The organism is Rhizobium nepotum 39/7 (genome assembly GCF_000949865.1).
Taxonomy (GTDB): Bacteria; Pseudomonadota; Alphaproteobacteria; order Rhizobiales; family Rhizobiaceae; genus Agrobacterium; species Agrobacterium nepotum.
Map to the genome: position 1 here is coordinate 1 of NZ_JWJH01000025.1, position 42064 is coordinate 42064.

At 59.1% G+C, this 42064-nt stretch carries 43 protein-coding genes and 1 tRNA gene; 24 read left to right on the forward strand and 20 right to left on the reverse strand.

Annotated features, from left to right (window positions below):
- The 3 genes from RS75_RS26995 to RS75_RS21520 form a co-directional block, all read right to left on the reverse strand.
- Positions 1-1000 (reverse strand): hypothetical protein (locus RS75_RS26995; protein WP_045024307.1); only part of this gene is annotated, 1000 nt, incomplete at its 3' end.
- A 169-nt stretch (positions 1001-1169) separates the two neighbouring features.
- Complete coding sequence (locus RS75_RS21515; protein ID WP_234704307.1) at positions 1170-3020, reverse strand: site-specific integrase; 1851 nt, start codon at positions 3018-3020, stop codon at positions 1170-1172.
- Between the two features lie 101 nt (positions 3021-3121).
- Positions 3122-3198 (reverse strand) — tRNA-Arg (locus tag RS75_RS21520).
- A gap of 521 nt (positions 3199-3719) precedes the next feature.
- Between RS75_RS21520 and RS75_RS21525 the strand changes: the two genes are divergently transcribed.
- Entirely contained in the window at positions 3720-4226 is a 507-nt protein-coding gene (locus RS75_RS21525; protein ID WP_045024311.1) for a MarR family winged helix-turn-helix transcriptional regulator, read from the forward strand.
- Positions 4227-4413: 187 nt separating this feature from the next.
- On the forward strand, positions 4414-4707 hold the full coding sequence (locus RS75_RS21530; protein WP_045024312.1) for a hypothetical protein: 294 nt from the start codon (positions 4414-4416) through the stop codon (positions 4705-4707).
- A gap of 36 nt (positions 4708-4743) precedes the next feature.
- Here the strand turns inward: RS75_RS21530 and RS75_RS21535 are convergent, their stop codons facing one another.
- Both RS75_RS21535 and RS75_RS21540 read right to left on the reverse strand, forming a co-directional pair.
- Complete coding sequence (locus RS75_RS21535; RefSeq protein WP_045024313.1) at positions 4744-5220, reverse strand: hypothetical protein; 477 nt, start codon at positions 5218-5220, stop codon at positions 4744-4746.
- Between the two features lie 72 nt (positions 5221-5292).
- Entirely contained in the window at positions 5293-6297 is a 1005-nt protein-coding gene (locus RS75_RS21540) for a LysR family transcriptional regulator (RefSeq protein WP_045024375.1), read from the reverse strand.
- Positions 6298-6552: 255 nt separating this feature from the next.
- Between RS75_RS21540 and chvE the strand changes: the two genes are divergently transcribed.
- The 4 genes from chvE to araD1 all read left to right on the forward strand — a co-directional run bounded on the left by chvE (position 6553) and on the right by araD1 (position 11552).
- Positions 6553-7617 carry a sugar ABC transporter substrate-binding protein ChvE gene (chvE, locus tag RS75_RS21545; protein WP_045024314.1) on the forward strand — a complete coding sequence of 355 codons (1065 nt, stop codon included), beginning with the start codon at positions 6553-6555 and terminating at the stop codon, positions 7615-7617.
- Positions 7618-7708: 91 nt separating this feature from the next.
- The gene (gene gguA / locus RS75_RS21550; RefSeq protein WP_045024315.1) at positions 7709-9247 is read left to right on the forward strand and encodes a sugar ABC transporter ATP-binding protein GguA; all 1539 of its coding nucleotides are present in this window, start codon (positions 7709-7711) and stop codon (positions 9245-9247) included.
- Positions 9244-10440, forward strand: coding sequence for a sugar ABC transporter permease GguB (gene gguB / locus RS75_RS21555; RefSeq protein ID WP_045024317.1), 1197 nt, complete (start codon positions 9244-9246; stop codon positions 10438-10440). Before gguA ends, gguB begins: the two co-directional genes overlap by 4 nt.
- Positions 10441-10556: 116 nt before the next feature.
- Positions 10557-11552, forward strand: a complete 996-nt coding sequence (gene araD1 / locus RS75_RS21560) for a 2-keto-3-deoxy-L-arabinonate dehydratase AraD1 (RefSeq protein ID WP_045024319.1) — start codon at positions 10557-10559, stop codon at positions 11550-11552.
- A 197-nt stretch (positions 11553-11749) separates the two neighbouring features.
- Here the strand turns inward: araD1 and RS75_RS21565 are convergent, their stop codons facing one another.
- The 8 genes from RS75_RS21565 to RS75_RS26470 all read right to left on the reverse strand — a co-directional run bounded on the left by RS75_RS21565 (position 11750) and on the right by RS75_RS26470 (position 17693).
- Entirely contained in the window at positions 11750-12403 is a 654-nt protein-coding gene (locus tag RS75_RS21565; protein ID WP_045024321.1) for a histidine phosphatase family protein, read from the reverse strand.
- A 23-nt stretch (positions 12404-12426) separates the two neighbouring features.
- Complete coding sequence (locus tag RS75_RS21570) at positions 12427-12837, reverse strand: VOC family protein (protein WP_045024323.1); 411 nt, start codon at positions 12835-12837, stop codon at positions 12427-12429.
- 48 nt (positions 12838-12885) lie between these two features.
- Entirely contained in the window at positions 12886-13350 is a 465-nt protein-coding gene (locus RS75_RS21575; protein WP_045024325.1) for a GNAT family N-acetyltransferase, read from the reverse strand.
- Positions 13351-13471: 121 nt separating this feature from the next.
- Positions 13472-14068 carry a class I SAM-dependent methyltransferase gene (locus tag RS75_RS21580; RefSeq protein WP_045024328.1) on the reverse strand — a complete coding sequence of 199 codons (597 nt, stop codon included), beginning with the start codon at positions 14066-14068 and terminating at the stop codon, positions 13472-13474.
- A 4-nt stretch (positions 14069-14072) separates the two neighbouring features.
- Entirely contained in the window at positions 14073-14894 is an 822-nt protein-coding gene (locus RS75_RS21585; protein ID WP_045024330.1) for a transglutaminase family protein, read from the reverse strand.
- 21 nt (positions 14895-14915) lie between these two features.
- Complete coding sequence (locus RS75_RS21590) at positions 14916-15857, reverse strand: alpha-E domain-containing protein (protein WP_045024332.1); 942 nt, start codon at positions 15855-15857, stop codon at positions 14916-14918.
- Positions 15858-15860: 3 nt separating this feature from the next.
- Positions 15861-17270 carry a circularly permuted type 2 ATP-grasp protein gene (locus RS75_RS21595; protein ID WP_045024335.1) on the reverse strand — a complete coding sequence of 470 codons (1410 nt, stop codon included), beginning with the start codon at positions 17268-17270 and terminating at the stop codon, positions 15861-15863.
- Between the two features lie 81 nt (positions 17271-17351).
- The gene (locus RS75_RS26470; protein WP_152643174.1) at positions 17352-17693 is read right to left on the reverse strand and encodes a hypothetical protein; all 342 of its coding nucleotides are present in this window, start codon (positions 17691-17693) and stop codon (positions 17352-17354) included.
- Positions 17694-17752: 59 nt separating this feature from the next.
- Here RS75_RS26470 and RS75_RS21600 point away from each other — a divergent pair, with 59 nt between their 5' ends.
- The 4 genes from RS75_RS21600 (at position 17753) to RS75_RS21615 (ending at position 21053) form a co-directional block, all read left to right on the forward strand.
- A complete protein-coding gene (locus RS75_RS21600) occupies positions 17753-18649 on the forward strand; it encodes a DMT family transporter (protein ID WP_045024337.1) in 897 nt (298 codons plus the stop codon).
- Positions 18650-18727: 78 nt separating this feature from the next.
- Entirely contained in the window at positions 18728-19345 is a 618-nt protein-coding gene (locus tag RS75_RS21605) for a L,D-transpeptidase (RefSeq protein ID WP_045024340.1), read from the forward strand.
- 240 nt (positions 19346-19585) lie between these two features.
- Positions 19586-19975: a DoxX family protein gene (locus RS75_RS21610; protein ID WP_045024342.1), complete on the forward strand. Its 390-nt coding sequence runs from the start codon at positions 19586-19588 to the stop codon at positions 19973-19975.
- A gap of 169 nt (positions 19976-20144) precedes the next feature.
- Positions 20145-21053 carry a DMT family transporter gene (locus tag RS75_RS21615; RefSeq protein WP_045024343.1) on the forward strand — a complete coding sequence of 303 codons (909 nt, stop codon included), beginning with the start codon at positions 20145-20147 and terminating at the stop codon, positions 21051-21053.
- A gap of 109 nt (positions 21054-21162) precedes the next feature.
- Here the strand turns inward: RS75_RS21615 and RS75_RS21620 are convergent, their stop codons facing one another.
- Positions 21163-22635: a DEAD/DEAH box helicase gene (locus tag RS75_RS21620; RefSeq protein ID WP_045024345.1), complete on the reverse strand. Its 1473-nt coding sequence runs from the start codon at positions 22633-22635 to the stop codon at positions 21163-21165.
- 461 nt (positions 22636-23096) lie between these two features.
- On the opposite strand from RS75_RS21620, the gene RS75_RS21625 reads away from it, so the two are divergent.
- On the forward strand, positions 23097-26783 hold the full coding sequence (locus RS75_RS21625; protein WP_045024347.1) for a PAS domain-containing hybrid sensor histidine kinase/response regulator: 3687 nt from the start codon (positions 23097-23099) through the stop codon (positions 26781-26783).
- Between the two features lie 41 nt (positions 26784-26824).
- On the opposite strand, the gene mnmD is transcribed toward RS75_RS21625, so the two are convergent.
- Positions 26825-27568, reverse strand: coding sequence for a tRNA (5-methylaminomethyl-2-thiouridine)(34)-methyltransferase MnmD (mnmD, locus tag RS75_RS21630; RefSeq protein WP_045024349.1), 744 nt, complete (start codon positions 27566-27568; stop codon positions 26825-26827).
- Between mnmD and RS75_RS21635 the strand changes: the two genes are divergently transcribed.
- The 11 genes from RS75_RS21635 to RS75_RS21685 all read left to right on the forward strand — a co-directional run bounded on the left by RS75_RS21635 (position 27567) and on the right by RS75_RS21685 (position 34177).
- Positions 27567-28793 carry an NAD(P)/FAD-dependent oxidoreductase gene (locus tag RS75_RS21635; protein WP_152643175.1) on the forward strand — a complete coding sequence of 409 codons (1227 nt, stop codon included), beginning with the start codon at positions 27567-27569 and terminating at the stop codon, positions 28791-28793. The genes mnmD and RS75_RS21635 overlap by 2 nt on opposite strands.
- A 91-nt stretch (positions 28794-28884) precedes the next feature.
- Positions 28885-29592 (forward strand): DUF1045 domain-containing protein, encoded by a 708-nt coding sequence (locus RS75_RS21640; RefSeq protein WP_045024351.1) that lies wholly within the window; start codon positions 28885-28887, stop codon positions 29590-29592.
- A gap of 211 nt (positions 29593-29803) precedes the next feature.
- Positions 29804-30727, forward strand: a complete 924-nt coding sequence (puuE, locus tag RS75_RS21645) for an allantoinase PuuE (RefSeq protein WP_045024352.1) — start codon at positions 29804-29806, stop codon at positions 30725-30727.
- On the forward strand, positions 30727-31224 hold the full coding sequence (gene uraD, locus RS75_RS21650) for a 2-oxo-4-hydroxy-4-carboxy-5-ureidoimidazoline decarboxylase (RefSeq protein ID WP_045024354.1): 498 nt from the start codon (positions 30727-30729) through the stop codon (positions 31222-31224). The genes puuE and uraD overlap by 1 nt, the downstream gene beginning before the upstream one ends.
- A 53-nt stretch (positions 31225-31277) precedes the next feature.
- Positions 31278-31568, forward strand: coding sequence for a nucleotidyltransferase family protein (locus RS75_RS21655; protein ID WP_045024356.1), 291 nt, complete (start codon positions 31278-31280; stop codon positions 31566-31568).
- A 32-nt stretch (positions 31569-31600) separates the two neighbouring features.
- Positions 31601-31927 carry a HepT-like ribonuclease domain-containing protein gene (locus RS75_RS21660; RefSeq protein WP_234704308.1) on the forward strand — a complete coding sequence of 109 codons (327 nt, stop codon included), beginning with the start codon at positions 31601-31603 and terminating at the stop codon, positions 31925-31927.
- Between the two features lie 3 nt (positions 31928-31930).
- Positions 31931-32431, forward strand: coding sequence for an ureidoglycolate lyase (locus RS75_RS21665; protein WP_045024359.1), 501 nt, complete (start codon positions 31931-31933; stop codon positions 32429-32431).
- On the forward strand, positions 32428-32784 hold the full coding sequence (gene uraH, locus RS75_RS21670; RefSeq protein WP_045024362.1) for a hydroxyisourate hydrolase: 357 nt from the start codon (positions 32428-32430) through the stop codon (positions 32782-32784). Before RS75_RS21665 ends, uraH begins: the two co-directional genes overlap by 4 nt.
- Positions 32785-32788: 4 nt before the next feature.
- On the forward strand, positions 32789-33538 hold the full coding sequence (locus RS75_RS21675) for a metallophosphoesterase family protein (protein WP_045024364.1): 750 nt from the start codon (positions 32789-32791) through the stop codon (positions 33536-33538).
- A gap of 51 nt (positions 33539-33589) precedes the next feature.
- Positions 33590-33841 (forward strand): type II toxin-antitoxin system Phd/YefM family antitoxin, encoded by a 252-nt coding sequence (locus tag RS75_RS21680; protein WP_045024366.1) that lies wholly within the window; start codon positions 33590-33592, stop codon positions 33839-33841.
- Positions 33842-33892: 51 nt separating this feature from the next.
- The gene (locus RS75_RS21685) at positions 33893-34177 is read left to right on the forward strand and encodes a Txe/YoeB family addiction module toxin (RefSeq protein WP_324607189.1); all 285 of its coding nucleotides are present in this window, start codon (positions 33893-33895) and stop codon (positions 34175-34177) included.
- Between the two features lie 3 nt (positions 34178-34180).
- Here RS75_RS21685 and RS75_RS21690 read toward each other — a convergent pair whose 3' ends face one another.
- Positions 34181-35455 carry a serine hydrolase gene (locus tag RS75_RS21690; RefSeq protein ID WP_045024367.1) on the reverse strand — a complete coding sequence of 425 codons (1275 nt, stop codon included), beginning with the start codon at positions 35453-35455 and terminating at the stop codon, positions 34181-34183.
- Between the two features lie 190 nt (positions 35456-35645).
- On the opposite strand from RS75_RS21690, the gene RS75_RS21695 reads away from it, so the two are divergent.
- A complete protein-coding gene (locus RS75_RS21695; protein WP_045024368.1) occupies positions 35646-36230 on the forward strand; it encodes a TetR/AcrR family transcriptional regulator in 585 nt (194 codons plus the stop codon).
- A complete protein-coding gene (locus RS75_RS21700) occupies positions 36227-36571 on the forward strand; it encodes a DMT family transporter (RefSeq protein ID WP_045024369.1) in 345 nt (114 codons plus the stop codon). The genes RS75_RS21695 and RS75_RS21700 overlap by 4 nt, the downstream gene beginning before the upstream one ends.
- 232 nt (positions 36572-36803) lie before the next feature.
- Here the strand turns inward: RS75_RS21700 and RS75_RS21705 are convergent, their stop codons facing one another.
- From RS75_RS21705 to puuD, 4 genes are all read right to left on the reverse strand, one after another.
- On the reverse strand, positions 36804-37937 hold the full coding sequence (locus RS75_RS21705; RefSeq protein WP_045024370.1) for an alpha-hydroxy acid oxidase: 1134 nt from the start codon (positions 37935-37937) through the stop codon (positions 36804-36806).
- A 77-nt stretch (positions 37938-38014) separates the two neighbouring features.
- Positions 38015-38767, reverse strand: a complete 753-nt coding sequence (locus tag RS75_RS21710) for a sulfite exporter TauE/SafE family protein (protein ID WP_045024371.1) — start codon at positions 38765-38767, stop codon at positions 38015-38017.
- 276 nt (positions 38768-39043) lie between these two features.
- A complete protein-coding gene (gene guaD / locus RS75_RS21715) occupies positions 39044-40354 on the reverse strand; it encodes a guanine deaminase (protein WP_045024372.1) in 1311 nt (436 codons plus the stop codon).
- On the reverse strand, positions 40351-41613 hold the full coding sequence (gene puuD, locus RS75_RS21720; RefSeq protein ID WP_045024373.1) for a urate hydroxylase PuuD: 1263 nt from the start codon (positions 41611-41613) through the stop codon (positions 40351-40353). The genes guaD and puuD overlap by 4 nt, the downstream gene beginning before the upstream one ends.
- Between the last annotated feature and the right edge of the window lie 451 nt (positions 41614-42064).

A 42064-nucleotide genomic window follows, 5' to 3' on the forward strand; every position in this document is an offset into this window, starting at 1 on the left:
AGTAAAAGGGGTGAATGTTCAGTGCTGATTGACAGCGGAACGCCTCCCACTCCCTAACAGCCTTCTCCGGGGCAATCCAAGCCCGCGCAGGAATATCTCTGTGTTCGACATGCATCTTGACTACAGGACCCTGCGGCCCATTGAATTGAACAATGAACCACACGTAGCGGTCAGCATCTGCCCCCAGCGCCCACCCGAAATGAGTTGGAACGGGCTCAGAAAGGTCTCCGGCAGCTCTCAGTAATTTCCGTGCGTCTTCTGCAAGAAGCAGTGTTTCGTTGCACTGTTCGAGCATCTCGGTGAAACGCGGTGGGTGGCTTGGCCGATCCGCACCAAGCTCCCGTATAGTCCGATCCCTATCTAGGAAAGCAATAAAGTCCTCCTGTAGCCGCTTCGCTCGGAGTTGGGTCAATGTGAGTGGTGGGGGAGGTGGCTTTGGGTCATTTGAGGAAATCCAAATCTCCTGCCCCAGCTTGGGCTGCACGAGTGGGTCTCCGTCAGCTGCCCGCCTCGCCTTCCACTCTCGGAGAACCCGTATATGTGACATCACAGCGCGGCTGAGCTCGCCTCTGTATGGCACCAAGCACTCCTGCCCATCGATATCTTTTCCGAGTTTCCGTTGCAGCGCGTCCCGGAAGAAAGCCGTGAGCATAACCCCACGTTTGTTAGAGATGGTCTCCACCACCAGCCGTATCCAGTCATCTTGCTGTAGCGGTAGGCCAGCCTCAAGGACTGCCACGCGCCTACGGGCTATGAGGGTACTGGCCTCACATGTTTCGGCAATGAGCTGCCTGAGGCCAGCGCTGGCGTGTATCTTGGGGTACTTTCGATTTGCGAAGTTGCCGATTGCGCCGGGCGGTGGCTCATCCTCATGCGCTGCCCATCGCCGCTGCTGTATGGCTTCCAGCTCATCAAGCTGCTGCCTTGCGGCGGCAAGCCCGGTGGGATGTTGATGGTGATAATGACGTGTGGTCTCAATCGCCAGAATTCGCACCCTCATTACCGGGGCATCCAGCTGGCGCAGTGGTAGTTCGAATCGTACACAAGGCAATTGCTCAGCGCGTTCTCAAGTGCCCGCTGCCAGTTGGCCTCATGCTGCTCCCAGAGGATAATGCCCAAGATGAGTAGGGGACCGAACAACCAATTCATAAAGAAGCCACGCGGCTGCATCACGCTTTCCTCCGCTTGTGCTGGCTTACCGGCGACCATGCGGGAAGAGTTGTAATCACAGACGGTGCCACGATCTGGGCGACGGCTTCACCAAGGCTGGGAAGTCCAAAGCCATCACCATACTCACGCCCAACGCCCCCACCACCTACGTGGCCGGTAAGGGCGTCATTGATCTCTTCGCTTAGGCGGACATTGCGCCCTAGGCGCTTAAAAGTATGTCGGAAGGAATGGAACACTTTACTAGGCTCAGGGATTCCTACGATCTCCCGCAGGTATCGGTTGAACCATTTAGACCAAGCGGTGGACCTGTATTTGGGATCTGCGGAGGAGAGCTCCGGCCACAGGCTGCTAGTGCCTTTAGCCCCGGCCTTAAGCAGGCCCTCACGATACCGCAGCAAGCCAAGCCGAATGAGCTCGCCATGTAGGGGAACCTGACGGCGGGAGCTAACGGTCTTCACCGAGCGGTCCCCATCAGTGTCAATGTCAATTATCCATATGCCCGTTTCCGGGTCTTGCCTGATGTCCGCCAAGCGCAACTGCGCAATTTCGTTGAGGCGGGCTCCAGTGAGCAGGGACACCAATGGCATCCAATAGGCCGCTTCTCCTCGGCCACCAATCGGCCTGGACCCCGATGCATAAATCGGAGACGTGAAGATGGCCTTGAGGTCTGCCTCAGAGAAGGGCTTACGGCGGTTCGGATCGTTCCGCTTGTCAACGGTGATGGAGAGCTTGGAGAAGGGGTTGGTGAAACCCTTGATGCGGTCCATGTAGCCGTCCCGCTCCGCAGTGCTCACCAGCGCTACGAGAAGATTGAGGTACTTGTTGACCGTGGCAGCGTGGAGGGGCTCGCTGTCTTTGCCTGCCGTTGACTCGATAAGGTGGCGGAAAGACATCTTCCTCTGTGATCCCTTGAGGCGGGTCGGCAGTGCGGCCAAGGCATTGCGGAAATCGCGGGCTTTCTCCTTGGTGATGTCCGCAAGGTGCAAATCTCCATGCCATTCCGTGAAGTAGCGGGCCACACGCTCAGCTTCTCGCACGGTACTATGGGAGGGCTTCTTCCCACCACGGGCCGGGCTTCCTGCTTTCCATTGCGCCAGCGCTTCGGAAAGCTTCGGGCCTTTCTCGGCAGGCTCGGCCTCCTTAGGTGTCGGCACAACGAGACCCTCTTGCCGCTGCTTTGTCGCTTGATAGCCGCCCACGTAACCCCGGAGAATCGCGAGGCCTGCCTCTTGGTAGAAGTCAGAGGAGGGGTCTATCGGCAAGCGGTTGGCTGTGAGGTAGGCATGGAGCTCAGTCTGGACGATGGATATATCATACCTCGCCAAGGCTCCTTGGTAGTCGGCCAGCCACATGTCTATCTCCTCGCCGTGTACAAAGAGGTGGCTGCTTTCCATCCCCATACCGGTGAAGCGGATGCGCTCTAGGTCAGGCCATTGCTGCCGTTCTTCCGGTTTCTGGAGATGCCTGCGCAAATCGCCCTGTCTGCGTGTCTCCTCGTCGCCCGCCAATATCTTGCGAAAGGCCCATGCCTCTATGGTAGAAACTTCTGGCAGCGGTTGAGGGGAGAGCTTTGCGGCGGGTCCTTGAGCAATGAGCAGGGCGGCTTTCTCAAAAAGGTCCGCTGCCTTGAGCGCTTCCGCAAGGTCTCTGCGTTTCGCGGCTTTAGGGTCATTGGTGCCGAGAGACACGGTAAGCTCACGCTTGAAGCGCCCTGTATCGGGATTGACCAACTCGGGGACATATTGCTTGGCGTGCTCGGGTGCTGGCTTCCCGGCCAGTTCCTTTGGGAGCCGCTTTCGAAATTCATATATGCCGGAGCTTCGTCGCTGCATGTACGTGATTCCTGCCATCAAGTGTGCAACCCCTGTGAGATAGCGTTGTGTACCAGACGGCTATCCCTAAGGTCCTGAAACCCTAGATGTTTTGGCGTTTCAATGCACTAGGAAATTGATGGCGCACCCGACAGGATTCGAACCTGTGACCTTTGGAATCGGAATCCAACACTCTATCCAGCTGAGCTACGGGTGCAGCGGTCACGCTTGAAACGCGTGCAGCGGTTGGTTCATACCCCAGCTTTCTTTCCGCATCAATGTCTAAAAATCAAAGATTTGCGAAAGGTTGCCTGTTTTCCGGCTGCGGGGAGGGCGTGGCTTGTTGTGGGGTGGCTGCGGCTGTGTTTGCGGTGAAACGGGGCGGGGCGTCGTTTGACGTAGTGTGTTTTTTATCGAAAAGGAAGTTCCCTTATAAGTAGTATGTTATCTCCGGATCCGGCAGCTGTTTCGTCTCTGTTGAAGGCATGGGGCCGGATTGCCGCGATGCCTTTCAAACAAGGCACGGGAGACGGTTTCGGACCCTGAAAATCGATGGGTAAATAATCATACTTTTATTGCTCGCTGGATGATGATCGGGAAGCTGAGGTTTGTTCTCCGGGGTTAACTGTCAAATTATTATACAATATTAGTATCATCTACATTTATTTGGGATACAGTTTCGCAATGTTGTCGGTTATGATTCCGGCAGGGTAGAGAACGAATCAGGCGGGGGATCGGATGGCTTTGCAATTGGCACATAGCAGCGGGCCGCGGGTGGAAAAAGCTGAAAGCGGCGGCGCGCAGGCGGGGCACTCCGCAACGGTCGATTATGGATTGTTGACGACGGCGATCGGCTATCATTTGCGACACTCGCAACTTGCCGTGGCAAACGGGTTTTCCGATGTGCTGGCGGAGATGGGATTGCGGCCGGCCGATTTTTCCGTTCTCGTCATCGTCGGTGGCAATCCGGGTCTCAAACAGAGCGATGTCGCCGAAGCGCTTGGCATCCAGCGCGCCAATTTCGTCGCGATCGTCGACAACATGGAAGAGAAGGGGCTGCTTGCCCGCCGCAGGTCGGAAGAAGACAGGCGCGTTCATTTCCTCGACATGACGGATGAGGGCGGCAGCCTTCTCGACCGCCTTTCCGATGCATGGCGCGACCGTGAGGAAAAGCTGATCGACAGGATCGGCGGCAAAAAAGCCCGCGACCAGCTGCTGGCCCTGCTCGGTCGCCTGCGGGACTGAAACATCCCTCCAGCCGGTGCGGCGATCTTTCCGCCTTACCCTTTCAAGGTGGCCCGGCTGGCGCTGGGTCGATTTGCGTTGCAATTTGCCTGTGAAACGGCCAAGAGGCTTAAGCGTATCTGTGCCTCCTGGCGCGCGCGATGCCGCAACAGTGACATGTTCTGGAAAGGCCCGAAACGGGAACGCCATGATGATCATCGATTCGAGCCATCCGCTTTATCGCCGTTTATGGGTCAGATTACTTATCGTCGGCTTTTGCGCCGCGTGGTCCGTCATCGAGTTCGTCAATCGCGAAGCCTTCTGGGGAACGGTTGTCGGCGGCGTGGCGGTTTATGCGGCCTATGAGCTGTTGGTGAAGTTCAAACCTGCCAGCGGCGAGAATGCTGCGGGCAAGGAAGCCGAAGGCAAGGATGAGTCAGGCGAGAACGATTCAGGCCAGCCAGGCGAAAGCGCGCCCGCTGATAAAAACGACGCCGGCTGAGGCGCGTTTTCCGAACGTAAAACGGCTACATACCTTTTACTGGAAATGCTTCCGGGTTCGAAGCATCCGGATCGCCTGGTCGATCAGGAGATTTGCCGCCGTCATACGCAGCGTCGCATTGTGCCGGAATTCCGGTCTCACCCCGTCGGGATGATTGAGCCTTGCGAAGGTGCGGCGTTTTTCCGCAAGCGTTGCGGCTGTGTCTGTCTCATGGATTGCCAGTTCCACTGAAACATCCGCGAGCGAGGTCTTTTCGAGGTGGGCCGGCATAGGTTCCGGTTCGGCTTCCGGCTGGGGCTCGGGAAGTGGAGCGGGGTCCGGTAAAAAGGCGAGATAGGCGTCGAGACCGCCATTTCCCGGTTGCGGTGCATCAAAATGCGTATCGACGACGAAGCCCGAGCTGAAACCGGCGATGCGGTGACCGGTGGGCGGTGGCGGTTCCGCATTCTCTTCTTCTTTTTCCTGTCTCAGTCTTTCGACGACCGACTGGAAGACGGATTGTCCGAAAAGCATGCGACTGTTCCCTGGCGGCCTCAATAGATCCGGCCTTTATATATAATGAAGGTGGCGTCTGGCTTGCCGTTCTCAAAGGCCCGTCAGCTTGCGGCTTTCATCCAGAACCAGATCATAGAGCAGGCGGGCGCTGGGCGGCAAAACGCGGCCTTTGGTGGTGATGATGCTGTAGGGTTTGACGACAAGCTCGAAATCCGTCGGCAGAATGCGTGTGCGGCCGATATCGGCCCGCTGGCCGGCCACGAACTCGGCCATGTCCTGCGCTATCGGGGCGATCGCGTCGGTGTTGCAGATCAGGGCGAGCGTCAGCACCACGGATGGCGTGTTGATAACGTTGCGCGGCATGGCGACGCCATGGGTGAGGAACACGTCCTCCGTCGTTCTTCTCAAGAGCGCGCCGGGCGGCTGGAAAACCCAGTCGTAACCGGAAAGCTCCTTCAGGCTCACGGGGCCGCTGCCCAGCAGGGGGTGGCCTTCGCGCACCACCAGGCAGGCGCGCTCTATGCCGATTTCATGGATGGAGAACAGGCCGGGGTCGAAATCATCCGGGATGCGGCCGATGATGAAATCGTGACGCGCGGCCAGCAATTCCCGGGCCAGCACGTTGCTGCTTTCCACCTGCACGTTGATCTCGATGCCGGGATAGGTGTCCATCGCCCGTCTTATGGCGGGAACCACGAGGCTGATGGCCGGGGCTGTGACCGCGCCGATATAGACCGATCCGCCGCTGCCGGATTTCATCTGGTTGAGTTCGCGGCTCGCCTCGCGCAGTTCCAGCAATATGGTGCGGGCCCGCCGCGCCAGCGCCTCGCCGAACTTGGTCAGCACTACGCCGCGCGAGGCCCTTTGACAGAGCGGGCTTTTGACGATCGCTTCCATTTCCGAGAGCATGCGCGAGGCAGCGGGCTGCGTCATGTTCATGGCGGCGGCGGCCGCGCTGACCTGCCCGTGCTCCTCGATCATGACCAGCATGCGCAGGTGGCTCATCTTCAAGCCGGCGCGCAGCAAAGGGTTGTCCTCGAAGACGAAGAGTGCATCTGCTGTTTGCGTCTGCTCATACACCTTCTGGTTGCTCATGCCCTGCTTCATACCCCTCAATGGTTATTGTATCGATTTAATATATCATAATTGATATATGGAAACTGATTTATTCTATTTGACAGTTATATGGATTCAGAACAATTTGCGGAATGCCGGGGAGGAGCGGCATCCGTTCTATTTCGCAGTTGCGAGATCGGGGCGGGCGCGCTGCAGCTTCTTCCTCTGATGGCATGAATTTTATGGTGCGTCGCAACATGCAGGCACCAAAGAAGGGTTCAAGGGAGAGAGTTAATGAAGTCCATTATTTCGCTGATGGCGGCTTGTGCCATCGGTGCTGCTTCCTTCGCAGCGCCGGCTTTCGCACAGGACAAGGGTTCTGTTGGTATCGCCATGCCGACCAAGTCTTCCGCGCGCTGGATCGATGACGGCAACAACATCGTCAAGCAGCTGCAGGAAGCCGGTTACACGACCGATCTGCAATATGCCGACGACGATATTCCTAACCAGCTTTCCCAGATCGAAAACATGGTCACCAAGGGCGTTAAAGTCCTCGTGATCGCATCGATCGACGGCACGACACTGTCGGACGTTCTGAAGCAGGCTGGCCAGCAGGGCATCAAGGTCATCGCTTATGACCGCCTTATCCGCAACAGCGGCGACGTCAGCTACTACGCAACCTTCGACAACTTCCAGGTCGGCGTTCAGCAGGCGACTTCTATCACCGACAAACTTGGCCTGAAGGACGGCAAGGGTCCGTTCAACATCGAGCTGTTCGGCGGTTCTCCTGACGATAACAACGCCTTCTTCTTCTATGACGGCGCAATGTCGGTTCTCCAGCCTTACATCGACAGCGGCAAGCTGGTCGTAAAGTCCGGCCAGACCGGCATGGACAAGGTCGGTACGCTGCGTTGGGATCCGGCAACGGCCCAGGCTCGTATGGACAACCTGCTGTCGGCTTATTACACCGACGCCAAGGTTGACGCTGTTCTGTCGCCTTACGACGGTCTTTCCATCGGCATCATCTCCTCGCTGAAGGGCGTTGGTTATGGTTCGAAGGATCAGCCGCTGCCGATCGTTTCCGGTCAGGACGCTGAAGTTCCGTCGGTCAAGTCGATCATTGCCGGCGAACAGTATTCGACCATCTTCAAGGACACTCGCGAACTCGCGAAGGTTACTGTCGGCATGGTCAACGCCGTGCTGCAGGGCAAGGAGCCTGAAGTGAACGACACCAAGACCTATGAAAATGGCGTCAAGGTTGTTCCTTCCTTCCTGCTGAAGCCGGTTGCCGTGACCAAGGACAACTACAAGCAGGTTCTCGTTGATGGCGGTTATTACACCGCTGACCAGCTGAAATAAGCTTGAAAACACATGCGGGGATGACTTGGCGTCATCCCCGTTTTTCCATAAAAATAAAAACGCCTGAATTAATCGGGCGCTGGATTGCGATATGGCCAATACCATTCTCGAAATGCGGAACATCACCAAGACGTTTCCGGGCGTGAAAGCGCTTGAGAACGTCAACCTTAAGGTAAAGGAAGGTGAGATCCACGCACTCGTCGGCGAGAACGGCGCTGGAAAGTCGACCTTGATGAAGGTCCTTTCCGGTGTTTACCCCGCCGGCACCTATGAGGGCGAAATCCATTATGAAGGCGCCGTGCGGAATTTTCGCGCCATCAATGACAGCGAAGACATTGGTATCATCATCATTCACCAGGAGCTTGCGCTTGTGCCGCTCCTGTCGATTGCGGAAAATATTTTCCTTGGCAACGAGGTCGCTTCGAACGGTGTCATCAGCTGGCAGCAGACCTTCAACCGTACCCGCGAACTTCTAAAGAAGGTGGGTCTGAAGGAATCGCCGGAGACGCTGATCACCGATATCGGCGTCGGCAAGCAACAGCTGGTCGAAATCGCCAAGGCGCTATCGAAAAGTGTGAAGCTCCTCATCCTCGACGAGCCGACCGCCTCGCTCAACGAGAGCGATTCCGAGGCGCTGCTCAACCTGTTGATCGAGTTCCGCAAGCAGGGCATGACGTCGATCATCATCACCCACAAGCTGAACGAAGTGCGCAAGGTGGCCGACCAGATCACCGTGCTGCGCGATGGCATGACGGTGAAGACGCTCGACTGTCATCAGGAAGAAATCAGCGAGGACGTCATCATCCGCAACATGGTGGGACGCGATCTGGAAGATCGTTATCCGCCGCGCGACGTGCCGATCGGCGAGACCATTCTCGAAGTGAAGAACTGGAACGCCTATCACCAGCAGCACCGCGACCGTAAGGTACTGCACGACATCAACGTGACCGTCCGCAAGGGCGAGGTCGTCGGCATCGCCGGGTTGATGGGGGCAGGGCGCACGGAATTCGCCATGAGCGTTTTCGGCAAGTCCTACGGCCACAAGATCACCGGCGAGGTCCTGCTGAACGGCAAGGTCGTGGATGTCGGCACCGTGCGCAAGGCGATCGACGCCGGTCTCGCCTATGTGACCGAAGACCGCAAACATCTCGGTCTCGTGCTCAACGACAACATCCTGCACAACACTACGCTTGCCAATCTGGCCGGTGTGTCGAAAGCCAGCGTCATCGACGACATCAAGGAAATGAAAGTGGCGAGCGACTTCCGCTCCCGCCTTCGCATCCGCTCTTCGGGCATCTTTCAGGAAACGGTCAATCTTTCGGGCGGCAACCAGCAGAAGGTTGTGCTGTCCAAGTGGCTGTTCTCCAACCCTGATGTGCTGATCCTCGACGAGCCGACACGCGGCATCGACGTCGGCGCGAAATACGAAATCTACACCATCATCAACCAGCTCGCTGCCGACGGCAAAGGCGTTCTGATGATCTCATCGGAAATGCCCGAACTGCTCGGCAATTGCGACCGCATCTACGTCATGAACGAAGGCCGCATCGTCGCTGAATTGCCGAAGGGAGAGGCGAGCCAGGAAAGCATCATGCGCGCTATCATGCGCTCAGGGGAGAAGAACTCATGAGTTCGGCAAACACCACCAACGAAGAAAGCAACGTCATCTCGGTCGGGTCGTATATTCGCTCCAATATCCGCGAATACGGCATGCTGATCGCGCTCGTCGCTATCATGGTTTTCTTCCAGTTCTACACCGGCGGCATCCTGTTCCGCCCTGTGAACCTGACCAACCTCATCCTGCAGAACTCGTTCATCGTCATCATGGCGCTTGGCATGCTGCTTGTCATCGTGGCCGGGCATATCGACCTTTCGGTCGGTTCCATCGTTGCCTTCGTCGGCGCGATCGCGGCCATATTGACCGTGCAATGGGGCCTGAACCCGTTTCTCGCGGCGCTGATTTGTCTTGTCATCGGCGGCATCATCGGTGCTGCCCAGGGTTACTGGATCGCCTATCACCGCATTCCGTCGTTCATCGTGACGCTGGCGGGCATGCTGGTGTTCCGCGGCCTAACGCTCTTTGTGCTCGGCGGCAAGAACATCGGTCCGTTCCCGACCGATTTCCAGGTCATCAGCACCGGTTTCGTGCCTGATATCGGCGGCATCGAAGGCCTGAACACCACGTCGATGATCCTGACGACGCTGATCCCGATCGCGCTGTTCTATCTCGCATGGCGTCGCCGTGTCGTGAATGTGAAGCACGGCATCGATGTCGAGCCCTTCGGTTTCTTCATCGGCCAGAACCTTCTGATCTCGGCTGCCATCGTGTTCCTCGGCTACCAGCTGTCTACCTATCGCGGCCTGCCGAACGTTCTGATCGTGATGCTGGTTCTCATTGCGCTTTACAGCTTCGTGACGCGCCGCACGACGATCGGCCGCCGCGTTTACGCCATGGGCGGCAACGAAAAGGCGACCAAGCTTTCCGGTATCAACACGGAACGCCTGAGCTTCCTCACCTTCGTCAACATGGGCGTGCTGGCCGGTCTTGCCGGCATGATCATCGCGACCCGCCTCAACTCGGCGACGCCGAAGGCTGGCGTGGGCTTTGAGCTGGACGTGATCGCGGCCTGCTTCATCGGCGGTGCTTCGGCTTCCGGCGGCGTTGGCAAGATCACCGGTGCTGTTATCGGCGCCTTCATCATGGGCGTCATGAACAACGGCATGTCGATCGTCGGCCTCGGCATCGATTTCCAGCAGATGGTCAAGGGCCTCGTGCTGCTCGCCGCCGTGTTCTTCGACGTTTACAACAAGAACAAGGGTTGATCGCCCAACCCATATAGCAAGTCAAAAAAGTGGCCGGTTTCCGGCCACTTTCATAAGGTGCAGGCGCGATGCGCCGAAGAGAGATAAGGCGCGCTGCGCCGGAGGAAGGAAATCCCGTGCTAATTTCACAGATCAAGGACACAAGCGGTAAGATCGTTGTGGCCGTTCGCGAAGAAGGCGGCCAAGCGCACGCCGTCAACAATGCAGCCTCCGTTTATGCGCTCGCCATGGAAGCCGCCAATGGCGGCAAGAGCCTTGCCGATGTCGTGTCCGCCCATGGTCTGGGCGATGCCGTCGATCTTGAAAAGGCCTATGCCGAAGGTCGTTTCCTGCCGCCGATCACCCATCCCGATCCGGCGCATCTGCATCTGACCGGTACGGGCCTGACCCATCTCGGTTCCGCTGCGACCCGCGACAGCATGCACAAGAAGACCACGGAAGCCGCCGAGGAGAGCCTGACGGATTCCATGAAGATGTTCCGCATGGGTCTGGAAAACGGCAAGCCGAAGGCCGGCGAAAAGGGCGTTCAGCCCGAGTGGTTCTACAAGGGCAACGGCCATGTGGCGGCGGCACCCGGTGCGGCTCTCACCTCTCCGTCCTTCGCGCTTGATGGCGGCGAAGAGCCGGAAATGGCTGGCATCTACGTGATCTCCGACAAGGGCGAACCCGTGCGCATCGGCTTTGCCGTATCGAACGAGTTTTCCGATCACGTCACCGAGCGGATCAACTATCTTTATCTGGCCCATTCCAAGCTGCGCCCGGCAAGCTTCGGCCCGGAAATCCGCGTCGGCGTTGCACCGTCGGATATTCGCGGCACATCGCGCATCCGCCGCGGCGACAAGGTGATTTTCGAAAAGCCGTTCGTTTCGGGTGAGGACAACATGTCCCACACCTTCGCGAACCTCGAATATCACCACTTCAAATACGGCCTGTTCCGCGCCCCGGGCGACGTGCATGTGCACATGTTCGGCACCGCGACGCTGTCCTTTGCCGAGGGTATCAAGCCGGAAGCGGGCGACGTGTTCGAGATCGAGGCTGCCGGTTTCGGCCTGCCGCTGAAGAACGTACTTGCCGTGGAAGCGGAAGAAGAGATCGCCGTTCGCCAGATTTGATCTGGCGGGGCTGCACGTTAAACGGTTGAGGGTGGGGCCGCTCAGCGTCCCCCCTCTCGACGTCATCCTCGGGCTTGTCCCGAGGATCTGCAACCGATTGATTTTACGCGACGTGGATAGATCCTCGGGACAAGCCCGAGGATGACGCTAGATGAGAGCTCTTTCATCCCATTATCCCGTTGTGCATCGGGCAACTTTCAAGCGCTTGCCTCACTTGATCCTTCATAGCTCGCCTTCAGGTGGGAAACATCCGCCAAAGCAATAACGGAGCGACTCTGCCAGTAATCATCTTGTCTTAGGTGCGTGATGCTGCCGGAACGCGCGGGAAAGCTGACATAGCCGACGCTATCGATCGGCATTTTTATCCAAGCCGCGATGACGAAGGTAAGAGCGAAGCCATGGGTGACGATGATCTGGGTGGGGCAAGGACGCGATATAATCGCGTCCACAGAGCAATATACCCTTTCGGCCACCTCACGTCTCGTTTCGCCATCAGCAATTCCACCGCGATGATCCATCCGATCGTGATGGGGGGCGGGTATCTGACGGGCATCGAGCCATTCCTGCGGCATACCACCTGCCGAACCGTAGCTGATTTCCCGCAGGCCATTTATGGTTTCAAAAGGGCGTTTGAGGTGTTCAGCAATGATTGCCGCAGTCTGGGAGGCCCGGAGAAGATCGGAACTGAAGATTTCGACCGAGGCGTTGCCGATCAAGGCCGCCAGTTTACCGGCTGTCGCCTCCGCATCGGCTCTTCCCCTGGGTGTCAGTTCGGTATCATACCAGCCACCGACCTTGTTCTCGACATGATGGACGGACTGAGTGTGCGTGACGACAAAAATGTTCTTCATAGCACTTTTCCGGGTATTTGGGCTTACTCGAACCCCCACAGCCTGCCTTCGCCCACCTCCACAGAATTGCCGGCCGGATCGCGGACATAGACGGAATAGCTGTCATTCGGCCAACGGTGATAGTGTTCGATGGCAATACCGAGTTCCTCGAAGCGGGCTTTCCAGCCATCCACTTCCGATTTATTCTCCGCGTAAAAACAGAAATGGCCCTCGCCGACCGTGCCATGACGCGGGATCGGATTGTTGGCATCGGGCGTGCGGGATTGCTTCGGATCGAAGACCAGCAGCATTTGCCGGCCGCATTTGAAGAACACGAACTGACCGGGCAGCTTGCGCACCGCCTCCAGCCCGAAGACATCACGGTAAAATGCCTCGGCGGCGTCGAGATCGTCCACGTAGATCGCGGTTTCCATAATGGCGGCTGGGGGTCGCATGGTTTCCTCCGGTGGTTCTTGCACTGTCCGGGACGAGGACGGACGGCTTTAAGTTTTCGTGCTGTAGGTCAGCACGGTCAGATCGTGTTTGCCGACGCCACGCTCCAGAACGGTCCAGCCGCAGTTCGTATAATAGGTTTCGAGATCGCGTCGGCAGCACAGGTAACTCGTCTCGTGACCGAGTTCGGCGGCCCGTCGCGTTGCTGCCTGCATCAGCGCCCGGGCGACACCTGAGCGGCGGCTGTTTTCCTCCACCCAGAGGGCTGCGACCCAAGGCAGATATTGCGGCCGCTCCTCCAGATCGCAATGAATGAGGAAGGCGGAGCCGACATAACCGTTGTCATCATGGGCGACGAAGCCGGTTGGCAGGGCATGGGGGTTGGTCATATGCTTCAGATGTTCCGCCACGTCGTTTATCTGGAGGCCGCTATCCTGCCACCATGCGGTCCAGACCCGTTCCGCAATGGCGGGGCCGTGGGACTGGCAGTCCCGATAGTCGGAAATCCTGTACAAAAACCGTCTCCTCGCGGACTTCCTTACCCGCAGGCTGAAGCCGGACCATGCCGTTAAAATCGATGATGCGATTTAAACGGTGGGAGAGCGCTTTCGCAACCCACAAGTTCTTGAAAACGGATCAGGATTTCGTTGCCGTCACATGCAGCCAATCGGTCGGCATCTTGTCGTAACCGCTGCCCTGCCGGGCCTCGATCTCCATGCCTGCCCAGTCGAACTGCCCGTACAAATCCTCAAGCCAGACCTTCGAAGGATAGTTGTAATAGCGGCCGAAGGTGTCGCGGCCTTCCGCTTCTCCGGCCTTGAAGCTGGCATAAAAAACGCCGCCCTGTTTCAGCGCCGTGTGGATGCGGCCGATGATGCCGGGCAGGGAGGGGCGCGGCACATGCAGCAGGCAGGCATTGGCCCAGACACCGTCGTAAGCCTCCACGTCGCAGATATCCTCGAACAGCAATGTCGCGACGGGAATGCCAAGCCGCAGTTCCGCCGCCTTGGCGATTTCGGGTGTGCCGTCCGTGGGGTGGACATTGAAACCTGCGGCGAGCATGAATTCGCTATCCTGTCCGCCGCCGCATCCGAGTTCAAGGACGGTTGCGCCATTGGCCAGGCGTGCCAGGAATTTTTCCAGATGGGGCCGGTCCGGCGCCTGTCCCCTCGACGTATAGGTTCTGGCGTTATCCGTATAAAAACCGATTGTTTCGTCGTCCTTGGCGGTCATTGTCTCAGCTCTGCGACTGGCTCTGGCTTTGCGATTGCTGCACGGTCACCGAAACGTTCAGGGTTTCGCCGGCCGGGCCGATCCGCATGCCAGAGATGGGCGCGCAATCGCGGTAGCAGAGGCCAAGGGCGATGCGCACATAACGGTCGTCCGGGCAGATGTTGTTGGCGGCGTCGAAGCCGACCCAGCCCAGCCCCTGCAGATGCACTTCGGCCCAGGCATGGGTGGCCGTCTGTTCCGCCACGTCTTCCATCATCAGATAACCGGAAACATAACGGGCGGGCAGGCCCATCAGCCGGGCAGCGGAAATGAGGATATGGGCGTGGTCCTGACAGACGCCCTTGCCGGCTTCCAGCGCCAGTTCGGCCGTGGTTTCGGTGTCGGTCGAACCCGGCACATATTCCACCTTGCTGTTGATCTTCTCCATGAGGTCGTGCAGGCGCTCAAGCTCGCTGTCACCGGTGCTGGCCTTCGCCAGTTCGCGCACGAGCTTTCCCGGCTTGGTGAGCGGGGTTTCGCGCAGGAAAAGCCACAGCGGCGCACTGCCGGTGTGGGGGCCGACCATACCGGCCTTGTCTTCGGTGATGACGAGGCCGCTTGCCACGACCTTGACCTTGCGTTGCGGACCTTCCGTCTCCACCAGTGCAACCCGGTTGCCGAAATGGTCGTCATAGGTCACTTCGACGGTGGCGCCGTCGACCGATACATCCCAGTCTTCCACCGTCTGGCACGGGCCGGTCTGTGGCGTCAGGCGCAGCCGCTGCAATGCATAGGGCATCGGCTCGTCATAGACATATTCCGTCGTATGGGTGATTTTCAGACGCATAAGCTGTCCCCGTCCACGCGCTTACAGATAAAAGCGGTAGCCTTCCATGATTTCCTGCCCCAGCTGCCCGTTCCGGTTGACGAATCTCTCCAGAAACTCATGCAGACCTTCATCCATGACGCGGTCGATCGTCGTCTTGCGCAGACTGTCGCGGATGCTCTGCGCCGTCTCGTGCGCCTTGTGCTTTTCGCCGTAATCCTCGGCTATGTAATTGAGATTGCTGGTAATCTTTTCGTAACAATAGGCGAGCGAGCGCGGCATGCGGCCGTTGAGAATGAGAAAGTCGGCAATATTGGCCGGCTTGTATTCCGCATCATAGACCCAGCCATAGGAACGGTGCGCCGAGACCGAGCGCAGGATGGACTCCCATTGCGCATTGTCGAGCGAAGATCCCACATGCGCGACGGCGGGCAGCAGCACGTAATATTTCACATCCAGAATGCGGGCGGTGTTGTCGGCGCGCTCTATGAAGGTGCCGATGCGGGAAAAATTATAGAGATCGTTGCGCAGCATCGAACCGTGAAAAGCGCCGCGCACCAGACCGGCGCGATGTTTGATGCCATCGATGGTCTGCGGCATGTCCGCCGCCTTTACCCTGCGGTCGAGGCTGTTCTTAAGCTCGATCCAGAATTCGTTAGTGGCTTCCCATGTCTCGCGCGTCAGCGCCGTGCGCACCATGCGGGCATTGTTGCGGCCCGCCTCGATGCAGGAGAGGACGCTGGAAGGGTTCGCCTTGTCCCGCAGAAGATAATCGATCGCATCCGCCGTCGTCACCTTCTCGTGCGTTTCGAGAAAGGCTTCATGCACGCCGGCGCTTTGCAACACGCCGTCCCAGTCCTCATCGCCGCTGCCGCTGCGCGTCAGTGAAACGCGCAGGCCCGCATCGATCAGCCGGGCGATGTTTTCAGCGCGCTCGATATACCGGAACATCCAGTAGAGCCCGTTTGCCGTTCTGCCCAGCATGGCTTAGTCCTCCAGTACCCAGGTATCCTTGGTGCCGCCGCCCTGGCTGGAATTGACCACGAGCGAGCCCTGCTTGAGGGCAACACGGGTCAGTCCGCCGGGAATGATCTTCACCTTGTCCGAAACCAGCACGTAAGGACGCAGATCGACATGGCGCGGCGCGATGCCGTTTTTCACCATGATCGGCACGGTGGAAAGCGACAGCGTCGGCTGCGCGATGTAATTGGAGGGGCGGGCTTTCAGCTTTTCTGCAAACAGCGCCCGTTCCCGTTTCGTCGCGGTGGGGCCGACCAGCATGCCGTAACCGCCCGAGCCGTGGACTTCCTTGACGACCAGTTCCGCAAGGTTGTCGAGAACGTATTTCAGGCTGTCCGGCTCCGAACAGCGCCATGTCGGCACGTTTTCCAGCAGCGGCTTGCGGCCGGTATAGAACTCGACGATCTCAGGCATGTAGGAATAGATCGCCTTGTCATCGGAAATGCCGGTGCCGGGGGCATTGGCGATGGTGATGTTGCCGGCGCGGTAGACATCCATGATGCCAGGTACGCCAAGCGCCGAATCCGGCCGGAAGGTGAGCGGATCGAGGAATTCGTCGTCAACGCGGCGATACAGCACGTCGATCGCCTCATAACCGCGGGTGGTGCGCATCTTGACCTTGCCGTCCATGACGCGCAGGTCGGATCCTTCCACCAGCTCCACGCCCATCATGTCGGCGAGGAAGGAATGCTCGTAATAGGCGGAGTTATAGATGCCGGGGGTCAGCACCGCGACACGCGGTTTGCCGCTGCAGCCGGGAGGGGCAAGCGAGGCGAGCGACTGGCGCAGCAGATAGGGATAGTCCTCCACCCGTCGCACCTTGTTTTCATGGAAGAGTTCCGGGAACATCTGCATCATCGTTTCACGGTTTTCCAGCATGTAGCTGACACCGGACGGTGTGCGGGCATTGTCTTCCAGAACATAGAACTGGTCTTCGCCGGTGCGGACGATATCCGTGCCGACAATGTGGGTGTAAACGCCGCCGGGCGGGGTGAAGCCGATCATTTCCGGCAGGAACGCGACGTTTTTCTCGATGATCTCGCGCGGAATGCGTCCAGCGCGGATGATTTCCTGCTTGTGATAGATGTCGTCGAGGAAAGCGTTGAGAGCGAGAACGCGCTGTTCGATACCCTGGGCCAGTTTGCGCCACTCGCGCCCGGAGATGATGCGCGGAATGATATCGAAGGGGATCAGTTTTTCCGAACTGTCGGCATGGCCATAGACTGCGAAAGTAATGCCGGTTTTTCGAAAGATGTTTTCCGCGTCTTTTGATTTCTGGATCAGGTGCGCCCTGTCCTGCCGGCTGTACCACTCGTTATAGTTTTCATATGGGTTTCGCGGCGCGTTGTCCGCATTTATCATTTCGTCAAATGCCAACTTCGATGTCCCCTTTTTTGCCATATGAATACAACGACAAATGCAATGCAAGAACTATGCGGACGCCACCGCGAAGATTTTTCACCGCCCTAGAGTTTTAAAAAAGAAGCGTTTTTTCGGTTTCAGCCTATAAATGCGGCATCGGCAAATTGGTTGCTCGGCGAGGTGGCGCGTAATGGGATGGCAGCGCTGTGTGCACGGTGGGCGAATGCATAAAATTTGTTCATCCGCTTTTTGTTGATTGGTTGCGGGATACACATCAGAAAATCTGAAAGATGTGATCACGAAAACGCCTTTGACCTTTTGCGCGGATGGAGATACCGCCTTGCCCAAACGGCAGCGTTTCACCGCTGGGTGCCCGCCAACACCCGCCCGGTTGTTTCCCGGTTTGCGTCCAGCCGTAGAAATATCAATTCGCCGCATGCCTCATGTCCCGGACCGCGTCCGGTTGCAGGGCGCCATGCGGCACAGGGGATGTTCCGATGTCGCTCGACCGTCTGGCTCCGGCCATCTTCGTCTTTCTCTGGTCGACCGGCTGGGTCACCGCTAAATATGCCGTCCATTACACCGGGCCGCTGACCTTCCTCTGTCTGCGTTACGTATTGGCGGGCGCATTATTGTGGGCGATCTGCCGGTTCTCCTCCATTCAGTGGCCGGAGAGGCGCGCCGACGTCTTCCGGGCGATCCTGTCCGGCGTATTCCTGCACGGTCTTTATCTCGGCATGATCTGGTGGGCGATAGGGCAGGGCGTGCCGGCGGCGATCGGCGGCATCATCGCCGGTTTGCAGCCGCTGATGACGGCGGTGGCCGCCCGCTACGTGATCGGTGAAAAGATCTCGCCCTTGCAGCGCGCCGGCCTGCTCATCGGTTTTGTGGGCATCGCCATCGCCGTGCTGCCGAAGGTCATGGCCACTGGCGCGCTCGGCCTCTCCGTGCCGCTTTATGCCGTGGCGGTGAATGTGCTGGGCATGACATCAGTTACTTACGGCACCCTCTACCAGAAGAAATACGTCCACGGCGGAAACATCATGGCGGTCGCCACGCTGCAATATGTCGGCGCTTTCATCGTCACCGTTCCGTTTGCGCTTTTGCTGGAGGACGGCCATGTGGACTGGAGCCTCGGGCTTGCCGCCACGCTCGCCTGGTCGGTGGGTGCGATCTCCATCGGCGCCGTGGCATTGCTGCTCTACCTGATCCGGCGCGGGCAGGTATCGCGCGCCGCCTCGCTGATCTATCTCGTGCCGCCGCTTGCCGCCGTGGAAGCCGCCCTGCTTTTCGGGGAAACGCTGACGCCCGCCATGATTGCCGGTACGGTTCTGGCGGTGACGGGGGTTTATCTGGCCAATCGCAAGCCCGCCGTATCGGTTGCGACGGGTTAATTACCACAACCTCATATTAGAGATTTGTTAACCATAAAATTATACCTCTCGTTAATCTAGAGATTTGGCGGGGGTTACATGTCTATTTCACGTCGTGGTGTTCTGTTCGGATTGCCGCTGCTGCTGGCCGGCTGCGCGAGTTCCGGCATCGGACAGCAAAGGCTCAATTACGCGGCGAAGCCGGAGGAGAAATTCCCGCTTCCCGCCATGCATCTCGACAAGGTCAAGCCTGAGCTGCGCCGACAGGAAGTCGCCTACGACACTGCGCATCCGGCTGGAACGGTGGTTGTGGATACGCCGGCCCGGCGTCTTTATTACGTTCTGGGTGACGGGCGGGCGATGCGTTACGGCGTCGGTGTCGGCCGTCAGGGGCTTGCCCTCAAGGGCGACGCCTATATTGGCCGCAAGTCGGAATGGCCTTCCTGGACGCCGACCGCCAACATGATGCGCCGCGATCCGCGCAATCTGAAATTCGCCGGCGGCATGCCGGGCGGTCCGAACAATCCGCTCGGTGCGCGTGCGCTCTACCTCTATCGCGGCGGCAACGACACCATGTTCCGCCTGCATGGCACCAACCAGCCGCAATCCATCGGCCACGCGATGTCGAGCGGCTGCATCCGCATGCTCAACCACGACATCATCGATCTTTATAGCCGCATACCGGTCGGTTCAAAGGTGGTTGTGTTGCAGGCGTGACGTGAAGGCGGTTTTTTCCGTCTTTACCACACAAAAAATGCCTGTACCCTTGAGTTGATTTTTTCGGCGAATGGTCAGTTTTATGCTGTAAAATCAACCATGTGTAGAATGCCTCCCTTTTTGTATTTAAGGGAGTTCTGCAATATCGGAAACGTGATTTCCGGTGTTCGAGACGTGTATCCATAAAGGACGAAATGCACTGTATCGAGCGCGGCACCACTTCAACGGGGACACATCAACATGGCAACTTTCAACAATCTTTCTCGCTACCAGCCTTATGCTCTTGCAGCATTGCGCATCATCGCGGCGCTGCTTTTCATCGAACATGGAACGCAGAAGCTGTTCGGCTTTCCGGCATCGCAGATGCAGGGTTCGCTGCCGACCTTGATGCTGGTGGCTGCACTTCTGGAATTCGTCGGCGGCATTCTCCTGCTGATCGGCCTGTTCACGCGACCGGTCGCCTTCATTCTTTCCGGCCAGATGGCTGTCGCCTATTTCATGGCGCATGCGCCTAGCAGCGTTTTCCCGGCCCTGAACGGCGGTGACGCCGCCATTCTGTTCTGCTTCGTTTTCCTCTATCTGGTCTTTGCCGGTCCGGGAGCCTTCTCGGTGGATGAGCGCCGCGTCTGATCCGTCTGACCGTCGGTCACCGATCTCTTCGCTGAAGCCCCGCATGGTCATGACCCATGCGGGGCTTCATGTTTTTAAAAGGAGTGGAAACTTCGGCCGCCGCCGAAGCACGGATGCTTGTTTTCGGGGTAGGAACGGTTCATCCTGAACGCTGTTGGAAAGTCGATCCGTGACCTCACAAAATCCCATTGCCCGCGAATTGCTGTTGCTCGCCTTGCTGTCCGCGCTGTGGGCGGCATCCTACACTTTCATCAAGATCGGGGTGGAGACCATTCCGCCCCTGACCTTCATCGCGTCGAGAACGCTGATCGCCGGTCTGTTGCTGCTGGCGGTTATCCGGCTGCGCGGGCTGCGCTTGCCGAAGGATTTCGCCACCTGGCGGCTTTTCTTCGTTCAGGCCTGCATCAACAGCGTATTGCCCTTCACGCTGATCGCCTGGGCGGAACAAAGCATCGATGCCGGTCTTGCCGTCATCCTCAACGCGACGACGCCGATCTTCACCTTTCTGCTCACCGCGCTCGTCATCCGGCACGAACAGGTCAGCGGGCGCAAGCTGTTCGGCACCGTTGCGGGCATGACGGGCGTCTGCCTCATCATCGGTCTGGAGGTGTTCAGCGGTGCGGGAGAGGCGCTGTGGAGCCAGCTTGCCGTGCTGACGGCCGCCTTTTCTTATGCCTGCGCCGCCATTTTCAGCAAGAACTTCAGGGGTCTCGATCCTGTCATGCCTGCCGCCGGCTCGCTGATCTGCGGCGCGGTGCTTCTGTTGCCGGTGAGTTTGATCGTCGATCGACCCTGGACATTGTCGCCGTCTACGGCCTCGCTCACCGCGCTTGTGTGCCTCAGCGTCTTTTCAACCGCGCTCGCTTTCATGATCTATTTCCGGCTGATGCAGACGCTCGGCTCGGTCGGCACCACATCGCAGGCCTATCTGAGGGTCCCGGTCGGCGTCGCCATCGGCATGGTGTTTCTGGGGGAAGTGCCGACGCCCGCCATGTGGGTGGGGCTCGTCTGCGTGATTGCCGGTGTGCTGGCCATGACCTTGCCGTCACGGCGTCGTCCGCTGGCGCAGGGCGGTTGAAAACAAAGAAAACCCCGCAAGCCTGAGCTTGCGGGGTTTAATGAAAGACGCCCTTAGGCGTTATGATTGCGCTGCGCGATGTCGGGAGAACCGGCTCGCGCAGAGTTATTTAGCGGCTACGGCCGCGATTGCCGTTTCCGTTGCCGGAAGCGCGCTTTTCCTGACCGTTGCCGCCAGAAGGCGCGTGACGGTTACCGCCGTTGCCACCGGGCTTGCGGGCCGGGCGGCGCTGCTTGCGGGGGCCGGCCGGGCGTCCCGCGTCAGCTTCGGTCTTGACGCGCTTGAAGTCGGACGTGACTTCCAGATCGTTGTCCGCATCACGCGGGGCGTGGTTACGGGAAGGACGGGGCTCGCCGGTGTGGCGACCGCCTTCGCGTGGCGCACGCTGCGGGCCGCCATTATTGTTACGACCGCGGTTGTTGTTGGGACGCGTCGGGCTGGCGAGACCGGCCGGACGTTCGCCGGAGGCAACCGGAATATCGATCTTCATCAGCTTTTCGATGTCGTGCAGCAGGCGGGTTTCGTCCGGAGCGCAAAATGCGATGGCGATGCCGTCGCGACCGGCGCGGGCGGTACGGCCGATGCGGTGAACGTAAGCATCAGGCACTTCCGGCAGGTCGTAGTTGAAGACGTGTGTCACGGCCGGAATGTCGATGCCGCGAGCGGCGACGTCGGTTGCGACGAGGACGTTGATCTCGCCATCCTTGAAGCCCTTCAGTGCCCGCTCACGCTGGCCCTGGCTCTTGTTGCCGTGGATGGACGCGACCTTGAAGCCGATATGTTCGAGATGCTTGTAGAGCTTTTCCGCGCCGTGCTTGGTGCGCAGGAAAACGATGGAGCGGCCGTCCGGGTTGTCGTTCAGCGACTTCTTCAGAAGGTCGGTCTTGTCGTTCTTGCCGGCAACGAAATGCACGTACTGCTCGACCTTGTCGGCAGCCTTGCCGGGGGGCGTGACCTCGACCTTGATCGGGTCCGTCAGGAAGTTGCTGGCAAGCTCGGAAATCGCCTTCGGCATCGTTGCCGAAAACAGGAGGGTCTGGCGCTTGGCCGGAACCATTCTGGAAATCTTGCGCAGGTCGTGAATGAAGCCGAGATCGAGCATCTGGTCGGCTTCGTCCAGCACCAGATAGGTCACCTTGGAAAGCGAGATCGCGTTGCGGGCGATCAGGTCCAGCAGACGGCCGGGTGTCGCCACCAGGATGTCAGTGCCTTTTTCGAGCTGAAGCTGCTGCTTGTTGATCGATGCGCCGCCGACAACCTGGTTGATGCGCATCGGTGTCTTCTTCACGAAGGAGCGCAGGTTTTCGCCGATCTGGTTCACCAGTTCGCGCGTCGGTGCGAGGATGAGAGTGCGGGTGGTGCGGTTAGCCGGGCGGTCGGCTTGCTTCATCAGCATTTCGATGATGGGCAGGCCGAAAGCTGCCGTCTTGCCCGTGCCGGTCTGTGCGAGGCCGATAAGATCGCGGCCTTCAAGCAGCAGCGGAATGGCTTTTGCCTGAATGGGGGTGGGAGTGGTGTAGCCAAGCTGGGTAACGCTGGCCACAATCTTTTCAGAGAGGCCGAGTTCGCTAAAACTGGTCAATAATATTGCCTTTCGGGGCGCCAAAAACCAATCGTCCGGAGCAGTTGCTGCTGTCCGGCGGTTTCGGCGTCAAGAACCCCGCGTGAATTGGGAACTTGTGGGTTGGAATAACTTTCTGCGCATCAGTGCGGCAAACGCCGTCTTCTGTATTCGTTGCGCTTTTCCTTCATGCGGGCCAAGTCATCTTGATCATACGCTGCAGCTCACGCGGCTGCCGAAGGTGAAAGCTTGACCGGCATGTGGGCGTTTTACGGGCTAAAGTCAAGCGATAGTTTTGTAAAGCCGCCGTCCGGCGACGCATGGCAGCCATGCGGAAGAGGCTGAAGGTTGCCCGCGTGGCGCAGGCGAGAGCGAATAATTATGGTTAAAAAAGGGTAACGGCCCGTCTCGTACATAGCAAAGAGAGCTTTTCTCACATAACGTTTTTGCGACTAAGTCCGGAAATATTTGATTCGACAAGGATGGAACTGCACGGTGTGGAGTATCGATTGACCGAAGCCTGCGGGTTGCTGGAAAAAGCTTACGGGGCCATCGCTGCCCTCGATCTGCCCGCGTGCATCAAGGATAGCGAGCTGCGCTATCTCATGGTCAATGGTCCCTATGCCCGGATCATGGGACGCCCGCCTGCGGCGTTCAAGGGTCACACCAGCTTTGCCCTTTCCGCAGATATTCGCGATGCCGAGCGCGAGGACAGGGAGCGTCGCTCGCTGGTCTTCGCCACGGACGAGATGATCTCATGCCATGGCGCGGCGTCCTCCGGGCCGCACACGCTGCGCTGCGAACGCTTCATCGGCGATGACGGCAATCTGTTCCTGTTCGAGGTGTTCGAGGAAATGCCGTCCGCCGTGGCGGAGGGATTTTCGGGCGCCGGCAATGCCGACCTGCTGTTCGGCAGCGGCGTGATCGATCTCATCGATGCCGGCATCGTGATTTACGACCGTGAAAACCGGCTGGTTTATTGCAATGCCCGTTTCGCGGAGTTTTACAGTGCTTTCGACGTCGAGCTGAAGCCCGGCACCCGGCTCGAGACGCTGATGGAGGCGGTCTATTTTTCGAGCGGTTACCGCGACGCGGAGGTGGACGATCCGCATTACGAGGCATGGCTGCAGGAGCAGTTGCGGGATTTTTCCCTGCCTTATCTCGAAAGGGTGGAGCAGTTCGCCGACGGCCGCTGGGTGCGCATGGTCAACAAGCGGCTGGAAAACGGCATGCTGGTCGGGTTTCGCGTCGATGTGACCGAGTTCAAGACCCATGAGAGCCTGCTCAGCAAACAGATCCGCGAGACCTGGCTGCTGCGCGCCGCACTCGAGCAATTGCCCGTGGCGGTGTTCCTGCGCGATGAAGACCGCCGCCTGACCTTTGCCAATACGGCTTATGAACAATTTTTCGGAGGCGACCTCACCCGCTATATCGGGATGACCGAATGCGAAATGTTTCCGGGTGATAGCGAACGGCTCCGCATTGAAAACGAGCAGCTTCTTGCGACCGGCGAGGCGATAGAGAAAGCTGAGACCCTGCCGCTGCCGGGTGGCGGCTCCGTTCCGGTCATAACGCGGGTTGGCCGGGTGGCGACTCCCGATGACGAATATTATCTGGTCGGCTCCATCACCGATGTCAGCCTGTTGCAGGACCGGGAAAATGCACTGATCGCCGCGCAGGCGCAGGCCGAAGCGCTGCATCGCCAGCTGGAGGCGGTTCTTCACGCCCTGCCGGTGGGCGTGCTGCTGCTCGATGCCGATCTCGTCATCGAATATGTCAATCCGTTCTTCCATGACGTCTGGGGCGAAATCGGCGGCGAAAAGTCGCTCATCGGCAAAAGTTATCGCGAATTCATGGAGATGAATTTCGCCAGCGGCCTTTACGACTACGGCGATATGCCCTTCGAAGAGATCTATAACCAGCGGGCGGAGCGGCTTCTCAAGGATGAGGTTTTCACGCCGCGTGAGGTGCGCAGCAAAAGCGGCAAGGTCACCGTCATTTCGAAAACCCGCCTCGATGGCGGTAAAATCCTCAGCACCTATGCCGATGTGACCGACGTGCGCATGCGTGATGCCGAGATCAGCAAGGCGAAGGCCGAACTGGAACGTGTCGGCGAATATATGCAGGGCGCCACGCGCGCCATGGCGCAGGGGCTGGTGCTTGTCGAACAGGGCACGATCATCATGTCCAACGAGGCGATGGCGCAGATGTTCGAGGTGCCACCGCATCTCCTGGAAAAAGGCTGCAACTGGTCGGGTTTCTTTGTCCATTGCGCCGGTCGCGGAGATTTCGGCACTGACGAGGAGGCGGCCGCGACGCTGAGCGCCTGGAGAGAGAATATCGCCGCCAACAGGCCGTTCTCCTGGCTCATCCATGTTGCCGGCAAAAGCTGGCTCAATCTGGAGGCCACCAACAGTTCCGGCAATTACTGGCTCATCATCGTCACCGATGTGACGGACATGAAGATGCGCGAGGAGGAATTGCAGCGGCTGCTTTCACGGGCGGAAGCGGCGGATCGCGCCAAATCGGAATTCCTGGCCAATATGAGCCATGAAATCCGCACGCCGATGAATGGTGTGCTCGGCATGGCGGAGCTTCTGGCCAAGTCCAATCTGGATACGCGCCAGAAAACCTTCACCGATATCATCGTCAAATCCGGCAATGCGCTCCTGACGATCATCAACGACATCCTCGATTTCTCCAAGATCGAGGCCGGGCAGATGAAACTGCGCAGCGTGCCTTTCGATCCGGCCGAAGCGGTGGAGGATGTGGTTTCCCTTCTGTCCTCGGCGGCGCTGGAAAAGGACATAGAGCTGGTCGTCCGGATCGACCCGTCGGTTTTCGGCAAGGTCATGGGCGACGCCGGGCGGTTCCGCCAGATCGTCACAAATCTCGTCGGAAATGCCGTCAAGTTCACGGAAATGGGGCATGTGCTGATCGAGCTTTCGGCGCAGTCGGCGGAAACCTCCGAGACCATTCTGTCGCTGCGCGTCGAAGACAGCGGCATAGGCATTCCGGCCGACAAGATCGAGACCATCTTTGACAAGTTCAGCCAGGTCGACGGTTCCGCGACGCGTCGGCACGAGGGGACGGGGCTCGGACTGGCAATCACGGTCGGCCTCGTCGGCCTGTTCGACGGCACGATCAACGTCGTGAGCGAAGTTGGCAAGGGATCCACCTTCGAGGTCAATATTCCGTTTCAGGTTACGGAAAAATGGCGCGACGTTCCGCTTATTGCCGGGGCGATCGAAAATATCCGGGTGCTCGTCATCGACGACAACGACGTCAATCGCCGTATATTGACGGAGCAACTCAAGACATGGGGTATCGACGGTCATGCCGTCGCGGACGGGTCTTCGGGCATGGCCATCCTGCATGAGGCCGTGTCGCTTGGCTTCGTCATCGACGCCGTCATTCTCGACTATCATATGCCTGTTATGAACGGGCTTGATGTGGTCGAGCGTATGAGGGCGGATAGTCGTTTCGACGACATCGCCATTGTTTTCCTGACCTCCATGGATGTCGTCGGCGATGAGACGCTGTTCACCGATCTCAACGTGCAGGCGCATCTGATGAAGCCGGCGCGGGCGCGGCTCCTGCGCTCCACCCTGTTCGATGTGGTGCGGGATGTGCGGATGAAGCGCGCCCGGCAGCATCCGCAGGCGCCGAGCGGTGGTGATGTAACGGTCCGGTCGGAAAGCAGCCTCGCTGAGAAGAAGCGGCGGGTTGCGCCGGCTGTTCCGGATCGGCGTCGGCCCTGTCTTGTCGATGTGCTGGTCGCCGAGGACAACGACGTCAACCAGATCGTTTTCACCCAGATTTTGCAGCAGGCGGGTCTGCGGTTCTTGATCGTCGGCAACGGCAAGAAGGCCGTTCAGGCGTGGGAGGAGCACAATCCCGCTGTCATCCTCATGGATGTCTCCATGCCTGTCATGAACGGGCATCAGGCGACGCTGGCAATCCGCGCCGCCGAACAGGCGGCGGCCGACGGGCGGCATGTTCCGATTATCGGCGTCACCGCCCATACGCAGGAGGCGGACCGCGAGCTTTGCCTTGCATCGGGCATGGACGATTATCTGTCGAAGCCGATCAGTCCTGAAATTCTCGAGGACAAGGTCGCGCAATGGCTGGGGGACAACCGGCCACGCCGCGACGTGCCGACTGCTTAAAACCATGCGGGCCGGTTGCGGCTGCGATGTTCAGGGTCGCCTCAGCTCGACGGCTTGGTGCCGCAGAGCATTTCCCGTTTCCCGGCAAAACCCTTGCGGCGCTCCAGGTCAAAACCGGCGGCGATAAGGTTGCGGCGGACGAAGCCGGCGGCGGCATAGGTGGCGAATGTGCCCTCTGTGGCCGTTTTGCCGAACAGCGTCTGCATGATCTCCAGCGACCACATGTCCGGATTGCGGGCAGGGGCGAAGCCATCCAGAAACCAGGCGTCGAAGCTTTCATTTCTGCCGGAAATGCCGGCGAGCGCTTCGCCGCACACCACCGTCAGACGCGTCTCGTCATCCAGTTCTATTGCCACATCGCCTTTCGGGTCATCGGGCCAGCGGGCGACCAGCGCCTTGCGCTCAGCGTCCACTTCCGGCCAGCGCGAAAGCGCCCGGTCGATCTCGTCGGCCTTCATCGGGTAGAGTTCGAAGGACATGAAGTGCAGCGTGGAGCGGCCGTTGCGGGCCTCTTTCCATTGACGCCAGGTCTCGCAGAGATTGAGGCCGGTGCCGAAACCGAGTTCGCCGATGCGGAAGACGCCCTCCCGTTCAAGCCAACGTTGCGGCAGGCCGTTTCCGGACAGGAAGACATGGCCGCATTCCAGCCTGCCATCCGTCTGGCAATAAAAATGATCGTCAAAGGCCAGCGAATAGGGCATATCCCCCTCACGCCAGTCGAGCGCCGTGCGGGTTTCTCCGGTTGCCGAACTGGTATCCGCGATAGTGTCATTGGAATGTTTCATGGCTAAAGCCGATAATCCCGCTTTCGAACATGGTCAATCGTCAAGATCGGGGACATCAAGTTTGCCGGCTTCCGTGCCGCTCCTCATCGTCGGCGGCGGCATCATGGGGCTTTGGGCCGCCGTCAAGGCGGAGCGACTGGGCATAAACGCCCTGCTGGTGGAGGCGGGCCGCCTTGGCGACGGCGCAAGTGGCGGACTTTTGGGCGCGCTGATGCCGCATATGCCGGACCGCTGGTCGGACAAGAAGCAATTCCAGTTCGATGCCCTTGTCGCGCTGGAAAAAGAGATCGCCGAACTGGAGGCTGAGACCGGGCTTTCCGCCGGCTATCGGCGGTGCGGCCGGATCATTCCGCTGCCGAAACCGCATCTGCGCAGCATCGCCGAACGACACGAGCGGGATGCCGGGGGAAACTGGGTCTCGGGTGAACGCCAGTTCCATTGGCATGTCGGCGACAGTCCTTCCGTTGCCGGATGGGTGGATGAGGCGGCGGGGCAGGCGGGCTTCGTGCTCGATACGCTGGCGGCGAGGGTATCGCCGCGCGCGATGATCGCCCTTCTGGCGGCTTTTCTCCTCAAGGCCCGGCATGTGCGGGTGGCGGAACAGTGCAGTGTGCTTTCACTCGATCCAGATGGCGGGCGGGCGGTGCTGTCGTCGGGAAACGAGGCTCTCTTCGGCCATGTCGTTGTTGCCAACGGACCTGCCTCCTTCCCCCTGATCCGCGATGCGCTCGGTCTCGACGCTGGTGTCGCGCTTGGGCAGGCGGTGAAAGGACAGGCCGCCCTTCTCGACGCGGCGGCCGACCCGGCCATGCCGGTCGTGTTCCTGAACGGCCTCTATATCGTGCCGCATGAGGATGGCACCGTCGCTATCGGCAGTACCAGCGAAGATTGTTTTTCCGATCCTTGCAGCACCGACGAAAAGCTGGAAAACCTGCTCGCCGAGGCCTATCGGGTCGTGCCGTCGCTTGCCCGCGCGCCGGTGCTGGAGCGCTGGGCGGGTCTGCGGCCGAAAGCGGTTGGAAGGGATCCGATGGTGGGGTCCGTTGCGGATCATCCGAAGCTCGTAGCACTATCGGGCGGCTTCAAGGTCAGCTTCGGCATTGCCCATTTTCTTGCCGATGCGGCGTTGCAGGTCGTGTGTGGTCACACGCCAGTCATCCCTTCTGGGTTTCGCCTTCAAGAACACGTGAGTATTGCGTCTCGGACTTTAGAAAGTTCTGATTAGTTCGGTCCACGTCGTTAATCTGTTACGCAAATCGCTTACTTGCTGGCCTGCAAAGAGCCCCGTTTGGCCGCATTTGCGGCGAGGTGACAGCATGCGATACGCCATTCATTTCACGCCTTCCCCCAATGACCCCCTGACGCTGGCGGCTGCCGCGTGGTTGGGGCGTGATGCCTATTCGGGTCAGGCAGTGGAGCCTCCGGGTACGATTGATCTCGGCATGCAGGAGATTTCCTACCACACGGCCGTGCCGCGCCGGTATGGTTTCCACGGCACGATCAAGGCCCCCTTCCGGCTTGCCGAAGGCCATTCCGAGGCCGCGCTTTTGCGCGACCTGATGTATTTTTCCGGCAAGCAGGAGCCCTTCACCCTGCCGCAACTGGTGGTGGCAAGGCAGGATAATGTTTTCAGCCTCGTTCCCGAGCGTCCCTGCGAAGTGCTGCATTTTTTTGCGGCCCGCGTCGTGCAGGAATTCGACCGTTACCGTGCGCCGCTCTCCGAGGCGGAAATCGACCGAGCGGATCCCGACCGGCTTTCGGCGTCACAACTGACCAATCTGCATCGCTGGGGCAGCCCGCATGTGATGGACGAGTTCCGTTTTCAGATGTCGCTGACCGGCGGTGTCGAACCCGCGAGCAGCCAGAGGATCGAACGCGCGGTGCGCAAGGTTTTCGAGCCGCTTTTGACGCGGACGTTGCCATTTTCCAGCCTTGCGCTCTTTATCGAGGATGAACCGGGTGCGCCTTTCCGCGTGCACTCGCTTCATCCGATGGGCCGCGTTTCCGCCCGCAAGATCGCCTGAGAACCGCCGCTCGGGAATCGTACACAAAAAAGCATCGGAATGTCGGCAAAATTCATCTCGACATTCCGGATGCGGATGCTACCGTCCACGCATCGCATGTCTGAAGCGTGTCGAGTTCTCCCGTCCCGGGATTGCGCGCTTTAGAAGCTTGTTTTGCTTCTGTCTCCCAAAGCCGATTTCCGCCTTGGGAAAAGATGTTCTGGGTGGCTGAATGATTTCCGAAAACTACTCCCGTAATCTGGTGGGCTACGGCCGCAATACGCCCGATCCGAAATGGCCGGGCGGCGCGCGCATCGCCGTGCAATTCGTCATCAATTACGAGGAGGGTGGCGAAAGCTGCATTCTCGACAATGACAAGGCGTCGGAATCGCTCTTGTCGGAAATCGTCGGGGCGCAGCCCTGGCCCGGGCAGCGCAACCTGAACATGGAATCGATCTATGAATATGGTTCACGCGCCGGTTTCTGGCGGCTGTGGCGCATGTTCACCAGTCTCGGCGTCACCACCACCGTTTATGGCGTGACCGCCGCCATGGCACGCAATCCCGAGGCTGTTGCGGCAATGAAGGAAGCGGGCTGGGAAATCGCCAGCCACGGTTATCGCTGGCTGGAATACAAGGATTTTTCCGAAGAGGAAGAGCGCAAGCATATTGCCGAAGCCGTGCGGCTGCATACGGAGCTGACGGGCGAACGCCCCTTGGGCATGTATCAGGGCAAGCCTTCCGACAATACCCTGCGCCTCGTCATGGAAGAGGGCGGTTTCCTTTATTCGTCGGATTCCTATGCCGACGACTTGCCCTATTGGGTGAAGGGCGCAAGCGACGAACCGTTCCTGATCATTCCCTATACGCTTGACACCAACGATATGCGTTTCGCCACGCCGCAGGGGTTCAATTCCGGCGATCAGTTCTTCACCTATCTGAAGGATGCTTTCGACGTTCTTTATCAGGAAGGGCTTGAAGGCGCGCCAAAGATGATGAGCGTCGGCCTGCATTGCCGCCTCGTCGGCCGCCCCGGCCGCGCCGCTGCCCTTCACCGTTTCATCGAATATGTGCTGGGCCACGACAAGGTGTGGATCCCGCAGCGGATCGAGATCGCCCGTCATTGGCATGAAAACCACAAGCCGGGAACGCTCTGATGCTGACGCGTGACGAATTTGTCAGCCGTTTCGGCGGCGTGTTCGAACATTCGCCTTTTATCGCCGAACGGGCCTATGATGCCGGCGGGATCGGCGCTGCCTTGACCGCGAAAGCGGTTCACGCGGCGCTGTGTGTGCAGTTCCGCGCCGCCTCCGAGGCGGAAAGGCTTGGCGTTCTGCGGGCGCATCCCGATCTTGCCTGCAAGCTGGCGATTGCGGGCGAACTGACCGCCGACAGCCGCAACGAACAGGCGGGCGCAGGGCTCGACCGGCTTTCGCCGGAGGAGCATGCGCGTTTTACCGAACTCAACGCCGCCTATACGCAGAAATTCGGTTTTCCATTCATCATTGCGGTCAAGGGGCTGAACAGGCACGATATTCTTTCCGCCTTCGAGACGCGCATCAGCAATGATGCGGCGACGGAATTTACGACCGCGATGGCGCAGGTGGAAAAGATCGCCTGGCTGCGCCTTTCCTCGATGCTGCCGGAGAGCTGAATTGGCGATTGGCGGCCGTTCCGCTATAGTCGCGCTGTCTGGAGATTGAAGCCATGAGACCTTCCGAGGTGCTGGAAAAGAACAGGGAAGCGATCCGCGAAGCGACGAAGCGCTTCAACGCGGCAAACCCGCGCGTGTTCGGTTCCGTCGCCCGTGGTGAGGACAGGCCGGACAGTGATCTCGATATTCTGGTGGACGCGCTGCCGGGGACGACTTTGTTCGATCTCGGCGGTTTGCTGGAGGAACTGAAGGCGATGCTCGGTGTCGAGGTTGACGTCGTCACCTCAGGCGGCCTGCACTCGGATATCCGGGCGCGTGTTCTGATGGAAGCCAAAGCAGTATGAGTACGGATCGGCTTCTGCCCTACCTGAAGGAGATGGATGTTGCCGCCTCCCGAATACGGGATTTCATTCAGGATATGGATGAGGCCGCTTTTTCTTCCGATACGCGTACCCAGATGGCGGTGATGATGGGCCTTGCCCTGATTGGCGAGGCGGTCGCCAAACTGGACAAGCATTACCCCGCGTTTTTAGAGCAGCACCCGGAAATCCCCTGGATAAAGATGAAGGGTATGCGCAATTTGATCGTGCATGATTATTTTCGGGCGGAACTCTCGGTCGTCTGGAAAACGATAACGCAGAGCATTCCGGATTTGCAGGCGCGTCTCTCACTCCTCCGAAACTGGCATGCCCAAGGTGAATGACATTTGACTGATTTTCTCGAGATTAAGCCTCTGACCAAAGAGGCGTTCGCATCCTTCGGTGATGTGATCGAAATTACACCCTCTTCCATGCGCCACATCAATGGCGGCCAGACCGAGCGGCATCATGCGCTTGCGGTACCGGAGGCGGCGGGCGAAGGCGCGCGTATCATTCTCAATATTTTTCGTGGGCAGCCGCGCTCCTTTCCTCACACAATCGAAATGATGGAGCGGCATCCGCTCGGTAGCCAGAGCTTTTCACCGTTGTCCGGAAGGCCTTTCCTGGTCGTCGTTGCCGAGGACGAGGGCGGCAAGCCCGGCCGGCCGCAGGTTTTTTTGGCGCGCGGGGATCAGGGCGTGAATTACCGCCGCAATGTCTGGCATTATCCTTTGATGCCGTTGCAGGCGATTTCTGATTTTCTCGTTGCCGATCGCGATGGGCCGGGCAACAATCTGGAAGAGCACTTTTTTGATGCGCCCTACATGATCGCGGAGCCCAGCCTATGACCGGTTTGACCACCCATGTCCTCGATGCCGCCCATGGCACGCCCGCCGAGGGGCTGACGATAGAGCTTTACCGGCTCTCGGGCGATCGCCGCGAGAAGATCAAGACGGTCAAGACCAATAGCGACGGCCGCATTGATGGCGGGCCGCTGCTTGTCGGCGACAGCTTCAAGGCCGGGGAATACGAGCTGGTTTTCCATGCCGGCGACTATCTGCGCGGCAAGGGCGTTGCCTTGGCGGAGCCGGCCTTTCTCGACATCATCCCCATTCGTTTCGGCATTGCCGACGAGAGCGGCCATTACCATGTGCCGCTTCTGCTTTCGCCCTATAGCTATTCCACCTATCGAGGAAGCTGACCGCATGATCTTTGCCGCCATTGCCGATATTCACGGAAACTGTGCCGCGCTGGAGGCCGTGCTTGAGGATATTGCGAGGCTTGGCATCGAGGATATCGTCAATCTCGGCGATTGTTTCAGCGGTCCGCTGGAGGCGGGTTTCACCGGCGATGTGCTTGTTGGTAATTGGATACCCAGTATTCGCGGCAATCACGACCGGGAATTGATCGAGCGTGCGCCGGAAGAGATGGGCAGCTGGGAAAGGCCGGCATATGCGCAGATGACCGCTGCGCATCTGGACTGGCTGCAAACCCTGCCGTTCAGCATGGTGTTCAAGGATGTCGCCTATTGCTGCCACGGTTCGCCGCGCAACGATCTGGATTATTGGCTGGAGACGCTTTCGCCGGAAGGGGTTTTGAAATTGCGCCCGCTTGCCGAAATCGAGGCCATGGCGGAAGGCATCACCCAGCCGCTGATGTTATGCGGCCATACGCATATCGCCCGCACCGTGCAGCTTTCCGATGGCCGGTTGATCGTCAATCCCGGCAGCGTCGGCTGCCCCGGCTGGAAGGATGACACGCCCTTCGATCATCACGTCGAGGTCGGTCATCCGCTCGCCAGCTACGCTGTGCTGGAAGAGACGCCACGCGGCTGGCAGGTCTATTACCGGCAGATACGGTATGACAATCTTGCCATGTCCGAGATGGCGAGGGTCAACGGCATTCCGTATCTGGCCGATGCGCTGGAGAACGGTTGGCTTCGTAACGAGACTTGAATCATCCAGAGAGTTGTACTATTTATTGTACAACTCTTATCGAGGTTCATCATGCGCACAGTTATGTTTTCAAAAGCACGCGAATCCCTTGCATCGCTTCTGGATGAAGTGTCGCAGGACCGTGTTGCCTTGGAAATCGTCCGGCGCGACAAGCCGTCCGCCGTTCTTATTGATAAAGACGAATACGAGGGCTTGATGGAAACCCTGCATCTCTGCTCGTCGCCGGAGAATTTCGCCAGACTTAGAAAGTCAATGTCCGACGTAGACGCGGGCGTTTTCGAAAGCCACGATCTCATCGACTGATTTTTCAAACCCATCGCGCATGAGTGCGAGCTTCTATCAGGAGAAACTCTCATGCAGCAAAAGGGCGAGATAGCTCTCGGCTGGAGCCAACAGGGCTGGGAAGATTATCTTCACTGGCAGCAATATGACCGCAAGACGCTGGAACGCATCAACGAACTCATAAAGGATTGCCGGCGGCATCCGTTTGAAGGCATCGGAAAACCCGAGCCGCTGCGTTTCCAGTTGAAGGGGCGCTGGTCACGCAGGATTTCGCAAGAACACCGGCTTGTCTATGAGCTTCGCGGGGAAGGGGAAAAAGCTGTCCTCATTATTCATCAATGCCGCTTCCACTACTGATCCTCACCCCTCACTGGTCATCACCACGCAGGCGTAGGACTGCGCCTTCAGTTCCTTGCAGGCGGAAACCGCCGAGGACTGGTCTTCGAAGCCGGTGAAGCGGGCGCGGTAGAGCGTTGCCGAGCCGCTTTGCACCGCTTCGGTGTAGGGGGCGATCCCCGCATAACTTCCCGCAATGTCGGAACGGGCGTTGGCAAGCAGCGAGCGGGCGGCGGCTTCGCTGTCGGTGGCGGCGATCTGCACTTCCCAGCGGCTGCGCTGGTTCGTGGACTGGGCGATCGACGGGTTAGCGGGCGCGGGTTTCGGGATGGCCGATACCTGGATCATGTCCGCCATCTCGTTGTTGGCCGTGGCGATCTGCATGGCGACCGGATCTTCGCGGCGTTCCGCAAACATAGGCAATGGTACGGCTGCGGGCGGTCCGTCGAAGGTGCGGCTGACATTGGCGCTCGCCACCAGCTGTTCGGTATTGCGGCTTCTCGAAGCCTGCGGCACGGCCTTCTCCAGCAACGCGGCCATCTGCGTGTCGCGGCTGCGCGCGGTCTTGCCGCCCAGCACGACGCCGACGACGCGGCGGCCATTGTGATTGACGGCGCTGACGAGGTTGAAACCCGACGCATTGGTGTAGCCGGTCTTGATGCCGTCCATACCCTGATAGCGATACATCAGATTGTTGTGGCCACGGATGCGTTTGCCCCGGAAACTGAAGGATTCCATGGCGAAGAGGCCATATTCTTTCGGAAAATCCCGTTGCAGCGCAAGGCCGAGCCGCGCCATGTCGCGCGCCGTCGTCACCTGCGATTTGCTGGGCAGGCCGGAAGCGTTGCGGAAAACCGTCTTCGTCATGCCGAGCTGGCGGGCCTTGCGGGTCATCATCTGCGCGAACCTTGCTTCGGAGCCGCCAAGATGGTCGCCCATGCCTTCCGCCATGTCATTGGCGGATTTGACGATCATGCCATAAACGGCCTCGCGCACCGTGAAGGTCTGGCCCTCACGCACATAAAGTTTCGAGGGAATAACGGCAGCGCCGTTCCTAGACATCTTTATCTTCTGGTCCCAGCGAAGCCGGCCGGCGTGCAGCGCCTCGAAGGTCATGTAAAGCGTCATCATCTTGGTCAGCGAGGCGGGGTGGTTCAGCACATCGGCATTGCGCGCGGCCAGAACCTTGCCGGTATTGGCATCCATGATGAAATGGGCATAACCGGCCTGAGCAGGCGATGCCTGCAACGAGAGGATCGCGCAAAAGAAGGCAAGCGCGAAGACCCATGCACCCGCCATTCCCCGTTTGATCGTTCCCGACATGGTTCACCCCTTTTTGTTCGATCGCCGCAATGGGCGAAGTTTTACTGACACTTTCCGGCAACAAAACCGCTAAAACTTTAGAGATCGTTTTCATGCTTAATTAAGTATGAATTTCAACCCACCTGCGGTCCTCACAATTTCCTTGAAAAGAAACCAACCATCCGGTATGTTTTGCAGCATGAAAAATGCTCATGAACGCAAGAAGCAACCCGAGATCGTGCGCCGCAGTCTTCTCGATTGCGCGGCGAAACTCGCGGCCGATCAGGGTGTTGCGGCACTTTCCGTGCAGGCGGTGGCGGATGCTGCGGGGGTGACGAAGGGCGGCCTGTTCCACCATTTCGCGTCCAAGCAGGCCTTGCTGGAGGCTGTCATGGCGGACCTTCTGGGGGCGCTGGACGCGGAAATCGACGCGTTCGTCTCACAGGATTGTGAAGCTTACGGGTGCTTCACGCGGGCTTATGTGAACGCCGTCTTTGCCGATCGCGACCGAGAATCGGGCAGGCAATGGGCTGCGTTATCGGTGTCGATGGTCGGCGAACCGTCGCTCCGGCGCATGTGGACCAGCTGGTTCGAGGGTCGTCTCAACCGTCATAAGGAGACGGATGAGGGGGTGGTACTGGAGCTTGTGCGGCTTGCGACGGATGGCATCTGGTTTGCCGATCTGATGGCCGATGACGGCAAGGCAGGTGGCGACAGGGCGGCTCTCAAGGCCCGGATGATCGCTCAGACGAAAAAGGAAACGAAACGATGAACGCGGCTGTTTTTACCTATGGGGCGCTTGTCGCGGCCATTGTCTGCGAGGTTATCGCAACTTCCTTCCTGCAGCAATCGCAGCAATTTACCAAGCTGCTGCCGACTGTGCTGATGGCGCTGTTTTATGGCGCGGCCTTTTATCTCCTGTCGTTCACGCTGCGGGCGCTGCCGGTCGGCGTCGCCTATGCGATCTGGAGCGGGCTCGGCATCGTGCTGATTTCCGCCATCGGCTATTTCGTGTTCCGGCAGACGCTGGATATTGCCGCCGTGGTCGGTCTTGGTTTCATCGTGACGGGAGTGGTGATCGTCAATGTGTTTTCGAAGACGGTGGGGCATTGAAGAGCTGTTGCTTGTGGAGGATGGCCATCTCCTCCGTCATGCCGGACTAGATCCGGCATCCAGCCACGGCGCGTCTGCGCCGTGAAAGGGTCTTACGCGATCAAAGACTTGATCGCACTGGACCCCGGCTCAAGGCCGGGGTGACGGAGTGCGGATGATGCTACTCCGCCAATTCATTTCGCTGCGAAATGATGCAGCCGATCTTCGAAGCAATTCTCCGCAGCTTCCAACATCACGCCAGAATGCTGCGATCCACATCGGTGATCAGTCTCTTCCCGCAAAGCGCCATGCTGATATCCATTTCCTTGCGGATGATCTCGAGCGCCGTCGTCACTCCCTGCTTGCCATCGGCACCGAGGCCATAAAGGAAGGGGCGGCCGATATAGGTGCCTTTTGCACCAAGTGCTACCGCCTTCAACACATCCTGGCCGGAGCGGATGCCGCCATCCATGTGCACTTCGACCTTGTCACCGACGGCATCGACGATCTTCGGCAGCATGGCGATGGACGAATGCGCGCCGTCGAGCTGGCGGCCGCCGTGGTTGGAGACGATGATGGCGTCTGCGCCAGTATCGAGGGATGCGTGGGCATCTTCCTCATCGAGGATACCCTTGAGGATCAGCTTGCCGCCCCAACGTTCTTTGATCCATTCGACATCCTTCCACGACAGGCGCGGATCGAATTGTTCCGCCGTCCAGGAGGAGAGCGACGAGAGGTCGGAGACATTTTTGGCGTGGCCGACGATGTTGCCGAAGCTGCGGCGTTGGGTGCGCAGCATATCGAGGCACCATTTCGGCCGCGTCGCCATCTGCCAGATGTGTTTCGGGGTGAATTTTGGCGGGGCGGACAGGCCGTTGCGCAAATCCTTGTGGCGCTGGCCAAGCACTTGCAGGTCGAGCGTCAGCACCAGCGCCGAGCACCCCGCCGCCTTCGCCCGGTCGATCAGATTATTGACGAAATCCCGGTCCTTCATCACGTAGAGCTGAAACCAGAAGGGTTTCGAGGTGACGGAAGCCACATCCTCGATGGAGCAGATGCTCATGGTGGAGAGCGTGAAAGGCACGCCGAATTCCTCCGCCGCCTTGGCGGCCAGCATTTCGCCGTCGGCGTGCTGCATGCCGGTCAGCCCGGTGGGGGCAAGCGCCACCGGCATCGAAACCTTCTGGCCGATCATTTCGGTGGCGAGCGACCGGTCGGTCATATCCACCAGCACGCGCTGGCGCAGCTTTATCTTGGAAAAATCCTCCTCATTGGCGCGGTAGGTGCCTTCCGTCCATGCGCCGCTATCGGCGTAGTCGAAAAACATCTTTGGCACACGGCGTTGCGCCTGTTGTTTCAGGTCCGCGATGGTGAGGATTTTGCCCATGGATAAAGCCTTCACATTTGAATGATGGCTTCACATAACATGAATTTGGCGGGTGCAACATCAAAATCGACGGGGTTTCAACCCCAGAAAGCCCGCAGGAACAGCTCGCAGCCCAGCAGCAGCAGGCAGATGAGGAACCAGCGCCGGAACGTCGCCGGGCTGACGATGCGGCGGATTTTCTGCCCGAGCCACATGCCGAGAAGCGCCGGCAGGACAGCGAGTGCGGAAAGCGACAGGTGCTCGACGCGGAAGGCGTCCTGAGAGGCGAGGCCGGCGGCGAGCGCAATGGTCGACACGGTGAAGGATAGGCCGAGCGCCTGCACGAGATCGTCGCGGCTGAAGCCGAGCGACTGGATATAGGGCACGGCGGGCACCACGAAAATCCCGGTGCCGCCGGTCAGAAGGCCGGTCGCCAGCCCGATGGCCGGGGAGAGCTTCGGTTCAAGCCTCGCGGGAATGGCGAAGGGCTTCGCAAAAAGGCTATAGGCCGCGTAAGCCGCGAGGCATAATCCGAGCGCCGAAGTGGTCCAGACGCCGGTGCCTGATGTCATCAGCCGGATGCCGAGAAGCGTGCCGACGGCAATGGCGATCATCATCGGCCACAGCCGTGTCACGATTGCCCTGAAATCGGGTCCGGCCAGCAATTGCCAGATATTAGTGATGAAAGAGGGCAGGATGAGCAGGCCGGCGGCAACGACCGGCGGCATGAAAAGACCGAGAACGCCCATGGCAACGGTCGGCAGGCCCATGCCGGTCACGCCCTTGACGATGCCCGCGACGATGAATGTCGCGACAACCATGAGCATGGTGGTTGTGTCTAAATCCGGCATGGGCGCACTCCAGAGTCATTTGCATTTCGGCTGACTGGTGTCAGGCAATCATAGGAAGCGAGCGAGTGCGGCACGGTTTCTTCTCCCCGTTCGGGGAGAAGGTCGCGGCAGCGGGATGAGGGGCAAGGGCAGAGATAAGCTGAGAGCTTGCCCCCTCATCCGACCCTTCGGGCCACCTTCTCCCCGGCGGGGAGAAGAAAGCAGGCAGCACCTGCTCGTTCCAATATGTTGCTGATATAGACGAGGTGGTGACCGAATGTTTCGGCCTAAACCGAACTATGCAAGCGCGCTCTTCATCGCCTTGCCGGCCACGTAGGTCTCGACGACGGTGCGGTCGTCGCCCATGGTCAGCATCAGGAACAGTTCTTCGGTCAGGCTTTTCACCACTTCCATCTTCAGCGCCATGGCGGGCGTGGAAGAGGCGTTGAGCACCGTGATGTCGGCGTCCGTGCCGGCGTCCAGCGTGCCGATGCGGTCGACCATGGAGAGGGCTTCGGCATTGCCGCGCGTCATCAGATACCAGCTTTCCAGCGGGTTCAGGCGCTCGCCCAGCAATTGCTGGATCTTGTAGGCCTCATCCATGGTGCGCAGCATGGAATAGCTCGATCCGCCGCCAATATCGGTCGCGACAGCGATCCGCACCGGCTTTTCGCGCCGTTGCAGCTTCTTCATCGGGAACAGGCCGGAGCCGATGAAGAGGTTCGAGGTGGGGCAATGCACGGCCACCGCACCGGTTTCCGACAGTACATCCGCCTCGCGGTCCGACAGGTGGATGGCATGGCCGAGCAGGGTCTTGCTGCCCATCAGGCCATAGCGCACATAGATATCGGTGTAATCGGTCGCTTCGGGGTAAAGCTCGCAGGTATATTTGATCTCGTCCAGATTTTCGGAAAGATGCGTCTGGATGAAGAGATCGGGGAATTCCTCCGCCAGCGCCCGGGCCGCTTCCATCTGCTTCGGGGTAGAGGTGATGGCGAAACGGGGCGTGATGGCGACGTGGTTGCGGCCCTTGCCGTGCCAGTCGGCAATGACGGCGCGGGTCTCATCATAGGAGGTTTCCGGCGTGTCCAGCAGGCCCTGCGGGGCGTTGCGGTCCATCATCACCTTGCCGCCGACCATCAGCATGCCGCGCTTGATAGCCTCTGCAAAAAAGGCGTCGGCGGAGGTCTTGTGCACGGAGCAATAGGCGACGGCCGTGGTGGTGCCGTGGCGCAGAAGCTCATCGTAAAAATGCGTGGCAATACGCTCAGCATGCGCGGTTTCGACGAAGCGGCATTCTTCCGGGAACGTATAGGTGTTCAGCCATTCGAGAAGATTGGCGGCATAGGAGCCGATGACCTGCATCTGCGGGAAATGCAGGTGCATGTCGATGAGGCCGGGCACAATGAGATGCGGTCGGTGATCCTTTTCCTCGATCTCTTCCGGTGCCTGTTTGCGAATATCGGCATAGTCGCCGATGGCGGCGATCCTGCCGTCTTCGAGCAGCAGGCCGCCATCCTCTATGTAGAGATAGCTTTGCGTATCGTCGATGGAGAGCGGCGCGCGGCGGAAGCTCAACAGGCGGCCACGCAGCAGAACCATGCTCATTCGGTTTTTTCCTTGGCGTATTTGCCCCCGGCAACGGCGCTTTCATACCATGCGGTCAGCACTTTGCGCTCTTGCGGGGTGATGGCGGTGATGTTGCCGGGAGGCATGGCATGGCTGCGGCCGGCTTGCAAATAGATTTCGCGGGCGTGTGCGGCGATCTGCGCGTCGGTTTCCAGCTTCACCGATTTCGGCGTGAACGGCACGCCTTCCCATACCGGCTCGGCGGCATGGCACATGGAACAGCGGCCCTGCACCACGTCGCGGGCACTGGCGAAATGGGCGTCACTGACGAATTGCTGCTGCATCGGCGAAAGCGTCGCCGCCTTCTGTTCCTCTTCGCCGGTCAACACCTTCGGCACGGTGGAAAGCCACATGATGACGATGAAGATGAGGGCGGTCAGGAGCCAGGTCCATGTCGGCTTGCCCTTGCGGGCATGGGTGGTGTTGAACCAGTGGCGGATGGTGACGCCCATCAGGAAAACGAGTGCGGCGATGATCCAGTTGAACTGCGTCGCGAAGGCCAGCGGATAGTGGTTCGACAGCATGAAGAAGATGACGGGCAGCGTCAGATAGTTGTTGTGCAACGAACGCTGCTTGGCGATGCGACCGTATTTCGGGTCCGGCGTGCGACCGGCGATCAGGTCGGCAACGACGATCTTCTGGTTGGGGATGATGATGAAGAACACATTCGCCGACATGATGGTGGCGGTAAACGCACCGAGATGCAGAAAGGCGGCGCGGCCGGTAAAGACCTGTGTGTAACCCCAGGCCATCGCCACCAGCGCGACGTAGAGCACGATCATCAGGCCCCAGGTGTTGTTGCCAAGCGGCGATTTGCAGAGGAAATCGTAAAACAGCCAGCCGATGGCAAGTGAGGCGAGCGACAGACAGATGGCCTGGAACTGGGTGAGCGCCAGCACCGAATGGTCGATCAGGAAGAGATCGGCGCCGCCGTAATAAACGATGCAGAGCATGGCAAAGCCGGAAAGCCAGGTGGCGTAGCTTTCCCATTTGAACCATGTCAGGTGTTCGGGCATCTGGGCAGGCGCCACCAGATATTTCTGGATGTGATAAAAGCCGCCGCCATGCACCTGCCATTCCTCGCCATAGGCCCCCGGCGGCAGATGCGGCCGTTTGACCAGCCCGAGATCGAGCGCGATGAAATAGAAGGATGAGCCGATCCAGGCGATGGCGGTGATGACGTGGAGCCAGCGGACGGCAAAGGCCATCCATTCCCACGCAATGGCATATTCGTACATGCGGTTCCCCTGATCCTTGTGCGGCGCACCTTGCGAGAAATTTGACCGTTAGGAAAGGGAAAAGCAAACGCTACGCGATGATTGTTCACAATCCGGTTCGCTTGTGTTTACAACATCGGTTGACGTGGATTGCCCGAGGCGATGAGCCCGGTAAAGTTGCAATGGAGGCTCGCTGCCGCTTAGTTTGTGCTTAGCTGGCTAACGCGACTCAGCTATTATCCCTTGGGCAGTCTGTTGATGTGCTAAAATATATGGCTGCGGAGCCTTGGAGCGCCCGACGTCCGAAAGGACGCTACAGAGGATGCTCTGACATTTTTTAAGTGGCGCATCGTTCCTGCCGAAAATCGGGATCGATTTTCGGGCCGGTGCGCAGGGCTTCGATGACATGTTTTCGCTGGCGGTTCATTCCGAAAGCGGGCGCTGCGAACCCCGGGGGCGGGCAGTTCAGGGG

Coding starts and splice junctions, on each gene's coding strand:
- RS75_RS21590 (WP_045024332.1), bottom strand. CDS start 15,857: ATGCTGGGCAGAACGGCAAACGGGCTCTACTGGATGTTCCGGTATATC.
- RS75_RS21580 (WP_045024328.1), bottom strand. CDS start 14,068: ATGACCGCCAAGGACGACGAAACAATCGGTTTTTATACGGATAACGCC.
- RS75_RS21660 (WP_234704308.1), top strand. CDS start 31,601: ATGGATGTTGCCGCCTCCCGAATACGGGATTTCATTCAGGATATGGAT.
- RS75_RS21525 (WP_045024311.1), top strand. CDS start 3,720: ATGGCTTTGCAATTGGCACATAGCAGCGGGCCGCGGGTGGAAAAAGCT.
- RS75_RS21640 (WP_045024351.1), top strand. CDS start 28,885: ATGCGATACGCCATTCATTTCACGCCTTCCCCCAATGACCCCCTGACG.
- RS75_RS21710 (WP_045024371.1), bottom strand. CDS start 38,767: ATGCCGGATTTAGACACAACCACCATGCTCATGGTTGTCGCGACATTC.
- gguB (WP_045024317.1), top strand. CDS start 9,244: ATGAGTTCGGCAAACACCACCAACGAAGAAAGCAACGTCATCTCGGTC.
- RS75_RS21585 (WP_045024330.1), bottom strand. CDS start 14,894: ATGCGTCTGAAAATCACCCATACGACGGAATATGTCTATGACGAGCCG.
- RS75_RS21625 (WP_045024347.1), top strand. CDS start 23,097: ATGGAACTGCACGGTGTGGAGTATCGATTGACCGAAGCCTGCGGGTTG.
- RS75_RS21515 (WP_234704307.1), bottom strand. CDS start 3,020: ATGGCAGGAATCACGTACATGCAGCGACGAAGCTCCGGCATATATGAA.
- RS75_RS21530 (WP_045024312.1), top strand. CDS start 4,414: ATGATGATCATCGATTCGAGCCATCCGCTTTATCGCCGTTTATGGGTC.
- RS75_RS21680 (WP_045024366.1), top strand. CDS start 33,590: ATGCGCACAGTTATGTTTTCAAAAGCACGCGAATCCCTTGCATCGCTT.
- RS75_RS21605 (WP_045024340.1), top strand. CDS start 18,728: ATGTCTATTTCACGTCGTGGTGTTCTGTTCGGATTGCCGCTGCTGCTG.
- RS75_RS21610 (WP_045024342.1), top strand. CDS start 19,586: ATGGCAACTTTCAACAATCTTTCTCGCTACCAGCCTTATGCTCTTGCA.
- RS75_RS21570 (WP_045024323.1), bottom strand. CDS start 12,837: ATGCGACCCCCAGCCGCCATTATGGAAACCGCGATCTACGTGGACGAT.
- RS75_RS21690 (WP_045024367.1), bottom strand. CDS start 35,455: ATGGCGGGTGCATGGGTCTTCGCGCTTGCCTTCTTTTGCGCGATCCTC.
- puuE (WP_045024352.1), top strand. CDS start 29,804: ATGATTTCCGAAAACTACTCCCGTAATCTGGTGGGCTACGGCCGCAAT.
- guaD (WP_045024372.1), bottom strand. CDS start 40,354: ATGAGCATGGTTCTGCTGCGTGGCCGCCTGTTGAGCTTCCGCCGCGCG.
- RS75_RS21565 (WP_045024321.1), bottom strand. CDS start 12,403: ATGAAGAACATTTTTGTCGTCACGCACACTCAGTCCGTCCATCATGTC.
- RS75_RS21685 (WP_324607189.1), top strand. CDS start 33,893: ATGCAGCAAAAGGGCGAGATAGCTCTCGGCTGGAGCCAACAGGGCTGG.
- RS75_RS21540 (WP_045024375.1), bottom strand. CDS start 6,297: ATGAGCAACCAGAAGGTGTATGAGCAGACGCAAACAGCAGATGCACTC.
- mnmD (WP_045024349.1), bottom strand. CDS start 27,568: ATGAAACATTCCAATGACACTATCGCGGATACCAGTTCGGCAACCGGA.
- RS75_RS21535 (WP_045024313.1), bottom strand. CDS start 5,220: ATGCTTTTCGGACAATCCGTCTTCCAGTCGGTCGTCGAAAGACTGAGA.
- gguA (WP_045024315.1), top strand. CDS start 7,709: ATGGCCAATACCATTCTCGAAATGCGGAACATCACCAAGACGTTTCCG.
- RS75_RS26470 (WP_152643174.1), bottom strand. CDS start 17,693: ATGCGGCGAATTGATATTTCTACGGCTGGACGCAAACCGGGAAACAAC.
- RS75_RS21695 (WP_045024368.1), top strand. CDS start 35,646: ATGTTTTGCAGCATGAAAAATGCTCATGAACGCAAGAAGCAACCCGAG.
- RS75_RS21675 (WP_045024364.1), top strand. CDS start 32,789: ATGATCTTTGCCGCCATTGCCGATATTCACGGAAACTGTGCCGCGCTG.
- RS75_RS21600 (WP_045024337.1), top strand. CDS start 17,753: ATGTCGCTCGACCGTCTGGCTCCGGCCATCTTCGTCTTTCTCTGGTCG.
- RS75_RS21655 (WP_045024356.1), top strand. CDS start 31,278: ATGAGACCTTCCGAGGTGCTGGAAAAGAACAGGGAAGCGATCCGCGAA.
- uraH (WP_045024362.1), top strand. CDS start 32,428: ATGACCGGTTTGACCACCCATGTCCTCGATGCCGCCCATGGCACGCCC.
- uraD (WP_045024354.1), top strand. CDS start 30,727: ATGCTGACGCGTGACGAATTTGTCAGCCGTTTCGGCGGCGTGTTCGAA.
- RS75_RS21700 (WP_045024369.1), top strand. CDS start 36,227: ATGAACGCGGCTGTTTTTACCTATGGGGCGCTTGTCGCGGCCATTGTC.
- RS75_RS21635 (WP_152643175.1), top strand. CDS start 27,567: ATGGCTAAAGCCGATAATCCCGCTTTCGAACATGGTCAATCGTCAAGA.
- puuD (WP_045024373.1), bottom strand. CDS start 41,613: ATGTACGAATATGCCATTGCGTGGGAATGGATGGCCTTTGCCGTCCGC.
- chvE (WP_045024314.1), top strand. CDS start 6,553: ATGAAGTCCATTATTTCGCTGATGGCGGCTTGTGCCATCGGTGCTGCT.
- RS75_RS21705 (WP_045024370.1), bottom strand. CDS start 37,937: ATGGGCAAAATCCTCACCATCGCGGACCTGAAACAACAGGCGCAACGC.